The sequence below is a fragment of the Actinoplanes sp. TBRC 11911 genome (genome assembly GCF_012933445.1).
Classification (GTDB): domain Bacteria; phylum Actinomycetota; class Actinomycetes; order Mycobacteriales; family Micromonosporaceae; genus Actinoplanes.
The window spans coordinates 55,939-113,465 of record NZ_JABBNC010000008.1; the positions used below are offsets into that span (position 1 = coordinate 55,939).

Below are 57,527 nucleotides of genomic sequence, written 5' to 3' on the forward strand. Positions count from 1 at the left end.
CGCAAGAGCGTCTGCCTTCAGTACGTGCCGGACGCCGTGACCGGCGAATACGTCGTGGTGCACGTCGGCTTCGCGATCCAGCTGCTGGACGAGGAATCGGCTGTCGAGACGCTCGCGAACTTCGAGCGGATGGGCATTCTCGAGGAGGAGTTCGGCGACGGGTTCACCCGGGCGGCCGAGCAGGCGGGGGTGGAGAGGAAATGAAGTATCTGGACGAGTTCAGCAATCCCGATCTGGCCCGGCGTCTGGTCGACCAGATCCACGCGGTGACCACCCGGCCCTGGGCGATGATGGAGGTCTGCGGCGGCCAGACGCATTCCATCATCCGGCACGGCATCGACCAGCTTCTGCCGGACGGGGTGGAGATGATTCACGGGCCGGGCTGCCCGGTCTGCGTCACTCCATTGGAGACGATCGACAAGGCGCTCGCGATCGCGGCCCAGCCGGGCGTCATCTTCTGTTCGTTCGGCGACATGCTGCGGGTGCCGGGCAGCAGCAAGGACCTGTTCCGGGTGAAGAGCGAGGGCGGCGACGTGCGCGTGGTCTACTCGCCGCTGGACGCGCTGAACCTGGCCCGGGAGAACCCGGACCGGCAGGTGGTCTTCTTCGGCATCGGGTTCGAGACCACGGCACCGGCCAACGCGATGACCGTGTATCAGGCCCGCCGCCTGGGCGTCACGAACTTCTCGTTGCTGGTCTCGCACGTGCTGGTGCCGCCCGCGATCGCCGCGATCATGGAGTCGCCGCGCTGCCGGGTGCAGGCGTTCCTGGCCGCCGGGCACGTGTGCAGTGTGATGGGCACCGGCGAATACCCGGCGCTCGCGGCGAAGTACCGGGTGCCGATCGTGGTCACCGGTTTCGAGCCGCTGGACATCCTGGAGGGGATCCGGCAGACCGTGGTGCAGCTGGAGGAGGGCCGGCACGAGCTGGCGAACGCCTACCCGCGGGCGGTGCGCGCCGAGGGCAACCCGGCCGCGATGGAAATGCTGGCCGACGTCTTCGAGGTCACCGACCGCACGTGGCGGGGCATCGGGATGATTCCCGGCAGCGGCTGGCGGCTCTCCGATCGCTACCGGAAATTCGACGCGGAGAAACGGTTCGCGGTGACCGACGTGCACACCGAGGAGTCGCCGCTGTGCCGCTCCGGCGAGGTGCTGCAGGGGTTGCTCAAGCCCCACGAGTGCGCGGCGTTCGGCAAGCAGTGCACGCCCCGCAACCCGCTGGGCGCCACCATGGTGTCCTCCGAGGGCGCGTGCGCGGCCTACTACGCGTACCGGCGGCTCGACCTGGTGCAAATCCGATGACCACCGAGCTGGACTTCGAGAGCTGGACCTGTCCGGTGCCGCTGCGCGACACCCCGAACGTGGTCATGGGGCACGGCGGCGGCGGGGCGATGTCCGGCGAGCTGGTCCAACACCTTTTCCTTCCCGCGTACGGGACGGCGGCCGGATCGTCTCTTTCGGACAGTGCGGTCGTTTCCGTGGCCGGGGCGCGCATCGCTTTCTCGACCGACTCGTTCGTGGTGAAGCCGATGTTCTTCCCGGGCGGCTCGATCGGCGAGCTCGCCGTCAACGGCACGGTCAACGACCTCGCGATGTCCGGTGCCACGCCGCTCTACCTGTCGACGGCGTTCATCCTGCAGGAGGGGACGCCGCTGGCCGAGGTGGGCCGGATCGCCGAGGCTCTAGGGGCGGCCGCCCGCGCGGCCGGGGTGCGCCTGGTCACCGGGGACACCAAGGTGGTGGACAACGGCAGCGGCGACGGCGTGTACGTGAACACCGCCGGGGTCGGGCTGGTCGCCGACGGCGTGGACATCGGACCGCACCGGGCCGCGGCCGGCGACGCCGTGCTGATCAGCGGTGACATCGGGGTGCACGGGGTGGCGGTGCTCAGCGTCCGCGACGGCATGGAGTTCGACACCCCGGTGACCAGCGACACCGCGCCGCTGCACGGCCTGGTCGCGGACATGCTGGCGACCGGCGCGGACGTGCACGTGCTGCGCGATCCCACCCGCGGCGGGGTGGCGGCGGCGCTCAACGAGATCGCCCGGACCGCGACGACCGGGATCGACCTGGTGGAGCGGGACCTGCCGATACCGCAGGAGGTCGCGGACGCCTGCAGCCTGCTGGGGCTGGATCCGTTGCAGGTGGCCAACGAGGGCAAGCTGCTGGCGTTCGTGCCGGGAGGCGACGCGGATCGGGTGCTGGACGCGATGCGCGCCCACCCCTACGGCGGCGGCGCGCGGCGGATCGGCACGGTCGTGGCGGAGCACCCGGGGATGGTCGTGGCCCGTACGGCGCTGGGCGGCACCCGCGTGGTGAACATGCCGATCGGCGAGCAACTCCCCCGGATCTGCTGAGTGAGCGTGGCCGGGGCGATGCTGTTCGCCCGATACGCCTACCCGCCGAACGAGCTCGGCTACTGCGGGCCGCCGGGTGCCGGGGCGATGCTGCGCGCCTCGGCCGGCGAGATCGCGCGGCGGGCACGGGATTTCGACGGTGCGTGGGCGTACCTGGAATTCCTCGCGGGCGTGGCCGGTGTGGACGATCCGCTGGACGAGAGGGTCGTCGAGGCGTACTGGATCGGGAATCCGCTGATCGACGACGGCCCGCCGGCCCGGCTGGTGGAGTTCCTGCGGCCCCGCTTCGCCGGCCAGGTCGGCGGCACCTGGAACGACGCCGCCGACCGGGCCGTCGCGCACCACAGCTTCCACGTCTTCGAGGTGTATCCGTGGGCGACGCTGCTGCGGCGCACCGGCAACCCGACCGCCGCGTCGGTACTCGACCGCTGCCGGATCCGCACCGGCGTGGTCCGCGCGGTGCACGGCGAGGCGGCCACCGTCCAGTGCCGGCCGCTGGTGTGGGACGGCGGCACGCTCGCCGCCGGACCGCCGCGTGCCGAGGAGGTGCGGTCGCTGCGGTCCGGGCTGCGGGCCGGGGATCGCGTCGCGCTGCACTGGGACTGGATCTGCGACGTGCTCGACGACGATCAGGCGGCCCGCATCGAGGCGCAGGAGCGGCGGCAGCTCACGCTCGTGCCGTCGCTTTGTAAACCGTGAACTCGATCGAATCCGTCGGCTTCGCGCCCATCCGGCGCAGGTCGACGATGCCCGCGGTGCCCGGCATCAGCGCGGTCAGCGCCTGCTCGAAATACTTGGCCACCGGCGGCGTCGCGGCGCCCTGGTAGCCGAAGCGCTGCGGACCGGGGTCGATGTCGGACCAGCCGCCCTCGCTCAGCCAGTACCGCAGGCGCGAGCCCGCGTCGCTCTGCCCGTACGCGTTCATCACCCGCACCACGTCCCAGGCCAGCGGATCGAGGTCGGAGTGGAACCGCAGGGTGTGGTAGTCGAACTCGATGGCGGTCAGCCGGCCGCCGGGGGCGAGCACCCGGCGCGCCTCCTGCAGCGTGCGGCGGGCGTCGACGGCATCCATGTGTTCCAGCAGGAACTGGATCCACACGTGGTCGAACGTCCCGTTGGCGTACGGCAGGTCCCGTGCGTCGGCGACCCGCAGGTCGATCGGGATGCCCGGCCGGTCCAGCCGTTCGCGGGCGGTGGCGACCTGCATCGGCTCGATGTCGACACCGGAGAGCGCCAGGGCCGGGAAGGCGTGGTCCAGGATGCTGAGCACCGACCCGGTGCCGCAGCCCACCTCGAGGAGCCGGGTGCCGGGCGCCAGATGGGTGCCGGGCAGGGTCAGCCGGTCCTTCCAGAACTCGGCCTGAACCGTCAGCAGCTCGTCCCCGGCCTGCGAATAGCCGTGGATGTAGGTCATCGTGTCTCCATCGCTTGCTTGTTCACCGGGCGCAGGCGCATGACCGTGATGAGGGCGGCGCCGGCCAGCGCGGCGGCCGCCATCAGGATCCAGGCGCGCCGTACGGGTGCGATCGTCTGCGGCAGCGTCGAGCCACCGGCCAGCGCGACCAGGACGGCGACGAACACCGCGCCGCCGATCTGCCGGGACATGTTCAGCACCGCGCTCCCGGTGGAGAACCGGGCCGGCGGGAGCGCCCCGGCGGCGGCGAGCAGGGGCGCCTGTGCCAGGCCCGCGCCGAGGCCGGCGACGAGCAGGGCGGGCAGGAAGGTCGACGCATAGGAGGAATGATCCCGCGCGCCGCTCAGCCAGAGGCCCGCTGCCAGCCCGAACATGACCAAGCCCACGATCGCCGGGACGCTGCGGCCGAACCGCCGGGCGATCCGGGCGGCATTGATCGAGACCACCGCGGCCACCGCCGGGCCCGGCAGGATCGCGAGGCCGACCCGCACGGTGCCGTAATGCCACACACCCTCAAGCAACAAAACCGTCGACAGCAGCCAGACCGAGAGCACCCCGAAGAAGACGAACAGCCCGATCGACGCGGAGCGGAACTCCCGGTTGGCGAACAGGACCGACTCGATGACCGCGTGCGGATGCCGCCGCGAGCGCAGCACCACGACGGCGGCGGCGATCGCGGCCACCACGTACAGGCCGATGACACGCGGGCTGCCCCAGCCCCACTCCGGTCCCTGGACCGTTGCGAGCACGACCAGGGTCACCCCGACCAGCACCCCGCCGACCGACCACGGCTCCGGCGGATGGCTGCGCGGGTCACGCGCCACACGCGGCAGGCACCACAGGCCGACCACCAGCGCGGCGGCCGCGATCGGCACGTTGATCAGGAACAGCCACCGCCAGCCCACGCCGACCAGCAGCCCGCCCACGACCGGCCCGGTGGACGCCGCCACCGCCATGATCGCGGCCCACAGGCCGAGAACCATGGCGTGCCGCGCCGCCGGGAAGGTGGGCAGCAGCAGACTCATCGAGATCGGCACGATCGCCGCCGCGCCGAAGGCCTGCACCACGCGACCGGTGACCAGGAGGGAAAGCGTCGGTGCGGCCGCGCACGCCGCCGAGCCGATTGCGAAAATCACCATTCCGGCGAGCAGCATCCTGCGGCGGCCGAAGTGGTCGGCCAACCGCCCGGCCGGCACCATGACCGCCGCGAAGACGATCGCGTACCCGTTGAGCACCCACGAGACCGCGGCCAGGCTCTGCCCGGCGAACGCCGACGAGATGGCCGGCAAAGCCACGTTCACGATGTAAATATCCAGCGTGGCCATGAACGCGACGGCGCCGAGCACCCCCATGATCCACCAGCGACGTGGGTCACCCAAGGACCGCTCGTCGGTCGCCGGTGCTACTTCGGCAGTTGTTGTCATGGGCCAAAGCTCGCATCGGCGGGACGGGTGTGACCTGTCTCTAAGCATCAAGTTCCGGGGCGGCGCCTCGTGGATTTCACAGTGGCGGCGAGTACGCTCGCCCGGATGACCCGCTCGGATGTGGTGAACAGCGCCTGCGACGAGATGCTGCGTGACGTCGAGGCGATCGTGGCCCGCATCGTCGCGCAGATCCGGCGCGAGTTCCCCGAGTACACGGTGGTCACCGACGCCGAGCAGACGGCCATGGTGGTTGACGAGATGCGCAACCTCATCCTCGGTTTCCGCGACCGCCGCCCGCCCGCGGTGGGCGACGCCGCGCACGGCGAGATGCTCGGCCGGCGCCGCGCCGAGCAGGGCATCCCGATCGAGACGCTGCTCGGGGCCTACAACACCGGCTACAACATTCTGTGGAACGACCTGCGCGACCGGGCGCTGGCCCGCGACCCGTCCCGGGAGGCCGAGCTGCTGCCCCTGGTGAACGTCCTGATGGCCTGGCTGCGCAGCATGACCAGCACGGTCGCCGAGGGCTACGCGGCGGCCACCGCGGCCCGCGACGAGGACCGCCTGGCGCTGGCCCAGACCTTCGTGACCGGGCTGTCGCACGGCGGTGCCGCCTCCGACGCGGTGGAGGCAGCCGCGCGCGGCCTCGGCTTCGATCCGGCCGGCACGTTCCAGGTGATCTGCGCCTCGGCCGGCGACGTGACGCCGCACTCACTGCAGGACCTGCGCCGGCAGTTGCGCGGCCCGGCCGCGGTGGTCGCGCTCGGGCGGATGGTGACGATCACCGTGCAGCGCATCCCGGCGGAAGCGGTCCTGGACCGCCTCGGCGAGACCCCGATCGCCGGTGTCGGGCTCGCCCGCGCCGGGCTGGCCGGGGCCGCCGAGAGCCTCACCGACGCCGAGCGGGCGCTGGCGCTGGCCGAGCGCCGCGGCACGGCCGTCCACTTCGAACACGACTGGCTGCTGGCGACGTTGCTGCCGCAAGCTTCGCGGCTGCGGCCGCTGGCCGAGGCCACCGCGGCCGAGAACCACCCACACCTGGCCGAGGCCGTACGCGCGTACGCCGGCCATCATTTCTCCATCACCGCGAGCGCCGAGGCCCTGCACGTGCACGCCAACACGGTCAAGTACCGCCTGACCCGCTGGCAGGAGATCACCGGCTGGGATCCGCGCACTCTCGACGGCCTGATGCGCTCGCTGGTCAGCCTGGACGGCTGCGAGGCCGGCCGCGCGGACGTCGCCAGGCCGTGAAACCGCGGTGAAACCGGCCGCTCGCATGCTCGCCGTATCACCAGGATGCGGAAGGGGATGGAGATGGCGGCGATCGCGGTGTCCGGGCTACGCAAGTCGTTCGGGGACACGGTGGTGCTCGGCGGCATCGACCTGCAGGTTCCGGAGGGGACGACGTTCTCCCTGCTGGGGCCCAACGGGGCGGGCAAGACGACGGTGGTGCGGATTCTCTCTACATTGATCGGTTTCGACGGCGGGGAGGCCCGGATCGCCGGGCACGACCTCGCCGCCGAGCCGGACGCGGTGCGCGCCGCGATCGGTGTCACCGGGCAGTTCTCGGCGGTGGACGACCTGCTCACCGGCGCGGAGAACCTGGCGCTGATGGCCGACCTGCATCACCTGGGCCGGCCCGAGGGCCGGCGGCGGGCGGCGGATCTGCTGGAGCGCTTCGATCTCACGGGCGCCGCCGGCAAGCTGGCCGGGGCGTACTCGGGCGGCATGCGGCGTCGTCTGGACCTGGCGATGACCCTCGTCGGCGACCCTCGGGTGATCTTCCTGGACGAGCCGACCACCGGCCTGGATCCGCGCAGCCGGCGCGAGGTGTGGGCGACGATCCGCGCGCTGGTGGCCGGCGGCGTCACCATCTTCCTGACCACTCAATACCTGGACGAGGCCGACGAGCTCGCGGACCGCATCGCCGTGCTCGACCACGGCGAGGTGGTCGCGTCCGGCACCGCCGACGAGCTCAAGAGCAAAATTCCCGGCGCCCACGTACGCCTCCGCTTCGCTGCCGTGGCAACCCTGGACGCCGCCGCGCGGGCCCTGGGCGACGTGACCCGCGATGACGAGGCGCTCACGCTGCGGGTGCCGAGTGACGGGAGCGTCCCGGCGTTGCGCGCCCTGCTGGATCGTTTGGCCCGCGACGGGATCGAGGTGGCGGAGTTGTCCGTGCACAAGCCCGACCTGGACGACGTGTTCTTCGCGCTGACCTCGCGGACGGGAGCGGACCGATGAGCGACGCGATGACGATGCTGCGGCGCAACCTGCGGCACACGCGGCGCAACCCCGGCGCGGTGATCATGACGATCGGGTTGCCGGTGCTGCTGCTGTTGCTGTTCGTCGGCGTGTTCGGGGGCGCGTTGCGCACCGGTTCCGGCGGCGACTACATCGACTACCTGGTGCCCGGAATTCTGCTGATGACCGTGGGCTACGGGGCGACCACGACGGCGATGGCGGTGAACCGGGACATCACGACCGGTGTCATCGCCCGCTTCCGCACCATGGCGATCGCCCGGACCTCGGTGCTGACCGGGCACGTGCTCGGCTCCACGATCCGGACGCTGCTCAGCGCCGTCCTCGTGGTGGCTGTCGCGGTGTCGCTGGGTTTCCGGCCGGCCGCCGATCCGGCCCGCTGGCTCGCAACGGTCGGTCTGCTGGCGTTGCTCACGCTGGCGCTCACCTGGCTGGGTGTCGCCGTCGGGCTGGCCGCGAAGACGGCCGAGGGTGTCGCGCCGTTCACTCTCGTGGTGCAGGTGCTGCCGTTCCTCAGCAGCGCGTTCGTCCCGCCGGAGTCGATGTCGGGGCCGGTGCGCTGGTTCGCCGGGCACGAGCCGTTCACCCCGATCATCGACACGCTGCGCGGGTTGTTGCTGGCGACCCCGGTCGGCGTCGACGGCATCCTCGCGGTCGCCTGGTGTGCCGGGCTCGTGGTGGCCGGTTACCTGTGGGCGCGGGCGTTGTTCAGGCGTGATCCGAGCTGATCCGGGTGCGCAGCAGCACCGGCACCGCGGCCCGCAGGTCGTCGTGTCCCAAGCCGGCGTATGTCGCTTTCGCCGCGGCGTACGCCGGCCGGTCGGCCGTTTCGGCGAGGTGCCGCAGCAGTTCGTCGTCCAGGTCCGGGAGGAATCCGCGCAGCACGCCGAACCGTTGCGCCAGCGCGATCATCCGCGTGGCCGGCGCCGCCGCGCCGCGTTCCAGGTCCGCCATGGCCAGCGCCAGCAGCAGCGTGCCGCACACCGGGAACGCCAGCACCGGCAGCGTGGCGACCGCCTCGGAAAGCAGGCCCGGCAACGTGCCGGCGACGTCGCGGACCAGCTCGATCCGGCCGTGGCGGGCGTGCACGATGACCGCGCCCGCCTCGACCTCGTACGGCCAGAGCCCGACCGGGTCGGGCGGCCGGGCGACCGCCGCCCGCCACATCCGCAGGCCGCCCTCGACATCACCGCGCCCGCGCAGGATCTCGGCGCGCACGCACATGCCGAACCGCTCCACGGCGATCGCGTCGTCGCCCCGCCCCCGGACCGCCGCGTCGAGTTCGCGTTCCGCCTCGTCGTACGCGCCCCGCTGAATGTCGGCGAGCATCAACGCCCACGGCCCCCGCTCATTCGACCAGCCCAGTTCCTCCACAAGGGACAATGCCCGGCTCAGATACCGGAACGCCGGTTCGCCCGGGTCGCTCTGCAGGCTCAGCTCGCCGACCCGCCCGTACGCCAAGGCTCTGATCATCAGCATGTCGCCCGGGCCGAGAGACGCGAGCATGCGGTGGGCCGAGCGCAGCGCCTTCTCGCGTTCGTTCGCGCATTCGAACGTGTAGCTCAGCACGTAGTTAGCGACGGCGGCCAGCAACCGGTCGTCGCTTGTGGACAATGCGGCGACATCGGGCGCGCACAACACGATGTGGGTGGCCCGGATCAGGGTGTCCGGCGCGGCCCGCGGCAGCCGGCGCAGAACGGCCAGGGGCCGCAGCGGGCTGACGTCCGGCGTGACGAAGCCGACGAGCGCGCCGAGCACGGCCGCGGTCCGCGTCGCCTCGACCAGTTCGGGACCGGGCCGGAAATGCGACAGCACCCACGCGGTGTCCTGGGCGAGCGCGGCCAGGCGGCTGAAGTTCGACTCGGCCACCCACAGGCCGCCGAGCAGGGCCGCGGTCGACGCCACGGTCGCGCCGTCGTGCCGGTCCAGCCCGTAGCGCAGGGCCTGCAGCAGGTTGTCCCGCTCGTCCCCGATCGCCGGGAGGTTCGTCAGGTCCGCGTCGAAATCCCGGGCCCACCGCAGGAAACGGTCGATGACGGCGTCGGTCTCGGCGGCAGCCTCGCGTTGCGCGACGCTGAACTCGCGGACCGACTCGAGCATCCGGAAACGGGTGCCGGCCGCGCCTTCGACCACGCGCAGCAGAGACTGGTCGACGAGCTGTTCGACAATCTCGGCGGAGCCGAGCAGCTGCGCCGAGGCGTACGGGGAAAAGCCGCCGGGGAAGACGGAAAGCGCGCGCATCGCCGCCTGAGCGGCCGGGTCCAGCAGGTGCCAGCTCCAGTCGATGACGGCGTGCAGCGTGCGATGCCGCGGCGGCGCGTCCCGGGCCTGCCCGCGCAGCAGCTCGAACCGGTCGTCGAGGCGTCGCGCGAGCTCGGTCACCGACATCACCCGGACGCGGGCGGCGGCGAGCTCGACGGCGAGGGGCAGCCCGTCGAGGCGGCCGCACAGCTCCCGCACCACCGCCGGGGGCAGCTCGATGCCCGGGCGGACGGCCCGCGCACGCTGCGCGAACAGCTCGGCCATCGCCGCCCGGTCCAGCTCGGGCAGCTGGTAGACGGCTTCGGAGGAGAGCCGCAGCGGCGCCCGGCCGGTGGTCAGCACCCGCACGTCGGGGCTCACCGCGATCAGCGCCCGCACCAGCTCGGCCGCACCCCGGATCACGTGCTCGCAGTTGTCCAGCACCAGCAGGCCGGGCCCGAGAAGCTCGGCGATCCGGGCGACGTGGAATCCCGGGCGGGTGACCTCTTCCCGCACGCCGAGGGCCGAGGCGGCCGCGCGGACCACGTCGTCGTCGGCGGTGACCCCGGCGAGCTCGACGACGTGCACCACCTTCTGCTCGGCGGTGCGGGCGACCGCGTGCGCGAGCCGGGTCTTGCCCAGGCCGCCGACGCCGACGATCGAGGTCACCCGGGAGGTGCGCAGCAGGCCGGCCACCGCGGCGGCGTCCCGGTCGCGGCCGAGCATCGGGTTCGGTTCCTGCCTTACCCCGTGCCGGACCGGTGGCGTGTCGCTGAGCAGCAGCGCCCGATGGAGGTCCTGCAGCGCCGGACCGGGGTTGCTGCCCAGCTCGTCGCGCACCGCCCGCCGGTACGTGTCGTACCTGGCCAGGGCCGTGGCGGCGCCGGCCGTGGCGGCTTCGCAGCGCAACAGCTCGGCCAGGATCTCCTCGTCGAACCGGTGGTCGCGGGCGAGGTCGCCGAGCGGTCCGGCGGCCTCGGCGTGGCGGCCCAGCCGGGAGAGGGCCAGCGCGCGGGTACGGGTCAGCGAACGGTGCGTCCGGGCCCGTGCGGCGCGCAATGTGGACAGTGGATCGCCGGAGATGGTGTCCCCGGCCCCGGCGAAGAGCGCCAGTCCGGCCTCGGCGTGCCGCAGTGCCACGGAAGGGTCGTCGTCGCGCTCGGCCGCGGACGCCGCTTCCACGACGGCGGAGGAGTCGACTTGCTCCGCGGTCAGTCCCAGGCGGTAGCCGGTCGGTGTGCTGACGATGACCTCGGGGGCGAGCCGCGCGCGTACCCGGGAAACCAGAATCTGCAGCGCCTTGCCGGGATGCGCGGGTTTTTCCGCGGGCCACAGCTCGTCGATCAGCCGGGCGGTGCCGCAGCCGGTACGCAGGTCGCCGGCGAGCAGCGCGAGCAGATTGCCCGGCCCGGAGCCGGTGATCTCCTGACCGCGGTAGGCCACGCGGGACAGCAGGACCAGCTCGATCGTCACTCCCCGGACTTTAGCTCCGCGCCCGGCTGCACCGGGATCCGGTTGTCGTGCGGACCGAGCAGGTAGAACGCCGATCCGCGGGCGCGATACAGCCGGAACTGGGCCGCTCCGCTGACGTCCGCCACCTGCCAGGGGTTGCCGCCGTCGGTCGCCAGAACCGCGGAGAAGGTCGCGATCGCGGACTCCACCTCGGCCTCGGGAACCTGCGCGGCGCGTGCCTCGACGTACATGGCCTCGGCCCCGCCGATCGGCACCGTCGAGTCGAAGATGACGATGCTGACCTCCGGCCGGACGGCGATGTTGGTCGAATGCCGGGTGCCGGGCCGCGACACCCAGAGGAAATCGGCGTCTCCGTCGGCGGCGAACCAGACCGGGGTGGTCCACGGCCGGCCGTCGGCGTCCGCGGTCCCGAGAATCATGTAGCTGTTGGCGTCGATGATCCGTCTGGCGTCGTCAGTCATGACTCCATCTATCCCTGGACGCCGGCCGGAGACAACCCCTTACGGCCGGCGGCGTACAGCACCCGGTCGTTCTTGCCGCCCCGTTTCGCCGTGTACATGGCCACGTCCGCCCGGCGCAGCAGCTCGTCCGGCTCGCACGGCTCCGAGCTGACGGCCACGCCGATACTCGCGGACAGGCGTACGGTGTGGTCGCCGAGCGTCACCTCGCTGCGGCATTCGTCCAGGATGCGCTGGGCCACCGCGAGCGCCTCGCCGGCACTCTCGACCCGCGGCAGCACCACGGCGAACTCGTCGCCGCCGAGCCGGGCCGGCAGATCCGAGGCCCGTACGCTTCGGCGCAGCACATCGCCGAAGCTGACCAGCAGCCGGTCGCCGACATCGTGCCCGTACACGTCGTTGATCTGCTTGAACTCGTCCAGGTCGATCAGCAGCACGCCGACGGGCGTACCGGCGCGGCGGTTGCGCTCGACGGCGTCGGCCAGCGCGGCGCGCAGCTGCAGACGGTTCGCCAGGCCGGTGAGGCTGTCGGTGATGACCAGCGAATAGTTCTCCCGCGAGGCGAGGATCTGACGAGCCGCCACACCCAGCGTGATGAGCAGCGCGCCGATGACGAGTCCCAGCCACGGATAGATGTCGGTGCGGATCGCGACCACGATGAGCAGGCCGTGCCCGGCCGCTACGGCGAGGTACGGCAGGTGGCGGCTACGCCGGATGCGGTGCGGCTCCGGGTTGCCGGCCTCGCCGCGCTGTTCGATGGCGGCCAGCATGATGAGGAAGATCGGCACCTGCAGCAGGCCCGGTACGAGCGCGTCCGACCCGGTGTGGTGCACCGACTGGTACAGGAAGAGGCAGTCGACCAGCAGGTAGCCGAGGGTTCCGCCCAGCAGCAGCGTCAGCGGCCGTCGGTTCGAGGCGGTCGATCCGCGGGTGAGGGCGGTCCAGACGCCGATCAGCAGGACCACGTCGCCGACGGCGAACAACACCGACCCCAGCCGAAGCGGATCTAACAGGCCGCCCTGCTCGAGCACCGGGCCCAGCACCAGGTACCACATCAGCATCAGCCCGGCGCCCAGCACGGTGATGACGTCCGCGCCCAGCATCCGGCGGGCCTGCCGGTCCCCGGGCGCGGCACCGAGCGACAGCAGGGCCGCCAGCAGCAGCGGAACGAGCGCGAGCCGTCCGGCGATCGCCAGCACCATGGCCGGCGACCACGTCTTGTCGCCCGAGGTGAACACCACCATGAACCCGACCCCGGCGGCGATCAGCACGGCCAGGGCGGCGGCGACCAGCCACCACGGCCGCCGGGCGGCGCGCGGCCTCCCGCGCCGCGTCGCCGCCCGCACGTGGTAGCCGAGGGCGAACAGCTGCAGCAGCATGAGCTCCGCGCCGGCGGCCGCGGTGTTGAACGGGTCGCTCAGCCGGAGCGCGGCCAGGATGCCGAAGACCACGCACGGCAGCGCGACGACCCACCTCAGCTTTACCACGGCCCCACGATCGGCCGCGCCGCCCCGGACATGAGCATCCCGGACCACCCGATCACCCCGCTCGGGTGACGCCCCGGCCGGCGGCGTGCCGGAGCATGGCCCGCAGACGAAGGAGGAGCCATGCCCTGGACCAGCGCCGTTCCCGAGATCATCGCGGCCGCCAAGATGATGCAGGACGATCTTCCGTTCTCCGACGAGGCGGATTTCGCCGACGCGCGTCGAGGCTTCCTCGGCGCCCGTTCCCCGGCCGCCGTGTCCGCGGCCGACGGGCGGGTCGTGTGGGACGCCGACGCGTGGGCGGGCGTGCTGGACGGCCCGCGTCCCGACACGGTCAACCCGAGCCTATGGCGGCAGAGCCAGTTGGTCGCGATGCACGGGCTCTACGAGGTGACCGAGGGCGTCTATCAGGTCCGCGGGATGGACCTGTCCAACATCACGATCGTTGAGGGACGCGACGGGGTCCTCGTGATCGACCCGCTGATCTCGACGGAGACCGCGGCCGCCGCGATGGAGTTGTACCGCGCGCACCGCGGCGACCGGCCGGTGACCGGCATGATCTACACGCACAGTCACGTCGACCATTTCGGCGGCGTCCGCGGCGTCCTCACCGACGACGACGTCGCCCGCGGCGTCCCGGTGATCGCCCCGGCGGGCTTCCTGGAGGCCGCCATCTCCGAGAACGTCTACGCCGGCACCGCGATGGCCCGCCGGGCCGCCTACATGTACGGCGCCGCGCTGCCCGCGGGCGTCACCGGCCAGATGGGTGCCGGGCTGGGCATGACCACCTCCACCGGCACGGTCAGCCTGATCCCGCCCAGCCTGGACATCACCCGGACCGGTCAGCAGGAGACCGTCGACGGCGTCCGCATCGTCTTCCAGCTCACCCCGGGCACCGAGGCGCCCGCCGAGATGAACTTCCTGTTCCCGGACCGGCGGGCGCTGTGCATGGCCGAGAACGCCACGCACAACCTGCACAACCTGCTGACCCTGCGCGGGGCCGTGGTCCGCGACCCGCACGTCTGGGCGAACCACCTGACCGAGGCGATCGAGCTGTTCGCCGACGCGACCGACGTCGAGTTCGCCTCGCACCACTGGCCGACCTGGGGCCGGGACCGCATCGAACGGCTGCTGTCCGAACAGCGCGACCTCTACGCCTACCAGCACGACCAGACCTTGCGGCTGCTCAACCAGGGCTACACCGGCCCGGAGATCGCCGAGATGCTCACGCTGCCGCCGGGGCTCGAGTCGGCCTGGCACACGCACGGCTACTACGGCTCGATCAGCCACAACGTCAAGGCGGTCTACCAGCGGTACATGGGCTGGTTCGACGGGAACCCGGCGCACCTGTGGCAGCATCCGCCGGAGGCGGCGGGCCGCCGCTACGTCGACGCCATCGGCGGCCCCGACGCCCTGCTGGCCGCCGCCCGGCGCGCCTACGACGCGGGCGACTTCCGCTGGGTCGCCGAGCTCGTCAACCACCTCATCTTCGCCGACCCATCGCACGCGGACGCTCGCGCCCTGCAGTCGGCGGCCCTCGAGCAGATGGCTTTCGGCGCGGAGAACGGCACCTGGCGCAACTTCTTCCTCACCGGGGCAACCGAACTGCGAACCGGATCCACCGGCACCCCGACCACCCCGGCGTCGCCCGACGTGATGGCCCAGCTGACCCTCGGGCAGCTGTTCGACAGCATGGCCATCCGGGTCGACGGCCCCCGTGCGGCGACCTTGCGCTCGGCAGTCGACTGGACCGTGACCGGCGCGGGAGGCGATGAGCGGCACTGGTCCCGGCTGGCCAACGGGGTCCTCGTGCACGGCGCCGGCACCGGCCGCGGCACCGCCGACGCCCGCGTCACCATCGGCCGAAGCGCCCTGCTCGCCCTCGCCGGCGGCGCCGGCATCCCGGACGACCTCGCGATCGCCGGCGACGCCGCGGCACTGGACACCTTGCTGGGCGCCCTCGACCAGCCGGACCCCGCCTTCGCCGTCGTCACCCCCTGAATCGCCCGAGTAAGTCCTAACCGTGGTGGTAGGCGGCGAGTGACCTGTGGCCGGTGGCGTGGTGGTGCCGGAGCTGAGGCGCTGTGGCGATCCGTTCCTGGCCGGGCGGTCCCGCTATGTGGACGCCGCGGTCACATCGTGGATTTTTGTGAACCTTGGAGAGTTGTGCCCACATACGAGCCATAACTCTCCAAGGTTCACATTCGGCCGGAGAAAGCTGTCGGGCGAAAGCCTCGTTACGTGACAAAGACACACTCTACAATGGACGTCGGTCTCATATCGCGGACGGTAGGTCCCATGATGCGGGCGCGGGTCTCAGCAGGTGGTCGCCCATCTCACGGAATCGAAGCGCCGCGCGCCGAGCCCACCTGTCCAGCGGCCCAGCCGATCCGATAAATCTCGGGAAATGTCGGATATGCGAGAGGGCTGGCGGACGGACGGTGATTAGATCGCTGACTCGCCTACGGCCACTGACTCGGCTCAGGACCTACTCGTCTGGACCGACTTCCGCTGCGACGGTTCATGATTGCCGGGTGATGGTGTTGTTCGACGCGGCCGTTCCGGTCCACTACGGCTTCATTTTCCTGTCCGGCGACGAGGATCAGCCCGATCTCATCGACGCGCGGGCCGGGCAGCGCAACGGGTTGTGCGGTGCGAACGCCGCCGGAGTGCTGTCCATGGTCACCGGCCTGCACACCGGCCGGGTCCCGTTCGTCGTCGAGTGGCACGACACCGAGCCCGTCCTCGGCGACGAATGGGAAGACGTCGTGGAGGTGCCCTTCCAGCCCGCCCAGCCCGACCTGTTTCTCTCGTCGTTCCAACACTTCTTCCCCGTACGCCTCCCCACCGTCACCGCCGTGCGAGCCCGATACTGCGCGACCGCCATGGACGCGGCGCGCAAAGCCGACACCGTCCTCGCCGAGCAGGCGACCATCGACCGATACCTGCTGGCGTTGTGGCCCGCCGCGCCCGCCCCCGACGCCATCGTGCGGCTGACCAGCGAAGCGGCGCAGTCTTGGCATCACGTGGCGCAGACCCGGCGGCGTCGTCCGGCGGCCGTCGAGCCACCGCCGGTCGAGGAGGCGGTCGAGACATACGACAACGTTGCGGCCTGGGGCGGCCGCCCTCCGTCCGAACGGCTCCGCGGATTGGGCGGCAACGTGCGCGGTGTCGCCCGGAACCACCGTGACCTGCTGGATGTCTTCGAGTCCTGGGACGCCGACGTCCAGCGCGATGCCGCCCGCTGGCTGGCCCGGCGCGCCTTCGAGGTCGCCGGCCTCGACCGGCTCGACTGGGCCCGGGCCGCCCTGGACGCTCTCGATCGGGGACTCCCGCTGCCCACCCCGTTCACCTCGCCGCAGGACGTGTTCAAGCTGGTCAGACCAGGTGGAAAGAAAATCGGTGTCGTCGAGGTGAGTGCGGGCGCCGCGACGCCCGCCCGACCGATCCATCGGCCTTCGTTCGCCGTGCCGGCCATCTTCAGCGCCGCCGATCCCGACCCGCTTCAGGCGTTGGTCGACACGTTCAGGCACGCCGAGGCCACGTTTAACGAGCAGAGCGCCGAACTGCTCACCGAGCTCCGGCAGCGATACCGCTGACCGCGAGCGATCATCGGCCGGTGACCGTCATCGACCTTGACAAGGCCCCTGAGCGGCGCACCCGGACGCGCCGCCCTCGCCGCCCCCGGTGGCGGCCTCTCACGCGAACTCCCTGGAGGCGCTTCGGGGCAAAACTGCCCACGGTGGGTGGCCCCTCAGCCGAGCGGGTATGGCGACTGAGCCCACGGCGGGCGGGCCGCGGGCTCGATCGACGCGACCCATTTGACCCACCAGAAGCCCCGCCGCCCCGGAGCGACGATGCGCGCCGGAAACCCGTGACCGTACGTGAGCGGGGCACCGCCCACCGCGGTCGCGAGCCAGACGTCGTCGAGGGTGTCCAGGCCGAACCAGCGCGCGTACCCGGTGGTCGAGCTGATCTCGACGCTTCGGCTGCCGGTCAGCGCGACGCCCGCGTGGCTCAGCAGGCTGCTCAGGCGGATGCCGTCCCATTGCTGGGTGCTGTACCACCCGCTGGTGCAGTCCAAGGTGGCGGTGAAACGCTCGTGCTGCAGGGCCCGGACGGCGGCCAGGTCGTACTTGGTCTTACCAACGCGCAGCGTCCACTGTGCTGGGTCGACGCGCTGGACGCCGTCGTCGAACCAGGAGGTGACCTCGAGCGCCGGCTTGGGCACCGAGCCCGTGAAGCGACGGCGCGTAGCACCCCACGAATCCCACGCGGCGGTCGTCACGGCGGCACCGGCGGCTAGCACGGTCAAGCGCAGCAAGGCACGGCGGTCGACGTCGGCGGACCGAGGGCGTACGGCGTGACCCACGAAATGCGCGGTGAGCGCAAGCAAGGCGCCGACCGCGGCACCCACGTGGATCTGCATGAGGGTGAGCGGGCCGACGAACTCGACGCGGCCGGTCGAGTGGAGCAGGCCGCTGCCGATGGTGATCAGCACGAACCCGAGCAGGCTGAGCGACAACGCCTTCATCGGCCGGCCTCGGCGGGGCCTGCGCAGTCCCCGGCGAATCACCACATACTTCCACGGCGCCAGGAGGAGGATCGCGAGCGCGACGGCGGCATGTAACTGGATCAGGTCGAGCCACCAGTTCACCCCGATGGTGTTGGCGGCGAGGCCGGTGAGCGCGCCGAGCGACAACAGCAGGCCGAGCACGAGATCGACGCGCCGCCCGGCCCGCCGGCTCCGGAGAAGAGCGCGAACCTGCACAGGCCAAACGCTAGACCAGTCATGCGCCGCGCACGAGGCGCCCCGAATGTGTGATGGTTACCGGGTGGCCCAGCCGATTCTGCGAACGCCTCGCCTGCTCCTGATCCCCCTGGCCGATCGGCATTTCGAGCTGGAGGTTCAGCTCGACTCCGACCCCGAGGTGCTGCGCTACATCTGGGGCCGGGCGCTGGAGAGGGATGAGGTGCTCACCTCGCACACGTCGCGCATGGCCCGGGCCGCACAGGTGGACGGCCTCGGCTATTGGATCGCGTTCGGCGCACGGCACGACGCAGCGGCACCCGAGCGCGCACGGCACGGCACGGCGGCACCCGAGCGCGAGGAGGACGGCGAGTTCGTCGGGCTCATGATGCTCCCACCGGCGCACGGCCCCGACCAGCCCGACGACCCCGAGGTCAGCGACCTGGGCTACCGCCTCCTCCGCCGTCATTGGCGGCAGGGCTTAGCCAGCGAAGCGGCACGTGAACTGCTGCGGCACGCCTTCGAGACCATCGGCCAGAGCCGGGTCATCGCCCAGACCATGGCGGTCAATCGCGGCTCGCGGGGCGTCATGGAGGCGATCGGTATGCGCTATGTCCGCACGTTTCATTCGTCATGGAACGACCCGCTTCCCGACGCCGAACTGGGCGAGGTCGAATACGAGATGACCAGGGCGATGTGGGCCGGGCCCCGATGAGGCCCGGCCGCATCGGCGTCAGCTCAGTTTCATGACGACCTTCGACGAGCCGGGGTCGATTTTCACGACGGTTCCGGCCGGGTAGCGCAGCGTGTGGTCGCGTTCGGTCGAGATGACCACGATGCCGATCCGGTGGCCGGCCGCGAACACGTGGTCATTGGGCTGCAGGTTCCAGTTGAACGTGTACGAGCGGCCCGCCTTGATCGGTGTCGTGCGCGACAGCGAAACCCGGTTCCGCACGTCCAGCCAGCCCTTGGTGACGATTTCGTACGGGGTTTCCGCCGTCACGTATTGACGCTGGTTGAAGCACCCCGGGTCGCCGGTGATGCCCGGCCCGATGCAATCCTGCGTGGCCAGCGTGCGCGTTCCCGCGTAGCGCGTCGCCGTCCCGTAGTCCACCAGCATCGCCGTCAGATAGGGGGAATCGCCGTCCAGTGACGCCCGCACCGTGACGTCGATACCGCCGGACAGCCGGGTCTCCTTTTTCAGCGGCGCGGTCTGATAGACGAAACGGTTCGGATCGGCCACGTCGGGGCTTTCGGCCAGCGACGACGCCGTACGGGCCGGGTTGTCCACGAATGTCTGCGCGGGACCGTGCCCGAGCCTCAACGTCGTGGTGCGGGCCTGCGGAACCGGCCAGTTCGACGAGGTCACCCACTGGTTCGGGGCGACCTCCACATCCGCCGTCGGCTCCCGCATGACCCCGTTGTCGATGCCGTACAGCCAGTAGTCGAACCAGCGGTGCAGCGTGTCGAGCCAGACGTCGCGGCGCAGGTTGAACGGGTCGGCGTGCTCACCCTGGTGCAGCCAGATCTTGCGGGGCACGTGGTTCTTCGCCAGCGCGTCCCACCACTGACCCATCTGCTGGGTGCGCACATTGTCGTCGTGCAGGCCGTGCACCAGGAAGACGCTCGCCTTCACCTTGTCGGCGTCGTGCAAATAGGAACGCTCGTCCCAGAAGGCGCTGTAATCGCCGGTTTCCCGGTCCTGTTCACGCTCTATCGTCGCCATCACATCGGCGCACACTTCCGGATTCTGCCGGGTGAGCACGGCCTTCGCGAGAACGTCGAGATCCTCACCCTGGAATCCGCCGGGCGCGACCACCCCGCCATTCGCGCGGTAATAGTCGTACCAGCTGGAAATCGCGGCGATCGGCACGATCGTGTCCAGACCCCGTACGCCGGTGGCGGCCACCGCATTCGGCAGGGTGCCGTTGTACGAGACACCGATCATTCCGGTGTGCCCGGTCGACCATTTCGCTTTGGCCGGAGCACCCGCCGCGTCGAATCCGGGGGCGCGGCCGTTCAGCCAGTCGACGACCGCTTTCATGCCGAGCGTCTCGTTGCGGCCGCCGGAGGTCGGGCAGCCGGTCGAGCCGCCGGTGCCGAGGCTGTCCGCGAAGACGACGGCGTAGCCGCGCGGCACGAAATAGTTGTCGAGATAGCCGGAGAAAGTGATCGTCTCGTCGGCCCGGTTCGTGGCCGCGGACCGCAGCGCCGAGGCACCGTCGCGGTCGATGTCGGTGTGGTTCGGCACGTCGTTCAGGCCCGCGTAGTACGGGCTGGGCTGGAAGATGATCGGTACGCGCTTGGTGGTGGCGGGCCGGATGATCCGGACGGCGACCCGGTCGGGCTGACCGTCGGAGTCGCTGTCGACCGGGGTCTGCACCCAGACCTGCTCCCGGATGGCGGACGCGTAATCGTAGACGGGTTGAGTGCCTTTGTCGGGCTTGGGCACCGCGGTGGCGGCGGCCGGCACGGAGGTGACCGTGCCCGCCGCGATCACGCCGGCGGCAAGAATCCGCAATGCGATTCGCATCCGCACACAGTATCGTCAATCTTCGATGCCAAGGGCCCGCTTCGGGCAACTAGCCGACAGAGATTCGCACTGTCGGGCACTGATGACCGTCGACCTCCGCCGGTAGCATGTGGTCGTGGCTCGCGACGTCCCTGACCGATTCGCCGTGGCGTTCTCACTTGCGGGAGAGCAACGACAAATCGTGCTCGCGATCGCTCAGGAGGTCGAGGACATCCTGGGCCGATCCGCCGTGTTCTACGACGATTGGTATGCACACTGGATCGCCGGCCAAGACTCCGATCTGCTGCTGCAGAGCATCTATGCGCAACAGGCCGACCTCGTCGTGGTCTGCGTGTCCGAGGCCTACGGCGACAAGCCGTGGACGCGCACCGAGCACCGGGCGGTGCGCGCCCGGCTCCAGCAGGGGGGCACGGCGCGGGATCGTCTCGGGGTCCTGCCGATCCGGGTCGGCGACGGTGAGGTCGAGGGCGTCCTGTTCAACCAGATCGTGCCGGACGTCCGCGGCATGACGCCGGCCGAGGCGGCCGAGCTCATCGTCGCGCGCCTCAATCTCGCCCGGGGGACCGCCGGTGACGTGAAACCGGCCGTCGCGCAATGGCCGGACGACGCCCCCGAGTTGCATTGGCCGATGGCCGATCACAGCGCGGCCCGGGCGGCTTTCGCGCGGCTGTTGTGCGAGGGAAGCACCGAGCGCGCGTTGCTCGTGCGCGGCGTGTCGGAGACCGGCAAGTCACACATGTCCAAGCAGATGGTCCGCAATGCCGGGCTCCTGCCGGGCGTGATCTCGGGACGGTTCGACTTCAAAGGCACCACCAACATCGGCATCGAGGCCTTCGCGCAGCCGCTGGGGATCGAGGAGCCGGCCGGCCGGTCGTTGAACGAACAGCTCGCCGCGATCTTCACCGAGCTGCGCCGCCGCGCACAGCCGACCCTGCTGGTCTTCGACACGTACGAGGCCGCCGCCGGCGAGGTGAAGGATCGGATCGAGAGCGTCCTGCTGCCCCAGCTCGTCGCGGCCCGGTGGCTACGCGTCGTCATCACCGGCCAGTCCGTGCCCAAGCGTGGCGGGTCCACATGGGAATCCGTCGCGGCGGGCACGCTCACCCTGCAGCTGCCCGCGCCGGAGGACTGGCTGGCGTACGGCCGGGCCAACCGCGACGAGCTGCTGACCCTCGAGTTCGTGACGCAGGTCCACCAGCTCGGCGAGGGACGCGCGAGTGTGCTCGCCAGCCTGCTGGGTCCGAGGTCCTGACCGATGATCGGGAGGCCCGGCGTTGGACAGCGATGACCAGCTCCGGCTGATCCGGGACGCCCGTGGTGACCGCGCCCTTCTCGCCCTGGCCACGGTGGATCTGACCTTTCCCGGCCTGCCCGCCGCGGACCGTGCGGCGCTTCGGTCGGCGCTGGCCGCGGCGGCCGTCCCGCATTGGTGTGACGCGGCCGTCCTGACCGCGCTGACCGGCTCGGACGACCGGGGTTCCGGCTGGTGGGCCCGGCTCCAGAAGGTGCCGGTCGTCGAGCCGTTCCCGGCGCGCGGAGCCGACGCCGGAAACGTGCACGAGGCCAGCCGGCTCGCCGTCCGCAAGCATCTGGCCGAGAAACAGCGGGACAGGTTCGTGGAGCTGAGTTCCCGGGCGGCACGCCTGTTCGAGGCCGACGACCGGCCCAGCGGCCGCATCGAGTGGGTCTACCACCTGATGGTGGCCGACCCGGAGCGCGGCACGGACGAGGTGGAGGCTCTGGGGCGGTCGTTGTGGCTCACGGCGCGCCACGAAGACCTCGCGGCACTCACCGCGGCGATGGCGGAGCTCGACGTTTCCGAGGTGCTCAGCGGACGCGCGTCGGTGCAGGCTCGTCTCATCGTGGCCCAACGTCGTGCGTACCTCGCGGGCGCCACCAGCATCGGTGAGCTGGGGGATGAGCTTCTCCGCGCGGCCGAGGCAACCGGCGATGCCCGGCTCACCGGGGACGCGTATTCGCTGGTCGGTGATGTGGCGCGGGCCCGCGGCGACCTGCCGGCCGCGGAATGGGCCCATCGCCAGGACCTGGCCATCTCGCAACGGCTGGCCGACCTGAATCCCACCGACGCGAGCCGGCAACAGGACCTCGGGCAGGTCCACTTGATGGTCGGTGATGTCGCCAAAGCGCGCGGCAACCTCACGGCAGCGGAACAGGCGTACGCGCGGTGCCGCGACATCGCGCAACGGCTGGCCGACGGCGATCCCGCCAACCTGGCCTCGCAGCATGACCTCGCGGTGGCGCACAGCCGGCTCGGCGACGTGGCGGACGCGCGCAACGACCTGGCCGCCGCGGAACAGGCCTACACGCGGTACCGGGCGATCTTCCACCGGCTGAGCGAGCTCGATCCGGCCAACACCAACTGGCAGCGCGAACTCGCCGTGGCGTACACGCAGGTCGGTGATGTGGCTTCGGCGCGCGGCGACCTGGCGGCGGCGGACGAGGCGTACCGCCAGGACCTGGCCATCTCGCAACGGCTGGCCGACCTGGATCCCACCAACACGGGCTGGCAGCGGGACCTCGCGATCACGCTGGGCCGACTCGGCGGCGTGGCCCTCAAACGCGGCGACCTCCCGGCGGCCGCACAGGCGTACGGGCAATTCCAGGCCATCACGCAGCGGCTCGCCACGCGCGATCCCACCAACACCGACTGGCAGTGGGATCTCGCGATCGCGACCTACCGGCTCGGCACCGTGGCGCGGGAGCAGGGTGACCAGGCGGCCGCGGAGCAGGCGTTCCGGCGGTACCAGGCCATGATCCACGGGCTGGTCGAGCTGGACGCCTCCAACACCGCCTGGCAGCGGGAGCTGACGTTCGCGGACTCGCTCGTCGCCGACATCACGGGCGACACCGGCTAGACCCGGGGCAGTGCCGCCATCGCCGCCGCGATCGCCTCGCCGGACAGCTCGTGGTCCTCCATCTCACCCCCCAAGAATTTCCCGTACGCCGGGAGGTCGAGCAGTCCGTGCCCACAGAGCGCGGTCAGGATCGTCTTCTCCTCCCCCGTCTCCCGGCAGCGCAACGCCTCCTCGACGCAGGCCGCGAGCGCGTGGGTCGGCTCCGGCGCCGGGATGATGCCCTCGGACCGCGCGAACGTCACACCCGCCTCGAAGCACTCCTTCTGCGACTTCGCGACCGCCTCGATCAGACCCAGCTCGTACACGTGCGAGATGAGCGGCGACATGCCGTGGTACCGCAGGCCGCCCGCGTGGATCGGGTCGGGGATGAAGTCGTGCCCGAGGGTGTGCATCTTCATCAGCGGCGTCATCCCGGCGGTGTCACCGAAGTCGTAGGCGTAGACGCCCTTCGTGAGCGACGGGCACGACGCGGGCTCCACCGCCCGGATCACCGGCGACATCCGGCCGGCCAGCTTCTCCCGCAGGAACGGGAACGCCAGCCCGGCGAAGTTCGACCCGCCGCCGGTGCACCCCACGATCACATCCGGTACGGCGTCCACCTTGGCGAGCTGTGCCAGGGCTTCCTCGCCGATGATCGTCTGATGCAGCAGTACGTGGTTGAGGACGCTGCCCAGCGCATAGTTCGTGTCCGGATGCTGGGCGGCCACCTCGACCGCCTCACTGATCGCGATGCCGAGCGAGCCCGGCGAATCCGGGTCGGCCGCCAGGATCGCGCGGCCCGCCTCGGTCGGCTCGGACGGCGACGGGTGCACGGTCCCGCCGAACGTCTCGATCATCATCTTCCGGTACGGCTTCTGGTCGTACGAGGCGCGCACCTGCCACACCTCGCACGCCAGCCCGAACTGCGCGCAGGCGAACGCCAGAGCCGTTCCCCACTGCCCCGCGCCCGTCTCGGTGGTCAGCCGCCGCACCCCGGCCTGGGCGTTGTAGAACGCTTGCGGCACCGCGGTGTTCGGCTTGTGCGACCCGGCGGGCGACACCCCCTCGTACTTGTAATAGATCTTCGCCGGGGTGCCGAGGGCCTTCTCCAGGCGGTGCGCCCGGTATAACGGCGAGGGCCGCCAGAGCCGGTAGACGTCGAGCACCTCCTCGGGGATGGCGACATAGGGTTCGGTGGTCACCTCCTGCTGGATGAGCGCCATCGGGAACAGCGGCGCGAGGTCCTGCGGGCCGACCGGTTGCAGCGTGCCCGGGTGCAGGACCGGCGGCGGCGGGCTGGGCAGGTCCGGGACGATGTTGTACCAGCGGCGCGGCATCTCGGCCTCGGACAGCAGAATCTTCGTTTCGGGTGTCGTCATGCCCCGATCATCGCCCGCCGCGCCGCCTCGTGGAGACTTCTCGGGGCTTCGGCCCCTCGTCGTAGTGACAAAAGCGGATGGCATGATGCTCGCGTGTCTCCGCCACCGGTCGCCGACGAAAAGCCGGGGGTTTCCGGTGTGGACAGGGTGGCGCTGCTGGGTGTCGTCGCCGCGCTCCTCGGCATCGTCGTGAGTCTCGTGGCGTGGCTCGTGCCCGATGGGGCGGCGCCGACCGGATCGCCGGGGGTCGGCACGACCGGTGCCGTCGGGGCCCCGCCGGGGACGGGGACGGTCGTCCGTCTGGGCGAGCTGCCGCGGGTCAACACCGACAACCCGTTCGTCACGGTCGGATCGGCTTCCCTCGGCGGCCGGGCGTTTCCGGAGTCGATCACCCTCCAGATCGTCGACGCCGCCGGGTCCGCGTACGCCGAATTCGATGTGGGTGGGCAGTTCCGCGAGCTCACCGCCACGCTGGGGATGTCGGACACCGCGGTGGCGAAGACCGCTCAGTTCGTCATCAGCGGCGACGGAAAGTCGTTGGTCACCGTGACGGCTCGGCCCGGGGCGTCCCGTGCCGTCAAGCTCGACCTCGCCGGGGTGTCGCGATTACGCGTCACGGTCAGCGTCTTCCCGGGCGGCGCCGCGCCCTGCTGCGCGTCCGGGGTTGTCGGTTCTCCGGTCTTGCGGGGATAGGCCGCGTTGGACACCGAAACACCCACGCCGGTCAAGAGCCTGGTGGATTTCCTGACGTCCGTCGCCGGGCCCATCGGCCTGGTCGGCGGCCTGCTGTACTACATCGGGGTGGTGGACGCCCGCGAGTACTTCGGCTATTTCGGCGTCGACTACGGCCTGCTCGGCTTCAGCACCGCCGACTACATCTCGCGCAGTGCCGACGCCATTCTGCCGTCCTCGGTGGTGGCCGTCGCCGCGATCATGACGCTGTTCTTCCTGCAGGTGCTGGCGCGTCAATTCCCGCGCCTGCTGCGGTTGGGTCGCGGCGGCCCGTGGATGCGGCGGGGCCTGCTGGTGGTGGCCGCGGTGACCCTCGCGGTCGGTGCCGTCGGCTTCGCCACCACCAGCGCGGACGCCGCGTGGCGGCTGGCCTTCCCCGTTCTGATCATGGTCGCGGTGCTGTTGATCGAATCGGTCGGGAGCCGGACCGACAAGCCGCACGCCGGGCTGGCCGCGGCGCGCCGCCTGACCGTCGCGGTGACCGTGATGCTGGTGGGCCTGGTTCTGATCGCCGGCAACTCCGGTGAGCGCGCACAGCAGCGGGCCGCGGCGGACGCTCACGCCGCGGCGGTGCTCCCGGCCGTGGTGGTGTTCAGCGAGAAGGACCTGGCCATCAGCGGAAGCGGCGTCGAGGCGCTGAAGCTCACCGTGGTCGGCGGCCAGTACAACTTCCGATACAGCGGCCTTCGCCTGCTGGGCCGCGGCAACAGCGGCGTCCTGCTGCTCCCGGCCGGCTGGCGCGCCGACGCCGGCAACGCCATCCTGCTCCGCGAGGACGCGAGCATGCGCATCGACTTCACGTCACCGGCGGCCGGCGGCGGCGCGGGCGACGACTAGCGTGAACGCAGCACCAGCAGATCGAGCGCATCGACCACCGGGCCGGTCTCGCTCGCTGCCGCCTCGCGCATGCGAGCGACACCCGCCGCGTACGCCTCGTCGCTGATCAGTTGCAGCGGAGTGTGCGCCGACCGGCGCAGCGACGCGGCCGCCTCGGCCAACGACGACGCGGTCACCTGCGCGACCGGTTCGAAGCCCACCGTGTCGAAGCCGTCGAACGCGGTGCCGACCCGATCCACGCTCGGGAAGCGGTCCAGCACCCCGACCGCCTCCGGGAAGAACCGGAACAGCGTGATCGCCTCGTGCCGACCGGCGAATGCCGACCGGATCAGCACGACCCCACCGGGCTTGAGGACCCGGCCGATCTCGCGAGCCGCCGCCTCCAGGTCGGGGATGTGATGAATGACGGTGGACAGCCAGACCGCGTCGAGGCTCGCATCCTCGGCCGGGATGTGCCCCGCGTCTCCGGCGAGCACCGGGACGAACACCGCCCGCTCCCGCATCGCCGCCGCGGGTTCCACCGCGACGACCTCGATCTCGGGCCACCACGTGTGAAACGCGCGAGCCCAGCTTCCGGTCCCGCAGCCGAGGTCGAGCAGACGCATGCCCGGGCGCGGGCCGAAATACCGGAGGATCGCCGCCCGCCAGTTGTCCAGAGCGTCCTCGCGCAGGTGGCGGGTGGCCTCGAAGGCGGCCGCATCCGTGCTGTCGTAGGCGATGAGGGCCATGCCGCCAACCCAACCCCTCGCGGCGTGGCGGCGGCAAGCCGGAGTGCAGCAGATAACATCAGTCCTCGGGGATGACCCGGTCGAACATCGCCGGGCGCGGCACGTCCGGGTCCGGCCCGTTGCGAACGCCCCGGTCGAGGGCGTCGATCATCGACATCTCGTCCGCCGTCAGCTCGAAGTCGAAGACGCCGAAGTTCTCCGCGATGCGGGCCGGGTTGGTCGACTTCGGGATCGCCGAGCGCCCGTGCTGCAGCTGCCAGCGCAGCATCACCTGCGCAGCGGTCTTGCCGTGCCCGGCCGCGACGGCGCCGATCGTGCCGTCGCCGAGGATGCTCCGGCGCCCCTCACCGTAACCGGGGTAGAACGTGATGCCGCCGATCGGCGACCACGCCTGAGTCAGAATTCCGTGCTCGGCGTTCGTCTTGCGCACGTCCGGCTGGGTGAAGTACGGGTGCAGCTCGATCTGGTTCACGGCCGGCACGACCTCGGTGCGTTCGAGCAGGTCGGCGAGGTGGTGCGGCATGAAGTTGCTGACCCCGATCGCCCGCACCCGCCCGTCGGCCAGCAAGGTCTCCAGCCCTCGGTACGCGGCGACCGTACGGTCGAACCGGTCGGTGGCCGGCTGATGCAGCAGGAGCAGGTCTAATCGGTCGACGCCGAGCTTGCGGGTCGCCTTCTCGAACGCGCGCAGCGTCTCGTCGTGGCCGTAGTCGCTCACCCACACCTTGGTCTCGATGAACACGTCGTCCCGTCGCAGCCCGGAGCGGCGGATACCCTCCCCGACCTGCCGCTCGTTGTTGTAGGCGGCCGCCGTGTCGACGTGCCGGTACCCCACGTTCAGCGCCGTCTCGACAGCGGCGGAGGTCTCCTCGGGCGGGCTCTGGAAGACACCGAACCCGAGTGCGGGCATCGTGACGCCGTTGTTCAGGACAAGCTCATTCTCGTTCGCCATGCAAACAAGCAAACACCCGCCGGTACGCCCGGGCCCAGTCCCAGCCAAAACCGGTACCGCCAATACCCCCCATCCGGCCGGTCCTCCGATGTAAACGGTCGGCGGCCGGAGCGGACATGGCGGGCGTCACACGGTCCTCATCTCTTCAGTTCAAGCTTATCAGTCTACGTTTACTACATGGAGATCGAGAACACGGCCGCCGCGCTGCAGATCGCGGTGGGGCGGCTGGCCCGGCGGTTACGGCAGACGCGACAGCTGTGACCGCGACACTCACCGACACCACGCACGACGACCGGTACAAGTGGGTGGCGCTGTCCAACACCACTCTCGGCGTGCTGATGGCCACCATCGACGCCTCCATCGTGATCATCTCGCTGCCGGCCATCTTCCGCGGCATCGGGCTGGACCCGCTGGCGCCGGGCAACATCGGCTACCTGCTGTGGATGATCATGGGCTATCTGCTCGTGTCCGCGGTCCTGGTGGTGGCCCTCGGGCGCCTCGGCGACATCTTCGGCCGCGTGCGGCTGTACAACCTGGGCTTCCTGATCTTCTCGATCGCGTCCGTGGCACTGTCCGTCGATCCGTTCCACGCCCAGAGGGCCGCCCTGTGGCTGATCGGCTGGCGCATCGTGCAGGCGTTCGGCGGCGCGATGCTGACCGCGAACTCGGCCGCGATCCTCACCGACGCGTTCCCCGCCCGCCAGCGCGGCATGGCGCTCGGAATCAACCAGATCACCGCGCTCGCCGGGCAGTTCCTCGGCCTGCTGCTGGGCGGCGTGCTCGCCGCTGTCGACTGGCGATTGGTGTTCTGGGTCAACGTGCCGATCGGCATCGTCGGCACCATCTGGTCGTACCGCAGCCTGCGCGAGACCGGCGTACGCCACCGCGCCCCGATCGACTGGGCCGGCAACGTGACCTTCGCGGCCGGTACGGCGCTGGTGCTGGCCGCCATGACGTACGGGATCCAGCCGTACGGCGGGCACCCGACCGGCTGGACCAACCCGAAGGTGCTCGGCGGCATCGTCCTCGGGATCCTGCTGCTGATCGCGTTCGTCGTCATCGAGGCCCGCAGCGCCCATCCGATGTTCCGGCTGGCCCTGTTCCGCATCCGCGCCTTCGCGGCCGGCAACCTCGCGGCGCTGCTCATCGCGGTCGCCCGCGGCGGGCTGCAGTTCATGCTCATCATCTGGCTGCAGGGCATCTGGCTGCCGCTGCACGGCTACAACTTCGAGGACACCCCGCTGTGGGCCGGCATCTTCATGCTGCCGCTCACCGCCGGATTCCTGATCGCGGGGCCGATCAGCGGCTATTTCTCGGACCGGTACGGCGCGCGGGTGTTCTCCACGACCGGGCTGCTGCTGCTGGCGCTGTCGTTCGCCGGCCTGCTGGTCATCCCGGTGGACTTCCACTACTGGATGTTCGCGGGGCTGCTGCTGCTCAGCGGGCTCGGGCAGGGCATGTTCTCGGCGCCGAACACATCGTCCATCATGGGCAGTGTGCCGGCCGACCAGCGTGGCGTCGCCTCCGGCATGCGGTCCACCTTCCAGAACGCGGGCACGTCGCTGTCCATCGGGGTGTTCTTCGCGCTGATGGTGGCCGGCCTCGCCGGTTCGCTGCCGGCGACGCTCTCGACCGGCCTGACCGGGCAGGGCGTGCCGCACGACGTCGCCGCGTCGATCGCGTCCCTGCCGCCGGTGAGCACGCTGTTCGCCGCGTTCCTGGGCAGCAACCCGGTCGCGCATCTGGTGGGCGACAAGGTGCTCGGCACGCTGCCCCCGCACAACGTCGCCACGCTCACCGGTCACGAGTTCTTCCCGAACCTCATCGCCCAGCCCTTCCACAACGGGCTGATGGTGGTCTTCGGCACCGCGATCGCGATGAGCCTGCTGGCCGCGCTGGCCTCGGTGCTGCGGGGCCGGCCGTCCCGGGATCGCTGAGGCAGCTGGAGCACACCACGATGGCGAAGCCTCGACTGCTCGGCACGGGGCCACCCTCGTGCACAATCTCGATCATGACTTATGTCGGGCAGGTCGCCGCGCTGATCGCCGCGCTCATCCACGTCTACATCTTTGTGATCGAGGCGGTGCTGTTCGGCCGGCCGGACGTGCAGGCCAGGACGTTCCGGGTGCCGCCGGAGGATCTGGCGGCCGCCCGGCCGTGGGCGTTCAACCAAGGGTTCTACAACCTGTTCCTCGCGGTGGGCGCGGTCGCCGGGGTGATCGTGCTGCACGCCGGCAGCCGGGATGCCGGGCTGGCCCTGGTGGGGCTCGCCTGTGGCTGCATGCTCGGCGCGGCGTTGGTGCTGGTCGCCGCCAACCCGAAGCTGGTGCGGTCCGCGGCGGTTCAGGGGGCGGCGCCGCTGATCGCGCTCGTCTTCGTTTTCATGTGAGGGGTGGCCACGTCCGGGCGGCCGACGGGATCGTCACGGTGATCGTGGCGCGTTTGAGCTGTGCGTCGGTGCCGGTGCGCCGGGCCCAGCCGTCCAAGGACGTCCACCACGACGGGCTTCCGGCCGGGAGGTCGGCCACCGGGATGGCCTGCAGGTCGCCGTCCTGCCAGGTGTCGCCGTAGAGGCGCTCCGGCACCGGCTCGTCCGGCTCGACATGCGCGCGCAGGTCGGGCAGGTGCTTGTTCCAGTCCTGCAGCAGGTTCGCGGTGGCGTCGGCCAGCGTGACGCCGCCCGCGGCCGAGGCGCTCTCCGGGAAGGTGGGATGCCGGATCGCGGCCAGATGCAGCCGGGCGGCCGCGGCCGGCTGCGTGTCCGCCCAGTCCCGGTAGGCGGTCTTGGCCAGCGTGCCGAGCGCGATCACCGCGGTCACCGTCTCCGGGAGCAGGAGGGCGTCGAGCCAGCGGTGCCGGTACGCGGCGATGGCCGGGTCGTGCGTGTGCCGGGTGCCGCCGCCCTGACCGAACACGCTGAACACGAACGTGTTCACCATGGTGTAGCTCGACGTGATGCCGAGCCGGGCGAGCAGTCCCTGCACGCGTTGCCCGGCCTCGCCGACCAGGATGCGGCGGGTGATGGTCTCATGGGTGGCCGGGTCCTGGCCGAGGACCAGCACCCGGGCCGTGCCGTCGAGCCGGCCGCGGTGGAAGATCGGTCCCCATTCGACGCGGAAGTCGCGCGGTGGGTAGACGTCCGGGCCGGGATAGCCGGACGCGAGGCTCCGGAAGGGTTCCCGGTCGTAGCCGGGACAGAATGGATGCATCAGTCATGCCTAGCCGGTCTCCGGCGGCCGTCGTGTCGGCCGGGTGACACCCCGGCGGAAAAGGCCCGACCAGCCGATACGCTCGGACGATGGCCATGGACGGCGCTCGTTTGTTCGGTCGGGCCTACCGGCGCGGCGTGCTCGACGCACTCCCGCCACCGCGCCGGTCGGTCGAGGGCTTCCGCATGCGCCGGGGCTCGCGCGGGCTGACCGCGGCGGCCGCGGCGGGCGAGGCGTTCGCCTTACGCGGTGCGGTCATCACCCCGGACGCCGCGTTCGACGACGGCTTCGTGGTGGTGCACGGCGACACCATCGCCGAGGTGCGCCGGGACGCGCCGGCCGGCGTCGCGACCGTGCTCGACACCGGCGGCGTCATCCTGCCCGGGCTCATCGACCTGCACGGCCATCCCGAGTTCAACGTCTTCGCCGCGTGGGAGCCGCCGCGCCGGTTCGGCAACCGATACCAGTGGCGGTCCAGCGACATCTACCGCAAGCTCGTCCGCGACCCGCAGAACAAGCTGCTGACCGAGGTGCCCGCGCACACCCAGCTGCGGTACGCGGAGATCCGGGCGCTGACCGGCGGGGTCACCGCGATCCAGGGTGCCACCGGCGCGACGCGTCAGGAGCCGCTGGTCCGCAACGTGGACCTGTTCGTCCTCGGCCGGCAGGTGGCCCGCGCCATGATCGACCTGCCGTCCTCGAAGAACAGCCGCGACTTCCCCCGGCTGCAGCGGATCCTGACCGGCCTCGGGACCGGTGACATCAAAGCCTTCTACCTGCATCTGTGCGAGGGCGTCCGCGGCGACAAGCGCAGCACGAGCGAGTTCGAGCGCTTCCTGTCGTTCGGCGCGGCGGTCCCCGGCACCGTGCTCATCCACGCCAGCGCCTGCGACGCCGACCAGATCCGCCAGCTCGCCGCGGCCGGCTGCAAACTGGTCTGGTCCCCACAATCCAATTTGCGCCTGTACGCCGATACGACGCTCGCCGCCGAGGCGTTGCGCGCGGGCATGCCGGTGGCCCTGGGCGCCGACTGGCTGCCGTCCGGTTCCACCAGCCTGCTCGCCGAGATGAAGGTCGCCCGCCGTGAGCTGGCGCGGCAAGGGTTCCCGCTCGCCGCCGCCGATCTGGTCCGCATGGTGACCGCGGGCGCGGCCGAGGTCGCCGGGCTCGCCGACGATCTGGGCAGCCTGCTTCCCGGCCGGCCCGCGGACATCCTCGTCCTGGAACGGCACCACCCCGACCCGTACGAGAATGTCGCTCTTGCCGATCCGTCGTGGGTCGAGCTGGTGCTGATCGGCGGTGACCTTTCCTACGCGCGTACGGACTGGTATCGAGATCTTGCCCTGGCCGGCGGCGCCGCGACGGTGGAAAGCGTGCGCGCGTGGGGCAAGGAGATGACCCTCGACACCGGCTTCCGATCCACGCCGCAGCAGCCGTCGCCCTCGTTGTCCGCCATCCGGGGCCTGCTCACCGCCGCCTATCCGCCGGTGGGCCCGATCTACGCCTGACCGCGTCCGCTGGCTGCCCCTCGACGGTCGGTGTCTGTCGCCCGGTCCGGGTCCGGGAGGCGGTCGGCGCAATGGCTAGAAGCGCCATGCCCTCAAATCCCGTCGATCATATCCGATATTTCGGGTTATCGGCGTAGCCTGGATGGGCCGATGCACCGTCGGGCTGAGCGAGTGACCCCGGGCGCTCCCATCTTGTGGGACCAGCGACCGCATACTGAGACAGGCGACCAAGTCCTGGACCCAGCTTCCGCAATGTGAGACCCGCGTCCATTATGGAGTGAGTTTTGCCCGGTGATGCGGCCTTTGCGCGGCAGGCTTTCCCGGCCAGACGTGAACCTTGGAGAGTTATGGCTCGTATGTGGGCACAACTCTCCAAGGTCCGCGAAAAGCCCACGATGTGGCTGCGATGTCCCACCCAGCGGGAAGGGCGATCTCCGTGGCCGCGGAGGTCTCAAGCCGCGCATCCATCTACGCCGCCGTCGGCAGCGCCTGGGCTCCACGCGACCAGGCGATCTTCCGTGGCGGGGCAATCTTCGCGGCCACGGCAATCTCAAGCCGCGCACATCCCCGCGGCCACGGCAATCTCAAGCCGCGCACCCGCCTAAGTCGCCGTCGGCAACGACTGCGCGCCGCGCAACCAAAGCGATCTTCCGTCGCGGCGCGATCTCCGGCGGTTTCAAGCCGCGCATCCTCCGTCTACGTCGCGGTCTCCAGGGCCTGGGCGAGGAGGTCGAGGCCCTCGGTGAGCTCCTCGCGGGTGGCGGTCAGGGGCGGCGCGATGCGGAAGACGCCGACCATGCCCGGCAGCTGGACGACGTTCATGTGCAGGCCGAGCTCGAGGCAGCGGCGGGTCACGGCGGCGCCCGCGGCGTCGGAGACCAGTTCCAGGCCGACCAGCAGACCACGGCCGCGGACGTCGGTGATGACGTCGTGGCGGGACGCGAGGTCGATCAGGCCGTCGCGCAGGAAGGCGCCCGACTCGGCCGCGCGGGCGTCGAGCTTGTCGCGTTCGAGAACGTCGAGGACGGTGTTGCCCACCGCGGCGACCAGCGGGTCGGAGACGTGCGTGGTGAAGAACAGGTAGCCGAGCTCGTGCGCCCGCTCCTCGATCTCGGCGGAGGTCACGACAGCGGCCAGCGGCAGCCCGGCGCCGAGCGTCTTGGACAGGGTCAGGATGTCGGGGACGACGCCGTCGCGTTCGAACGCGTACCAGGTTCCGGTACGGCACAGCCCGGTCTGCGCCTCGTCGAGGATCAGCAGCATCCCACGTTCGCGGCACTTCGCCGACAGCGCCGCCAGGTAGCCCTCCGGCAGGTCGAGCACGCCGCCGGAGCTCAGGATCGGCTCGACGATGCAGGCGGCCAGGCTGCCGGCGGACTGCGCGTCGATCAGCTCGAACGCGAGGTCGAGCGGCCGCCGCCAGTCCGGCTGCTCCGGCTCGTCGTAGCGGCGTACCGGCGGGACCGGAATCGCGAAGTTGCCCGGCGACGTGGGACCGTACCCTTTGCGGCCCGAGCTGTAGGTGGCGGCCGCCGCAGCCTGGGTCATGCCGTGCCACGAGCGCGCGAACGACACGATCTCATGCTTGCCGGTGACCAGCTTCGCCATCCGGATCGCCGCCTCGTTCGACTCCGCGCCGGTGGTCAGCAGCAGCACCTTGGTGAGCGGCTCCGGCAGCGTTCCGGCCAGCCGCCGCGCCAGGTCGACGACCGCCGGGCTGAGCATGCCGCTGAACAGGTGGTCGAGCGTCGCCGCCTGCCGCCGGATCGTCGCGACGACCTCCGGGTGCGAGTGGCCGAGGATCCCGCTCATCTGCCCCGACGTGAAGTCGAGCAGCCGCCGGCCCGACTCGGTGAACACGTAGCTGCCCTCGGCCCGCACGATCATCTCGGGCGTGAAGCGCCCGGCACCGGAGTACCGGACCATGTGCTGCTCGACATCCTCCCAGAAGCCCATGCGTTCACGTTAGTGACGAGAAGGACGGACGCCGTGCGAACCGGGGGGCGGCTCGCACGGCGTGTCTCTTCTGGGTTACTCAGAAAGGTCGAAGCGGTCCAGGTTCATGACCTTGACCCAGGCGGCGGCGAAGTCACGGGCGAACTTCTCCCCGGCGTCGTCGCTCGCGTAGACCTCGGCGACCGCGCGCAGCACCGAGTTGGAACCGAAGATCAGGTCGTTGCGGGTGGCGGTCCACTTGACCTCGCCGCTCGCGTCGTCGCGACCCTCGAACAGCTCCTCCTCGTCGGTGGTCGGCGTCCACGTCGTGCCGAACTCGAGAAGGTTGACGAAGAAGTCGTTGGTCAGCGTGCCCGGCCGGTCGGTGAGGACACCGTTCGGCGAGTGAGCGGTGTTCGCGTCGAGCGCCCGCAGGCCACCGACCAGCACGGCCATCTCGGGGGCGCTCAGCGTCAGCAGCTGCGCCCGCTCGACCAGCAGCTGCTCGGTCGGCCGCCGCTGGCCCTTCGCGATGTAGTTACGGAAGCCGTCGAAGGTGGGCTCCAGCACCGCGAACGACTCGACGTCGGTGAGCTCCTGCGACGCGTCGGTGCGGCCCGGGGTGAACGGCACCTCGATGGCGAAGCCGGCGTCCTTCGCCGCCTTCTCGACCGCGGCGGAACCGGCCAGCACGATCACGTCGGCCAGCGAGACCGGCTTGCCGAACTCCAGCCGGATCCGCTCCAGCGTGGTCAGCACCTTGTCGAGCTGCGCCGGGTCGTTGACCTGCCAGCCCTTCTGCGGCTCGAGCCGGATGCGCGCGCCGTTGGCGCCACCGCGCTTGTCGGTGCCACGGAACGTCGACGCCGACGCCCACGCGGTCGCGACCAGCTCGGCGACGGTCAGGCCGGAGCCGAGCACCTTCTCCTTGAGCGCGGCGATGTCCGCGGCGCCGATCGGCTCGTGCGTGGCCGCGGGCACCGGGTCCTGCCAGATGAGCTGCTCGGCCGGGACCAGCGCGCCCAGGTACCGCGGGCGCGGGCCCATGTCGCGGTGGGTCAGCTTGAACCAGGCGCGGGCGAACGCGTCGGCGAACTCCTGCGGGTTCTGGTAGAAGCGGCGCGAGATCTCCTCGTAGATCGGGTCGACGCGCAGCGCGAGGTCGGTGGTGAGCATCATCGGCGCGTGCCGCTTGGCCGGGTCGTGCGCGTCCGGCACCTGGCCGGCGGCGGCCGGGTCGGTCGGCTCCCACTGCTTGGCACCCGCCGGGCTGGTGGTCTGCTGCCACTCGAAGCTGAACAGGTTCTCGAAGAAGCCGTTGTCCCAGGCGATCGGGTTGGACGTCCAGGCGCCCTCGAGACCGCTGGTGATGGCGTCGCCGCCGGAACCCGTGCCGTGGTCGTTCTTCCAGCCCAGGCCCATCTCCTGGATCGGGGCGCCCTCGGGCTCGGGGCCGACGTGGCGGTCCGGGCTGGCCGCGCCGTGCGCCTTGCCGAAGGTGTGGCCGCCGGCGATGAGCGCCACGGTCTCCTCGTCGTTCATCGCCATCTGGCCGAACGTGTCGCGGATGTCGCGGGCCGCGGCGAGCGCGTCCGGGTTGCCGTTCGGGCCCTCCGGGTTGACGTAGATCAGGCCCATCTGGACCGCGCCGTACGGCTTGTCGAGCTTGCGGTCACCGGTGTAGCGCTTGTCGCCCAGCCAGGTGTCCTCGGTGCCCCAGTTGATCTCCTCGGGCTCGAACGCGTCCTCGCGGCCGCCCGCGTACCCGAAGGTCTTGAAGCCCATCGTCTCCAGCGCGCGGTTGCCGGCCAGGATGAACAGGTCGGCCCAGGAGATGCGCTTGCCGTACTTCTTCTTGACCGGCCACAGCAGGCGGCGGGCCTTGTCCAGGCTGGCGTTGTCCGGCCAGCTGTTCAGCGGGGCGAACCGCTGGTCGCCGGAGCCGGCGCCGCCGCGGCCGTCGCTGATCCGGTACGTACCGGCGCTGTGCCAGGCCATCCGGATGAACAGCGGAGCGTACGTGCCGTAGTCGGCGGGCCACCAGGCCTGCGAATTCGTCATGACCGCGTCGATGTCGGCGGACACCGCGGCAAGGTCGAGCGACTCGAACTCCTTGGCGTAGTCGAAGCCGGAGTCCATCGGGTTGCCCGCCGCCGGGTTCTGGTGCAGGACCGACACGTCGAGCTGGTTGGGCCACCAGTCCTTGTTCGACTGCGGCTTGGGCGGGAGCGCCGGAGCCCCGTTGGACATGAAGCCGTCATTGTCGGGTGCCACGTGAGTCTTCTCCTTGGGATTCAGTTGCGATGCAGTCGGGGCAGAGCCCCCAGAAAACGACCTCGGCCTCGTCGATCGCGTACCCGTGATCGTCCGAGGCGTGCAGGCATGGGGCGTCGCCGGTCGCGCAGTCCACATCGACGACCGCGCCGCACGAACGGCAGACCAGATGGTGGTGGTTGTCACCGACCCGCGACTCGTACCGCGGCACCGAACCGGCCGGCTCGATGGATCGGACGAGGCGGGCGGCGGTCAACGCGCGGAGCACGTCGTAGACGGCCTGGGTGGAGACGTCGCCGATGTCCTCGCGCACGAACCGGATGATCGAGTCGGTGTCGGCATGCGGGTGCTCGTGGACCGCGGCCAGGACCGCCAGCCGCGGACGCGTCACGCGGAGGGCGGCTTGCCGAAGTTTGGCCTCGGCGTCCAGGGCGGTTCGCACTCGGGCAAGTGTGCCACTTTTCTGGAACGAGTCAAGAAAAGGATCGGGGCCGGTGCGTCGCGTCTCAGCATCTGGGACGGCGGGGGGCTGACCAGGCCCTACCGAAGGTGATCACCGCGAATACCGGTTCTGCAAACGCCAGGATCTGCGACCGGTTCACTTTCGGTGAGCCAATTCACGGTCGAGCGCGCTATTCCGGGCGACAAATCCGATGCCGCTTATCCGGTGCACTGCATCGACGGAGGTCGCAGCAATGATTGAGCGGGCGAAGCATGCCCGGCGAGAAACCGCAGGCCTGGGAGCATGTCCAGCTTTCAGACATCGACCCCGGCCGGGGTGATCGCACCACCGTCGTGATCGATGACTACGGCCTAGCCGTCGTTTAGTTCCAAGTTGCGACGGTCCTCACAAAGCCTTGGAATGCCGGGGTGGCGAGCGTCAAATGGTGACCGGGCAGGGGGAAAGGGTTTGGTATTCCGAACCTTTTTTGGCCGGTGGTGTGCCGGGGGGCAACACAACGCCGGCCCCGTGCTTCGCCTACCGGCCGACCGGTTCCCTTACGCCATGGGGGGATCATTCGGCCGGTAGGCGAAGCGCCTTTTTCCTCAGTTACCGGCGGAGAGCGCGGCCACCTCGGCCGCCGTCAGCTTGATGGCCGCCGCCTTCGTGTTCTCCTCGACGTGCGCGACCGAGCCGGTGCCCGGGATCGGGAGGATCGCCGGCGAGCGCGCCAGCATCCACGCCAGCACGATCTGATGCGGCGTGGCCTCGTACTTCTGGGCCAGGTCCTGGATCGCCGGGTTGCCCTCGACGTTCGAGATCGGCGCCCACGGAATGAACGCGATCTGCTCCTGCTCGCAGAGATCCACGATGGACTCCGACTGGCGGTCGTCGATGTTGAAGCGGTTCTGGATCGACACGATCGGGGTGATTCGCTGCGCGATCCGGAGCTGCTCCTCGGTGAAGTTGGAGACACCGATGTGCCGGATCTTGCCCTGCTCCTTGAATTCGAGCAGCGTCCCGATGGAATCCTCCAGCGGAACGTTCTCGTCCGGCGCGTGCAGCTGGTAGAGCGGGATCTGCTCCATCCGCAGCTTGCGCAGGCTGCCCTCGAGCACCTCGCGGAGGTGCTCCGGGCGCCCGTCCTCCGGCCAGCGCACGAAGGGCCCCGGCCTTAATTTGCCGCCCTTGGTGGCGATGATCAGGTCTTCCGGGTACGGGTGCAGGGCCTCGGCGATCAGGATCTCACTGACATCCGGGCCGTACGAGTCGGCGGTGTCGATGAAGTTGACCCCCATCTCGACCGCGCGCCGCAGTGTCGCTTTAGCCTCTTCCCGATCTTTGGGATAGCCCCAGATCCCGTCGCCGGTGATCCGCATGGCGCCGAACCCGAGCCGGTTGACCGTCAGATCGCCACCGAGATCGATGGTGCCCGCGGCGGCTGCCACATTTTCGCTCAACGTACTGCTCCCTAGGTGCTTGCCTGCACAACAGTTGAGAGGCTACGCCGTTCCACCCCGGTCGCATCTTGTGATGCTCTTGACTCTGCCCCTGGGGCAAGGCCCAGCGTGGTGCTGCGACGGCTCGGCATGCCGCTCGCGTCGATCCGGACGGTGTGCGCGCTGCCACCCTCCGAAGCGGCCGAGGCGGTCACCGCGTACTGGCAGCAGGTCACCGCCGAGACGGCGGAACGGGCGCGGCTGGCCACCTTCCTCGTTTCCGATCTGTCCGGAAGGGACACCAGCATGGCCACACTTCAGGTACGTTTCGCCGCGGCCGCCGAGATCGGTTCGGTACGCAAGACCAACCAGGACGTCGCGTACGCCAGTGAGTCGCTGTTCGCGGTGGCGGACGGCGGCGGCTGACAGCACTGTCCCGCGACGACGGCCGGCTGACCCTGGTGCACATCGGCGACACCCGGGCGTATCTGCTGCGCGACGGCGACCTGACCACGCTCACCCGGGACCACACCTGGGTTCGCCGGGAGGTCGACGCCGGCCGCCTCTCCCCCGCCGAGGCCGCGGCGCACCCGCGGCGGGCCGTGCTCACCCACGCCCTGGGCGGCGGCGACGTGGCGGCCGACCTGTCGGTGCGCACCGCCGCGGCCGGCGACCGATATCTGTTGTGCTCGGACGGCCTGTACGCGGTCGTCGGCCAGGACGCGCTGCGGTCCGTGCTCGGCGACGCGGAGACGCCCGAGGACGCCGTCCAGCGGCTGGTGACGGCCGCCACCGAGGCGGGCGCGCCGGACAACATCGCCTGTGTCGTGGCCGACTTCCGGTGACCAAGTTAATAGTCACTGAACTTGATAGTCACTAATTGGTGACTATATCGTTCGGGGCATGACTGAGCGGAAGATCATCTCTGTTTTGGGTGCCACCGGAGTGCAGGGCGGCTCGGTGGTGCGCGCCCTGCTCGCCGACGGCGAGTTCGCCGTCCGGGCCATCACCCGGGCGGCGGACTCGGCCAAGGACCTCGCGGATCTCGGCGCCGAGATCGTCGTCGCCGACCTCTACGACACCGGGAGCCTGCGCCGGGTGTTCGACGGCGCGTACGGCATCTACATGGTCACGCCGTTCTTCAACCACCTGTCGCCGGCGAAGGAGCTCGAGGAGGTCCGCAACCTCATCGCCGCCGCGAAGGAGACCGGCCCGCGGCACGTGATCTGGTCGACGCTGGAGGACAGCCGCGAGGACATCCCGGACGACTACCACCGGCTGCCCAAGTTCGACGACGGCTACAACGTCCCGCACTTCGACGTGAAGGGTGGCGTGGCCGACCGGCTCTTCGCCGAGTCCGGGCTACCGACGACCTACCTGCGGCTGTCCAACTACTTCTCGAACCTGCTGCTGTTCGACCCGCCGATCCGCAAGGCGGACGGGAGCATCATCGTGCCGCTGCCGATCGGCGACGCGACCATGTCCAGCATGGCTCCCGAGGACGTCGGCAAGGCGGTCGCCGCCATCTTCCGACGCCCCGCCGAGACCATCGGGCACACCCTCGGGCTCAGCGGCCAGTACCTCACCGGCAAGGACATCGCCGAGGCGTTCAGCGAGGTCCTCGGCGTCCCGGTCACCTACGAGCCGCTGTCCCACGACGAGTACCGCAAGCTGGACTTCGCGTCGGCCAAGGAGATGGGCAACATGTTCCAGTACTACGCCGACTTCGCCCATAAGATCCTGCCCCGGCGCGATCGTGAGCTCACCCGCTCGCTGGTGCCGAACCCGATCACCCTCAAGGAGTACCTCACCCGGCACCGCGCCGACATCAAGATCGGCTGACGGTGGTCGCCCGCGCCTGCCGGTAGTCGCGGGCGACCTCCTCGAACACCGCGCGGAACTCGGCGAACCGATCCGCGCCCACCTTCCGGGCGAACCGCCGCTCGATGTCCGCGATGATCCGCCCGGCCTCGGTGATCTCGTCGCGGCCGCGCTCGGTCGGCACGATGAGCTTGGCCCGCCGGTCCGCCGGATCGGGCTGCCGCGTCACATACCCCAGGTGCTCCAGCTCGTCGATCAGCGTGCCGATCACCTGCTTGTGCTGACCCGAACGCTCGGACAGCTCGCTGGCCCGGGTGCCGGTCAGCGCCAGATAGGCCATGACGGCGCCGTGCCGCGGCCGGAGCCCCTCGTGCCCCAGCTGGGCCAGCCGGGTGAACAGTTCCCGCTGAAACCCGTCCAGCAGCTGCGCGGCAAGCACCCCCAGGTCAGTCATGCGTCGATGTTATCCCGGCCATGATCGTCAGAGCTGGCGCTCCACCGCGGCGTTGGCCAGCACGGACAGCTCCTTCCGGGTCGTCTCGGGCAGCGGGGCCTCGGCCAGCGCCGCCATCGCCGCGTCCGCGCGCACCCGGATCATCTGCTCGATCTTCTCCAGGGCCCGGGTGTCCACGATGATCGCGCGCAGCTCCTGCGCCCCGGACTCGTCCAGGTCCGGGTTGCCGAACAACGCGGCCAGGCGCGCCGACTGGGCCCGGTCCGCCGCGCCCCGGGCCAGCGCCATCATCACCGTCGGCTTGCCCTCACGCAGGTCGTCGAGGACCGACTTGCCGGTCACCGCCGGATCACCGAAGACGCCGAGCACGTCGTCGCGCAACTGGAAGGCGTCGCCCAGCGGGTCGCCGAACTCGATGAACGCCTTGCACAGCTGCGAACTCGCCCCGGCGAGCTGCGCGCCGATCTGCAGCGGCCGGGTCACCGTGTACCGCGCCGCCTTCATCCGGATCACGGTCAGCGCGCTCGCCACCGACCCGTCGCCGACGCTGGACACCAGGTCCAGGTACTGCCCGGCGATCACCTCGGTGCGCATCTGGGCGAACATCCCGTACGCCTGATGGATGCGCCCCGGCGACAGCCCGCACTCGTGGAACATCTTGTCCGCCCACGCCGCACAGAGGTCGCCGCAGAGCAGTGCCGTGTGCAGCCCGAACGCGTGGTGGTCGCCGCGCCAGGCCGACCGGGCGTGCAGGTCGGCGAACAACTCGTGCATGGACGGCTGGCCGCGCCGCAGGTCGCTGCCGTCGATGATGTCGTCGTGGATCAGCGCGAACGCGTGGAACAGTTCCAGCGCCGCCGCCGCGATGATGACCCCCTCGGCGTCGTCGGCGCCGGCCGCCCGCCAGCCCCAGTAGCAGAACGTGGGCCGGATGCGCTTGCCGCCGTCCAGGACGAAGCGCCGCAACGTGTTGGTGACGCCGCGCGGCGCGCCGTCCGGCCACTGTGGATCCTGCCGGTCGATGAACGAGGCGAGCGCGGCGTCGAACCGGTCCCGCAGTTCCACCGTCATCGAGCGAGCCCCAGCAGCAGATCCTTGACCTCGGTGGCCGCGATCTCCGGCCGGACGGCGGACGGATCGGAACACAACAGCATCGGCGCGTCGTCCGGGTCCGAGGGCAGCCGCCCGTGCGACCCGCGCACCGCCCGGGCACCGGCGTCCAGTCCGACCACGCTCATCATGTATCGCATCCCCGTTTTCTTGCGGGCCAGCGCGACCGCCGCCCGCCGTTTGGCCGCGGCCGGCGCGGCCGGGTCGAAGAACAGCTCGGCCGGGTCGTAGCCCGGCTTGCGATGGATCTCCACGAGCCGCGCGAAGTCCGGCGCCACCGCGTCGTCGAGCCAGTAGTAATAGGTGAACCAGGCGTCCGGTTCGGAAACCAGCACCAACTCGCCGGACCGGGCATGATTCAGCCCGTACGCCTGCTTCCCGCCCTCGTCGAGCACGAGGTCCACACCGGGCACCGCGGCACAGATCTTCGCGACCGCGGCCACGTCGGCGGGATCGCGGACGTACACGTGCGCCACCTGATGGTCGGCGACCGCGAACGCCCGCGACGTCCACGGGTCGAGATACTCCATGCCGTCCTGGGTGTAGACCTCCAGCAGGCCCTCGGACCGCAGCACCCGGTTGATGTCGACCGGCCGGCTGACCGGCGTGATGCCGTACTCGGACAGCGCCACCACCGTCGCGCCGCGTGAGGCCGCCGCGGCCAGCAGCGGCGCGAGGACGCGGTCGAGCTCGGCCGCCGCGGCCGCCGCCCGCGGGTCGGACGGGCCGAACCGCTGCAGGTCGTAGTCCAGGTGCGGCACGTAGACCAGCGTCAGATCCGGGTTGTGCGTCTCCATCACCCGCTGGGCGGCCCGGCAGATCCACCGGGACGACGGCATCCCGGCGCCCGGCCCCCAATAGGTGAACAGCGGGAACTCGCCCAGCGCGCCGGTCAGCTCGTCGTGCAGCGACGGCGGGTACGTGTAGCAGTCGGGTTCCTTGCGCCCGTCCGCGTAGTAGATGGGCCGCGGCGTCACCGTCCAGTCCACGTCCATGCCCATGGCGTACCACCAGCAGATGTTCGCCACCGTGTAGCCCGGCTTGTGGCGGCGCGCGGCCTCCCACAGCTTCTCCCCGCCGACCAGCGCGTTGTGCTGCCGCCACAGCAGCACCTCGCCCAGCTCGCGGAAGTACCAGCCGTTGCCGACCACGCCGTGCTCGGCCGGGGTCGCACCGGTCAGGAAGGTGGACTGCACCGAGCAGGTGACCGCGGGCAACACGGTCCGCAGCGGCGCCTGGAAGCCGGTCTCCGCCACCGCCCGCAGATGCGGCATGTGCGCCAGCATCCGCGGCGTCAGCCCGACCACGTCGAGAACCACCAGCGGCGTCGTCATCGGGTCTCCTCCAGCAGGTCGCGGGCGAACGCCAGTTCGGCCGCGATGCCGGCTGCGAGCCCGGCGTCGTCACGCGGCCGCTGATCCTCCGGCAACACCCCCCACGTGTACGTCTCGACGTCGAAATGGTCGCAGCCGGACCCGATCTCCCGTACGGCCTCGCGCAGCACCGGCACGGTCGAGGTGAGCGGCGCGGCCGGTGCGGCGTGCAACGGCACGTGGTAGTGCACCCGCCAGGCGTCGCCCGGCAGGTCCCGGTCCAGGGCCTCGTCCAGGTCGTCGGCGTAGGCGTTAGTCGACGTCCGCGTCTGGTGCAGGAACCGTGGCTCCACGTACGGCCGCAGCGCCGGATCGCCCGCCGGTCCTTCGAGAGCGGCCGACACCTGCACCTTGACGATCGGGATCCCGGCCGTGCGCAGCCGGCCCACCGCGGCCGCCGGGTCCTCCCAGGCGACCGCGAGATGTGCGAGGTCGAGGCACACGCCCAGCACCGAGGTGTCCATCCGGCTCACGTACTCGACCGCCTGCGTGGTGTTCTCGATGAGGCAGCCCGGCTCGGGTTCGAAGCCGACCCGGATCGGCCGGTCCAGCGCGGCCAGCTCCTTGGCCAGCGTGTCGACGTTGCGGTACGCGGCGTCGGCGGCGGCCGGCGGCCACGGTTCCCGCCAGGCCAGCGGCAGCGTCGAGATGGACCCGCGATCCGCGTCGTCCGGCAGCAGATCGACGAGCACGCGGGCCAGATCGAGGGTGTAGGCCAGCCGCTCCGGCGTGGTCCAGTCCGGGTGGTAGACGGCCTGTTTCACCACGGGCGCTTGGAACGCCTCGTACGGGAATCCGTTGAGGGTGACCACCTCCAGGCCGCGAGCGTCGAGTTCGCGCCGCAATCTCCGGCGTTGCTCGGGGGACGCCGCCAGTTCGGCCGCCACCGGTGCCGCCAGCCACAACCCGAGACCGAGAACGTCGGCGTCCAGTTGCCGCCGGATCGGCACGGCGTACGTGTCGAGCTGCGCCACGATGCCGCTGAGGTCCTCGGCCGGGTGCACGTTGGTGCAGTAGCTCAGATGCATCAGCTGCCTCCGCGCAGGATGGAGTTGCCGGCGAAGGTCGCCGCGCCGGATTCCGGGCCGTCCAGCAGCAGCCGCCCGGACTGCCCGTAGAACGCGACCGGGTTACGCCAGAAGAGACGGTCCACGTCGTCCTCGCTGAACCCGCCGTCCAGCATCGCCTCGGCGGTGCGCACGGTGAGCAGCGGATCGGACCGGCCCCAGTCGGCGGCCGAGTTCACCAGCATCCGTTCCAGCCCGTACTCCCGCAGGATGTCCACCATCCGCGGCGGCGACATCTTCGTGTCCGGGTAGATGGAGAAGCCCGCCCACACCCCGGCGTCCAGCGCGGGCCCGACGGTCACCTCGTTGAGATGGTCGAGCACGACGCGGCCCGCGTCGATGCCGGATTCCTTGATGACGTCGACGCTGCGGAGCGTTCCGCGCGCCTTGTCCCGGTGCGGGGTGTGCACGAGCGCGGGCAGGTCGTGCGAGACGGCGAGGGCGAGCTGCGCGGCGAACGCGGCGTCCTCCTCGGGCGTCATCGAGTCGTAGCCGATCTCGCCGACCGCGACCACGCCGTCCTTCGCCAGGTATCGGGGAAGCAGGTCGAGCACCGGCCGGCAACGCGGGTCGTTGGCCTCCTTGGGGTTGAGCGCGATGGTGGCGTGGTGCCGGATGCCGAACTGGGCGGCCCTAAACGGTTCCCAGCCGACCAGCGAGTCGAAGTAGTCGGTGAACGACGAGGGCCCGGTGCGCGGCTGGCCGAGCCAGAACGCGGGCTCGACGATCGCGCGCACCCCGGCCGCGGCCATCTTCTCGTAGTCGTCGGTGGTGCGCGAGGTCATGTGGATGTGGGGGTCGAAGATGCGCATCATGCCTCCTTGTGAGCGACCAGCAGGGCCAGGGCGTCGGCCGGGACCTCCCGTCCGGCCGCGGTTCTCTCCTGCGCGAAGGCGGCGAGCATGGCGGCCAGCTCGTCGTCGGCGCGCTCGGTCAGCCCATGCACCGTGGCCAGCGGAACACCCATGAACACACACTTGAGTACGCCCTGCCGCCAGGCCGCGTCGTCGAGGTGCTCGGCGTACGGCCCGAGCGCGGCCGCCACCAGCCGGGTGTCGTTGGTGCGCAACGCGTCGTGCAGCAGCGGCACCCCCTCGCTGCCGATGGCGAGCAGGGGCAGCGCCTTGAGCACCGCCCGTTTCTCGTCCGCGTCCCCGTACCGGTAGGCGGCCTCGGCCTCGGCGAACGGCGCGCTCGCGAGCAACAGCGCCCGGGCGGCCTCGTCGGCGGTCCAGCCGGGCAGACCGGGAAGCGGGTCCCGCCCCCAGCGGCGGCCGGCGGCCGGGAACTGGGTCGCGACGTCGCCGGACGGGTCGTCGCCGAGGGCTTTCCGTAGTTCGTTCAATGTGGTCATGGTGCCGCCTTCCGGAGGAACTCGATCGATTGCGCGGCCACCGTTGGCGCGGCGTGCGAGTGCCGGGGCAGTTCCACCGCGACCAGGCCGCGGTATCCGGTGTCGCGCAGGGCCGCCAGCACCGGCGGGAAGTCGATCTCCCCGGTGCCGAACTCGAGGTGCTCGTGCACGCCGCGCCGCATGTCGTCGATCTGCACGTTGACCAGGTGGGGACCGGCGTCGCGGACCACCGCCGGGACCGGCTGCGGTTCCAGGCACCGGCAGTGTCCGATGTCGAGGGTGAGGCCGAAGCCGGGCGGCCGGCCCAGGTCGGCGTAGAGCCGGTGCCAGGCCGCGATGTCCGGCACCAGCATCCCCGGCTCGGGTTCGAAGCCCAGCGTCACGCCCGCGGCGGCCGCGACCGAGACCATCCGGGCGCAGCCGTCGACCAGCCGGTCCCAGGCGTCCGGCGTGTCCGGTGGCCGGATCCCGGCCCAGAACGAGACGGCCTCGGCCCCCAGGTCGGCGCCGATCTGAACGGCCCGCCGCAGGTATTCGAGGCGGGCGGTGCGGTCGTCGTGCATCAGCGTCGGCGAGTGCTTGTGCCACGGGTCCAGCAGGTAGCGGGCACCGGTCTCGATCACCACGGCCAGGCCGAGCCGGTCGAGGTCGGCCGCGACCGCCGCGGTGCGCGCCGCCAGGCCGGCACCGAACGGGTCGAGGTGATTGGTGTCCAGGGTCAGCGCCACCCCGTCGTAGCCGAGGTCCGCGATGACCCGCAGCGCCTCCGGCAGCCGATGGTTGCCGAAGCCGTTGGTCCCGTAGCCGAATCGAAGGGCGTTCATGTTGGCGACACCACCTTGGCCAGGCGCCGGGCGAGCGGTGCCGCGGCGGCCACCGCCATCCCGGCGACCGGGGCGCCGGCACGGGCCGCGAGCGCCCCCTGCAGCGGCGGCATCTCGGTGATCCCGGTGCCGACCGCCGCCCGCAGGCGGGCGGGCGACGGTTCCTCGGCCGCCCGGATCTGCGCCGCGCCGTACCGGGCCGCGTACCAGGCGGCCAGCGCACCGGACAGCCCCGGCCGCCGGCCCGCGGCGGCGGCCGCCACAGCGATCGTGCCGGCCAGCGTGACCCGCGGCAGGACCTTGTCCGAGCCGGACACCTCGTGCCGCGACAGGGCGGTGACGGTGTAGGTGTGCGCGGCCACCGTCAGCGCCGCCGGCACGGCACGCCCCAACGAGCCGCCGCTGGCGCCGAGCAGCACGTCCAGCCCCCGGCACGCGGCCATCACGAGCGGGCCGGCGGCCGTGTTCTTCGCCTTCAGGTCGTACGCCCAGATCGCCGTGACCAGCGGAACCGCGACCGCCGTCGCGCGACGCCCGCCGGACAACGCCGCCAGCGCGAGCCCCGCCACGGTGAGGCCGCCCGCGGTGAGCACGGCCTGCCGCGGCGTGATCCGCCCGGACGGGATGGGACGCTCCGGCCGCTCCTTCGCGTCCAGTTCCCGGTCGGCCCAGTCGTTGGCGGCCATCCCACCCCAGTAGAGGCTCACCGACGCGACGGCCAGCCCGGCCGTGCGCGGGCCCAGCGTCCCGGCCGCCGCCGCCCCGGCGATGGTGTCGCCGGGCACGGACAGGGCCGCCGGAGCGCGGACCAGGGCGACCAGCGCGCGCCAGTCAGCCATCGGCTAACTCCCGGGCGAACCGGGACAGCAGCGCCCACTGCTCGGACAGGGCGTGCGGGACGTCGCCGATCGGGTCCTTGAAGAAGAACGCCAGCTCGGTGAGCGGCCCGCTACGCCCGGCCGCGTGCGCGGCCGCGGTGAGCCGCGCGATGTCGATCACGAGCGGCGCGGCCAGCGCCGAGTCGCAGCCGTGCCAGCTGAACTCCATCCGCATCCCGATGCCGAGGAACCCGGTGAAGGTGATCAGATCCCACGCCGTCTTGAAGTCGCCGATGTCGTCCACGAACTCGATGTGGCTGCTGCCCTGCGGCTGGTAGCCCAGGGTCTCGGCGAGCACCCGCTGCTTGCTGCCGGCCTTCGCGGCGTTGGCGGCCGGGTCGGCCAGGTTCGCGCCGTCGCCGCCGCCCAGCAGGTTGGTGCCGGCCCAGGTGCGCACCCGCAGGTTCCGCATCGCGAACATCGGCGCCAGCACGGACTTGACCAGGGTCTCCCCGGTCTTGCCGTCCCGGCCGCCGTACGGCAGCCCGCGTTGCAGCGCCATCTCGTGCAGCGCCGGCAGCCGGGCGCCCGTCGACGGCGTGAAGTCGACGAACGGGCACCCGGCCAGGAACGCCGCGTACGCGTTGAGCGCGCTGGACGGCAGCACCTGGCCGGACAGCGCATCCTCCAGCGCGTCGAGGCTGTCGAAGGCCGGGTGCGGGGCCGGAACCGGTTCGGTGGACGACACGTTGATCACCACCACGCGGTCCAGGCCGAATTCATCCCGAAATTTCGTGATGTCTTGTGCTATGAGGTCAGCGGTCTCGCGTTGCGTGGCCGCCGTGGGCACCGGCTTGATCCGGTCCTGCAAGGCGGTGATCTCGGTGCCGAGCGCATGGCTGATCCGCGCGGGCATCACCCCGGCGGCGACCAGCGATTCCACCTTCTTCTCCAAGGGGACACAAACCACGTCGTGCCCGCCGAACACGAGGTCGCCGAAGGCGGGCAGGGACGGGTTGTCCAGCAGATGGGTCACGCTGCCGAACGGTTCGGTCAGGCCGGCCCGCAGAGCGGCCGCCCCGACAGCGCTGGTCACGGCCACCGAGCCGCGCGCGCCGATCAGCCATACGCCAGTCGTCATACTCCGTATACCTCCAGTCCGAACAGGGAGTAACCCCACGGCGTACCGCGCGTCGTTCCGTAGATGCGCACGTATCTGCCCTGGGCGGTGAGCCCGGTGATGTCGTCCTCGCCGCCGTTGCCCCCGGTCACCGACCGCGCGGTGGTCCAGGTGTTGCCATCGGCCGAGGTCTGGATCTGGTAGGCCGACCCGTACGCGGCCTCCCACACCAGCCGGACCCGGTTGATCGTCGCGGTCGCGCCGAGGTCGACGCGGATCCACTGCGGATCGGAGAAAGCACTCGACCATCGGGTGGTCGCCGACGAGTCGACGGCCGCCGAGGCCGGGTAGGCGGCCGACTCCACGCTGGACGCGGTGGCCGGCTTACCCAGAGCCAGGTTGGTCGGATTGGGCACGCCGAGCTCTTTGACGCGCACGTTCCGGAACGCCACCTGATCGGCGGCGCTGTGGTTCTGGATCCCGATGTAGCCGTCCAGGTCGCGCGCCGGGTCGGTGTTGGTGAAATCGTTGACGAGCGACCCGTTCAGATAGACCCGGATCCGCTGGCCCTCGACCAGGATCTCGTAGGTGTTCCATTGGCCGGGCGGATTCAGCGCCGCATCGCGGGCCGCGATGTCGGCCGACTTGAACGTATAGATCGATCCGGTGGTGCGGTCCGCCGCGTCGGTCGCGTCGATCTGGATCTCGTAGCCCTGGTTGACCGCGACCCACGGATCGTTGCCGGGGTTGGGGAAGCCGACGAAGATGCCGGAGTTGCTGTCCCCGGTGAGCTTCCAGTCGGCCTTCAGCGAGTAGGACGTGAACTGCTTGGCGTTGTACCAGAGCAGCCCCATGCCACCGGTCGAGGCGAGCGTGGCGTCGGTGTTGGTGAAGCTGCCCGGCCCGGCCTGCTGCCAGCCGGTGGTGGATCCGTTGTACAGCGCGGTGTAGCCGGTCTCCGGGCGGCAGTCGGCGTGTGCGCGCTTGGCCGAGTACCGAATCCCGCCGAGTAACTGACTACGGAAGTTCGTCTCGGCGTACGACTGCTGGGTGTGCCCGAAGCCGGTGTAGAAGGACCGGCCGGAATCAATCGTCTTGCACCAGGTGATCGGGTGGTCGCCGCCCATCGTGCCGCCGGAGTAGGACGACTCGTCCAGCGTGGCGAGCACCCGGGCGGTGTCGCGCGGGTTGGTGCGGTAGTTGTAGAGCTCGTCGGTCCGCGTCCAGGTCTGCGGCAGGTGCGCGGTCGCCGGATGCGCCCGGTTCTCGGTCTTCGAGTTGACCTGCTGGATCGCCGGGTGCGAGGCGAAGTACGCGCCGACCAGCTGACCGTAGAAGGGCCAGTCGTATTCGGTGTCGGCGGCCGCGTGTACGCCGACAAAACCCCCACCCCCTCTGATGTACGCCTCGAAGGCCGTCTGCTGGGCCGCGTTGAGCACGTCCCCGGTGGTGCTGAGGAACACGACCGCCTCGTACTGCGCGAGGTTGGCCGTGGTGAACGCTGCGGCGTCCTCGGTCGCGGTCACCGTGAAGTTGTTGGCGGCGCCCAGATCCCGGATCGTCTGGATGCCCACCGGGATGGCGTCGTGCCGGAACCCGGCGGTCTTCGAGAAGACCAGCACGTCATAGGGCGCGTCGGCGGCGGATGCCGGCCCGGCGTGCAGCGTGCATGCGGCGAGGGCGATCCCGGCGACCGCACTCGCGAGAAGTCTGCGCATCATGGGAGAGTCCACTTCTGGTTGGCTGCCGTGGCGGAGCAGGTCGCGAGCTGCACGACGGTGCTGTCCGCGGATCCGGTGCCGGCCACCGCGAGACACTTGCCGGAGGCCGGGTTGCGCAGCGTGCCGTCGCTCTGGGCGGCCCAGTTCTGCGCGCCCGTCGCGTTACAGGTGTAGAGCTGGATCTTCGTGCCGTCGGTGGTGCCGGCGCCCGCAACGTCCAGGCACTTCCCCAGTGCCCGCAGGGTCTGGCCGGACTTGCTCCAGGTCTGCGCCGCACTGCCGTTGCACGTGTAGAGCTGGATCTGGGTGCCGTCCAGGGTGGCCGCGCCCCGCACGTCCAGACACTTGCCGGCGAGCCCCTTGACCGGACCCGCACCGCCGGAGGCCGTGCCGGTCACGAACGTGAAACTGTCCACATCAAACAGTGCAGCGGTCCCGGTGCCGGCGAACGTCAGGTACAGCGAGGTCGTCCCGGCCGGCGCGCCGGAGATCGCTCCGCTCACCGTCGCGAACGTCTCCCAGCTTCCGGTCGACGTGACCGCGGCCGAGCCGATGACCGTGCCGGTCGGCGAGCCGGTGCGGATCTGCAGCGTGCCACCGGACCCGCCGGACGAGACGCGGGCCGTGAACGACGTGGCGTTCGAGAGCTTGTACGGATCGAACTGGATCCAGTCACCGTTGTTGATGTCACCGACGGTCTGGCCACCCTCGGCCGTGGTCTTGCTGAACTTGTTGACCCCGGACGCGGTCTTGTAATGCTCGGCCTGCCGGTGCTTGGGCGCCAGCAGGTTCTGCGCGTGCGTGGTCAGCCCGCCGTTGTCCGTGTAGGAAGCGTCGAAGATCGGGAAGATGTTCGCCGCGTCGTCGTGCTCGCCGTCGACCGGGATCGTGATGGTCCCGGAGCAGCCGGTCTGCGCGGTGATCTGGTGCGCGTGCTGGTCGTGGCCGAGCACGTAGGCCATCGTCACCCGCGAGCAGTCGATGGCCCCGTCCTCCGGGTCGGTGACCGTGACGCTCCACGGCACGCTGTCGCCGAAGGCCGCGAGCTGCCCCGCCGCCGGGCTGTTGATGGTCACCGTCGGCGCGGTGTTGCCGACGCTCACGATGACGCTGGACGTGCCGGTCGCGCCTAGCGGGTCGCGGACCGTCAGCGTGGCCGTGTACGTCCCGTTCCCGGTGTACGTCTTGGTGGGGTTCGCCGCGGTCGAGGTGGTGCCGTCGCCGAACGCCCACGAGTAGGTCAGCGCGCCACCCTCCGGATCGCTGCTGCCCGCCGACGAGAACGCCACCGTCAGCGGCGCCGCGCCGGAGGTCTTGTTCGCGCTCGCCACCGCGGTCGGCGCCCGGTTGCCGCCGCCCACGTAGTCGTAGCGGTACAGCGCCGAGTTCGCGTCGCCGTTGAAATACCCGGTGCCGTAGTCGAGGACGTAGAGCGAGCCGTCCCCCCCGAACGCCATGTCCATGACCTGCTTGCCGTTCCACGGGAACGTCTCGATCGTGCCGGGTGTGCCGTCCGCGTTCACGGTGACCGGCTTGATCCAGCCGCGGCCGAACTCGCCGGCGAAGAACTTGCCGGACATCGACTGCGGGAACTTCGTGGTGGACGGGTTGGCCGCGTCGTAGCGGTAGACCGGGCCGCCCATCGGCGACTCGGAACCGCCACCGAACTCGGGCGGGGACCCGGCGTCACCCGCGTACCGGATCCAGGCCGGCCGGGCCGCGGGAAGCGTGCCCAGACCGGTGTTGTGCGCCGAGTTGTTGGTGGCGCCGGCCGCACAGCCGAACTTCGGCCCGGTCGCGTTGGTGGCGAAGTTCCACTCGTTGTACGTCTCGGTGCTCGTGTTGGTGCCGGTGCAGTACGGCCAGCCGTAGTTGCCGGCCGAGGTGATCCGGTTGAACTCGACCTGCCCGGAGGGTCCGCGGTCGGCCTGCGTGGTGCCCGCGTCCGGCCCGTAGTCACCGAGGTAGACCACGCCGGTGGCCTTGTCCACGCTCATCCGGAACGGGTTGCGGAACCCCATCGCGTAGATCTCCGGACGCGTACCGGCGGTGCCCGGCGCGAACAGGTTGCCGCCCGGGATCCCGTACGAGCCGTCGGGGTTGACCTTGATCCGCAGCACCTTGCCGCGCAGGTCGTTGGTGTTGCCCGCGGAGCGCTGCGCGTCATACGCCGGATTGCGGTCGGCACGCTCGTCGAGCGGCGAGTATCCGGCCGACTCGAACGGGTTGGTGTCGTCGCCGGTGGACAGGTAGAGGTTGCCGGCCGCGTCGAAGTCCATGTCGCCGCCGACGTGGCAGCACATGCCCCGGCTGGTCGGCACGTCCAGGACGCGCACCTCGCTGGCCGTGTTCAGCGTGAAGTCGGCGTTGAGCGTGAACCGGGAGAGCCGGTTGACGCCGGCCCAGGTCTGCCAGGTCGCCGCCGTGCCGGACGCCGGAGCGTCACCGGCGGGCGTCGAAAGCGGCGGCGCGTAGTAGAGGTAGACGTAGCGGTTGGTGGCGAACCCGGGGTCGGCCGCCACGCCCTGCAACCCCTCCTCGTCGTGGGTGTAGACCGGGATGGTCGCGATCACCGAGGTGTTGCCGGCGGCGTCGGTACGCCGGAGCCGGCCGTCGCGGGCGGTGTGCAGGACCGATCGGTCGGGCAGCACGGTCATCGCCATCGGCTCGCCGGTCTCGGCGACCCCCTTGGCGAGGGTGACCTGCTGGTAGTCCGCGGGATTGACGTCCGCTGCGGCCGGGGACGCCGGCACGGACACGAGCACGCCGGTGAGCAGCGCGAACAACATCGACCAAGATCGATGTCTGGAGAATGGTCTGGTCACTGGATCCCTTCCTGACGTCGGGGTGTAGCCAGGCGGGCACCGCGGCCGGGGAATGCCGCGGCGGAGCGTTTCGCGGGAAACGCTCGCGTTGCAGTGACGTTAAGGACTAACGGTTCTCGATGTCCATACTTTCATGACTCAATGACGAAACTTTCTCTTCATACGTCAAAAGCTGCCGGTACCTACATCACACCTGCGAACCATTCGAGACGGTAACGCGTTGTAGAGAATCATGAAGCGCTGGACCAGGTTTGTGCTGCAAGCATTGGTAGCACTCGGTGACGCAGAGTATCCGTACGTGACCCGGCATCCCTTCCTGATCCCCCGGCCCAGCCGGAAGCTCGTGGACGACGCCTTCTGGGCGATCGTCACACGGCAGTGGGAGACCGCGGTGCGACCGCCGCGGGGCCGGCTCTCTCAGTCGCCGAGCGAAGCGATCTGAGGGCGTAGTTCGCCCGGGACCCCATCCGACAACGGCGTCGGCTGGGGTTCGGTCAGTCCCCCAGTTCGCGGGCGATGAGCGCGTCGAAATCCGGGGCGTCGGCGAACGGGTCGAACGCCTTGGCCGGGTCCCGCCGGTGCACCTCGGCGCTCAGCTCGCCGGCCGCGCGGTCGAGCCGCCGGCGCAGGGTTCCCTCGGCGGTGTTGCCCGCGCCCCAGTCCTCGGGGGCGGCGAAGACCGCGGTCGGCATGACGGCGGCGCGCAGGTAGGTGAACATCGGCCGCATCGCGTGTTCCAGCATCAGCGAGTGCCGGCCGGTGCCGCCGGAGGCCGCGATCAGCACCGGCTTACCGACCAGCGCCTCCTCGTCCAGCACGTCGATGAACATCTTGATCAGGCTGCTGTAGGTACCGGCGAACGTGGGCGTCACGACGATCAGACCGTCGGCGGCCGATACCTCGTCGAGCACCTCGCGGAACTCCCCGGACGGGAAGCCCACCAGCAGGTGGTTCAGCGCCGCACGGGCGTACTCGCGTACCTCAAGGGTGTTGACCTGTGGTTTCTCGCCCAGCGCCTCGAGCTCGCGCGCCGTGGCCTCGGCAAGGCGGTCGGCCAGCAGGCGGGTGGACGACGGGATGCGCAGCCCCGCCGACAGCACGACGATCCGCTTGGCCTCGCTCACCTCGCGGCCGCCTTGAGCGACTCGTGGGTGGGCGCGTCCGGGACGTGGCCGGGCCGCCCGACCGCGAACTCCTTGCGCAGCACCTGGACGATCTCGCCGAGCGTGTCGAGCTGCTCGAGGACGCTCTGGTGCGGGATGCCCATGCCGTCGACGTTGAACAACTGCCGCTGGTAGTCGCCGGCGTACCCCCGAAAGCCGAGGATCTGGTCGATGACCTGCTGCGGGCTGCCCACCGACAACGGCGTCTCCCGGATCATCTCCTCCAGCGACGGGCCGCCGCCGTAAACCGGGGAACGATCGAAGTAGGGCCGGAACTCGCGCCGCGCGTCCTGCGACTTCTCCCGCACGTAGATCTGGCCGCCCAGCCCGACGATGGCCTGGTCGGCGGGCCCGTGCCCGTAGTGCTCGAAGCGCTCGCGGTAGTGCCCGATCATGCGCCCGGTGTGCGACGCCGGCCAGAAGATGTTGTTGTGGAAGAAGCCGTCGCCGTAGTAGGCGGCCTGCTCGGCGACCTCCATGCTGCGGATCGAGCCGTGCCAGACGAACGGCGGGATCCCGTCGAGCGGGCGCGGCGTCGAGGTGAACGACTGCAGCGGCGTGCGGTATTTACCCTCCCAGTCCACCACGTCCTCGCGCCACAACCGCCGGACCAGCGCGTAGTTCTCCAGCGTCAGCGGGATGCCGGCGCGGATGTCCTGGCCGAACCATGGATAGACGGCCCCCGTGTTGCCCCGTCCGAGCATGAGATCGACGCGGCCGTCCGCGAGGTGCTGCAGCATCGCGTAGTCCTCGGCGATCTTCACCGGATCATTCGTGGTGATCAGCGTGGTCGACGTGGACAGGATGATCCGGCTGGTCCGGGCCGCGATGTGGCCCAGCACGGTGGTGGGTGACGACGGGATGAACGGCGGGTTGTGGTGCTCGCCCAGCGCGAAGACGTCCAGACCGATCTCCTCGGCCTTGATCGCGTACTCGATGATCCGCTTCAGCCGCTCGTGCTCGGTCGGCGTGTTCCCCGAGATGGGGTCGCGCGCGAGGTCGCCGACTCCGAAGATCCCGAACTGCATCTCGTCACCTCTCAGGTAATTGACGCGTCAATACTGGCTCGCATCCGATTGACATGTCAACTACAGCGAGATTTCTCACGTTACGCTTCAGCCCGTGATCGAGGAGAAGTGCTTGCAGGTCCACGAGGTCATGCGCGAGAAGGTGCAGACCGCACTGGACACCCTCGGTCGCCGCTGGACGGGGGAGGTGCTCGCAGCCGGGATTCTCGGCGCGCGGCGTTACGGCGAGTACCGGCGCGCGATCGGCGGCGTCTCCGACCGGATGCTCACCGTGCGGCTCCGCGAGCTGGAGACCCTCGGCCTGCTCACCCGCACCGTGGTGCCGACCTCGCCGGTGCAGGTGCTCTACACACCCACCCGGCGCGGCATCGAGCTGATGTCCGCGATCAAGCCGCTGGTCGCGTGGGGTAAGCAGGCCTAGGCCTCAGTCGCCCAACACGGGCTCCAAGTTCGTCACCTCGGCCCTGACCGGTGCCGGCACGCGACGGCCGTCCGAGGAGCGCAACCCGATCAGCGCCACCAGCGCCGCCGCCACCATGATCACCGCGGCGATCCCGAACCCGCGGTCGAATCCCTTGGTCAGCGCCTCGGCCGCGCCGGTGCCGTGTGCCACCAGATCACCCGTGTACGCCGCGGCGATCGAGCTCAGCACGGCCAGGCCGATGGCCGCGCCCAGTTGCTGCGAGGTGTTGATGAGGCCGGACGCGAGCCCGCTCTCGGCCGGTCGCACCCCGGCCGACGCGACCAGGAACAGCGCCGCGAAGGCGAAGCCGGCACCGATCGCGGTCAGCAGCAGGCCCGGCAGCACGCCCGCCAGGTACGAGCTGTCCGGTCCGAGGAAGCTCAGCGCGAGCAGCCCGGCCGCCTCGATGAGCAGCCCGAGCCAGATCGCGAGCTTCGGCCCCCGCGATACGATGATCTTCTGGGCGACCTTGCCCGCCACGAACATCGCGGCCGGCCAGGGCAGGTAGGACAGCCCGTTCTTGATCGGGCTGTAGTCCTTGACCTCGGCCAGATACAGCGTCGGGAAGAACATCATCACCCAGAGGCCGCCCCGCATCCCGAACATGGACAGGTTCGCCACCGACAGCGACCGCAGCCGGAACAGGCCGAGCCGCACCAGCGGCTGCCGGGACACCACCTCGATCACGAAGAACAGCGCGATCAGGACGACCGCGGCGGCCAGGATGCCCAGCACCTTGCCCGAGCCCCAGCCCCACGCCTCGGCGTTCACGATGCCGTACACCAGGGGCAGCAGTCCGGCCGTGATGGTGACCGCGCCCGGCAGGTCCACCCGGTTCTTCTGCCCTTCCAGGCGGTACCGGCTGTTCGGCACCACGCGCAGCGCCCCGATGATCGCGACGGCCGCGATCGGCACGTTCACCAGGAAGACGGCGCGCCAGTCGAGCCACTCGGTGAGCACCCCGCCGGCCAGGATGCCGGCCGCGCTGCCGGACGCGGTGATCGCACTGAACGAGCCGAGCGCCTTGGCCCGCTCGCCGACGTTCTCGAAGGTGACGATGATGATCGACAGCACCGCGGGTGAGACCAGGGCGCCGCCGAGGCCCTGCACCGCGCGGCCGACGATCAACGTGGACGGGTTCTGTGCCAGCCCGTTGACCAGCGACGACAGCCCGAACAACAGCAGCCCGGCGATGAACAGCCGCTGCCTGCCGAACAGGTCACCGGCCCGGCCGCCGAACAGCAGAAAACCCCCGAACAGCAGGATGTACGCGTTGATCACCCACTGCAGCTGGGTCTGGCTGCCGAAGCCCAGATTCGTGGAGATCGACGGTAGTGCCACCGTCACGATCGTCGCGTCCAGCACGACCATGAACTGTCCGATGAGAACGATCCAAAGAATCGCTTTCGACCTTGCCATTGACTCCCCCAGAAACGATTTCTCGTGCCGTTCGAGGGTTGGCGATCGACGGTCCGGCGGCAAACCGCTCATACGCTACGTACCGCCGGCGCCGGTCCGGTACGTACCGCCGGGCGGGTTTCGGTAAGTGACTTCACTTTTTGCCATAACCAGAAACTTGCCGATTGGGCACGTCAGAGCTGCTGTCGCCAGGTTGACATGTCAATCATAGCGACGTTCGTCACGTGAACCTTGTGGATCAGCCGCTCGGTGGGGACTCTTTGTCCCGTGACCGTGATG

50 protein-coding genes and 1 pseudogene (2 of these 51 only partly in view) are annotated in these 57,527 nt (G+C 70.5%); 22 read left to right on the forward strand and 29 right to left on the reverse strand.

Annotated features, from left to right (window positions below):
• The 4 genes in view from HH310_RS13935 to HH310_RS13950 are tightly spaced (each overlapping or abutting the next) and all read left to right on the forward strand, a layout consistent with a single transcriptional unit that may run on beyond the window.
• Positions 1-204 carry the 3' portion of a HypC/HybG/HupF family hydrogenase formation chaperone gene (locus tag HH310_RS13935; protein ID WP_169175943.1) on the forward strand. Its footprint begins 84 nt before the window's first position, so only the last 204 of its 288 coding nucleotides appear in the window; its start codon lies beyond the left edge, outside the window; its stop codon occupies positions 202-204.
• Positions 201-1,304 carry a hydrogenase formation protein HypD gene (gene hypD / locus HH310_RS13940; RefSeq protein ID WP_169175944.1) on the forward strand — a complete coding sequence of 368 codons (1,104 nt, stop codon included), beginning with the start codon at positions 201-203 and terminating at the stop codon, positions 1,302-1,304. Before HH310_RS13935 ends, hypD begins: the two co-directional genes overlap by 4 nt.
• Entirely contained in the window at positions 1,301-2,359 is a 1,059-nt protein-coding gene (hypE, locus tag HH310_RS13945; RefSeq protein WP_169175945.1) for a hydrogenase expression/formation protein HypE, read from the forward strand. Before hypD ends, hypE begins: the two co-directional genes overlap by 4 nt.
• On the forward strand, positions 2,360-3,058 hold the full coding sequence (locus tag HH310_RS13950) for a DUF6390 family protein (protein ID WP_211192122.1): 699 nt from the start codon (positions 2,360-2,362) through the stop codon (positions 3,056-3,058).
• Here the strand turns inward: HH310_RS13950 and HH310_RS13955 are convergent.
• The gene (locus HH310_RS13955; protein WP_169175946.1) at positions 3,027-3,773 is read right to left on the reverse strand and encodes a class I SAM-dependent methyltransferase; all 747 of its coding nucleotides are present in this window, start codon (positions 3,771-3,773) and stop codon (positions 3,027-3,029) included. The two genes, HH310_RS13950 and HH310_RS13955, sit on opposite strands and share 32 nt — an antisense overlap.
• A complete protein-coding gene (locus HH310_RS13960; protein WP_169175947.1) occupies positions 3,770-5,197 on the reverse strand; it encodes an MFS transporter in 1,428 nt (475 codons plus the stop codon). The genes HH310_RS13955 and HH310_RS13960 overlap by 4 nt, the downstream gene beginning before the upstream one ends.
• A 105-nt stretch (positions 5,198-5,302) precedes the next feature.
• Between HH310_RS13960 and HH310_RS13965 the strand changes: the two genes are divergently transcribed.
• The 3 genes from HH310_RS13965 to HH310_RS13975 are packed head-to-tail and all read left to right on the forward strand — an operon-like array spanning position 5,303 to position 8,187.
• The gene (locus HH310_RS13965; RefSeq protein ID WP_169175948.1) at positions 5,303-6,448 is read left to right on the forward strand and encodes a CdaR family transcriptional regulator; all 1,146 of its coding nucleotides are present in this window, start codon (positions 5,303-5,305) and stop codon (positions 6,446-6,448) included.
• A gap of 57 nt (positions 6,449-6,505) precedes the next feature.
• The gene (locus tag HH310_RS13970; RefSeq protein WP_169176125.1) at positions 6,506-7,441 is read left to right on the forward strand and encodes an ATP-binding cassette domain-containing protein; all 936 of its coding nucleotides are present in this window, start codon (positions 6,506-6,508) and stop codon (positions 7,439-7,441) included.
• Positions 7,438-8,187, forward strand: a complete 750-nt coding sequence (locus HH310_RS13975) for an ABC transporter permease (protein ID WP_169175949.1) — start codon at positions 7,438-7,440, stop codon at positions 8,185-8,187. The genes HH310_RS13970 and HH310_RS13975 overlap by 4 nt, the downstream gene beginning before the upstream one ends.
• On the opposite strand, the gene HH310_RS13980 is transcribed toward HH310_RS13975, so the two are convergent.
• From HH310_RS13980 to HH310_RS13990, 3 genes are read right to left on the reverse strand one after another with little or no spacing between them, the layout of a single operon-like run.
• On the reverse strand, positions 8,168-11,173 hold the full coding sequence (locus tag HH310_RS13980) for a BTAD domain-containing putative transcriptional regulator (RefSeq protein WP_169175950.1): 3,006 nt from the start codon (positions 11,171-11,173) through the stop codon (positions 8,168-8,170). The two genes, HH310_RS13975 and HH310_RS13980, sit on opposite strands and share 20 nt — an antisense overlap.
• On the reverse strand, positions 11,170-11,634 hold the full coding sequence (locus HH310_RS13985; protein ID WP_169175951.1) for a pyridoxamine 5'-phosphate oxidase family protein: 465 nt from the start codon (positions 11,632-11,634) through the stop codon (positions 11,170-11,172). Before HH310_RS13985 ends, HH310_RS13980 begins: the two co-directional genes overlap by 4 nt.
• 8 nt (positions 11,635-11,642) lie before the next feature.
• On the reverse strand, positions 11,643-13,118 hold the full coding sequence (locus HH310_RS13990) for a GGDEF domain-containing protein (RefSeq protein ID WP_169175952.1): 1,476 nt from the start codon (positions 13,116-13,118) through the stop codon (positions 11,643-11,645).
• 120 nt (positions 13,119-13,238) lie between these two features.
• Between HH310_RS13990 and HH310_RS13995 the strand changes: the two genes are divergently transcribed.
• Both HH310_RS13995 and HH310_RS14000 read left to right on the forward strand, forming a co-directional pair.
• A complete protein-coding gene (locus HH310_RS13995) occupies positions 13,239-15,116 on the forward strand; it encodes an alkyl/aryl-sulfatase (protein WP_169175953.1) in 1,878 nt (625 codons plus the stop codon).
• A gap of 533 nt (positions 15,117-15,649) precedes the next feature.
• A complete protein-coding gene (locus tag HH310_RS14000; RefSeq protein ID WP_169175954.1) occupies positions 15,650-16,714 on the forward strand; it encodes a hypothetical protein in 1,065 nt (354 codons plus the stop codon).
• Between the two features lie 155 nt (positions 16,715-16,869).
• On the opposite strand, the gene HH310_RS14005 is transcribed toward HH310_RS14000, so the two are convergent.
• Positions 16,870-17,886 (reverse strand): molybdopterin-dependent oxidoreductase, encoded by a 1,017-nt coding sequence (locus HH310_RS14005; protein WP_169175955.1) that lies wholly within the window; start codon positions 17,884-17,886, stop codon positions 16,870-16,872.
• Between the two features lie 46 nt (positions 17,887-17,932).
• Here HH310_RS14005 and HH310_RS14010 point away from each other — a divergent pair, with 46 nt between their 5' ends.
• Entirely contained in the window at positions 17,933-18,580 is a 648-nt protein-coding gene (locus HH310_RS14010; protein WP_211192123.1) for a GNAT family N-acetyltransferase, read from the forward strand.
• Positions 18,581-18,598: 18 nt separating this feature from the next.
• Here HH310_RS14010 and HH310_RS14015 read toward each other — a convergent pair whose 3' ends face one another.
• Positions 18,599-20,398, reverse strand: a complete 1,800-nt coding sequence (locus HH310_RS14015; RefSeq protein ID WP_169175957.1) for a Xaa-Pro dipeptidyl-peptidase — start codon at positions 20,396-20,398, stop codon at positions 18,599-18,601.
• Positions 20,399-20,513: 115 nt separating this feature from the next.
• Between HH310_RS14015 and HH310_RS14020 the strand changes: the two genes are divergently transcribed.
• Both HH310_RS14020 and HH310_RS14025 read left to right on the forward strand, forming a co-directional pair.
• Positions 20,514-21,650, forward strand: a complete 1,137-nt coding sequence (locus tag HH310_RS14020; RefSeq protein WP_169175958.1) for a TIR domain-containing protein — start codon at positions 20,514-20,516, stop codon at positions 21,648-21,650.
• Between the two features lie 22 nt (positions 21,651-21,672).
• A complete protein-coding gene (locus tag HH310_RS14025) occupies positions 21,673-23,274 on the forward strand; it encodes a lipopolysaccharide assembly protein LapB (RefSeq protein WP_169175959.1) in 1,602 nt (533 codons plus the stop codon).
• On the opposite strand, the gene HH310_RS14030 is transcribed toward HH310_RS14025, so the two are convergent.
• On the reverse strand, positions 23,271-24,632 hold the full coding sequence (locus HH310_RS14030; protein ID WP_169175960.1) for a TrpB-like pyridoxal phosphate-dependent enzyme: 1,362 nt from the start codon (positions 24,630-24,632) through the stop codon (positions 23,271-23,273). The genes HH310_RS14025 and HH310_RS14030 overlap by 4 nt on opposite strands.
• Before the next feature lie 93 nt (positions 24,633-24,725).
• Here HH310_RS14030 and HH310_RS44820 point away from each other — a divergent pair, with 93 nt between their 5' ends.
• Both HH310_RS44820 and HH310_RS14040 read left to right on the forward strand, forming a co-directional pair.
• Positions 24,726-25,325 carry an NPCBM/NEW2 domain-containing protein gene (locus tag HH310_RS44820; protein ID WP_169175961.1) on the forward strand — a complete coding sequence of 200 codons (600 nt, stop codon included), beginning with the start codon at positions 24,726-24,728 and terminating at the stop codon, positions 25,323-25,325.
• A gap of 6 nt (positions 25,326-25,331) precedes the next feature.
• Positions 25,332-26,201 carry a hypothetical protein gene (locus HH310_RS14040; protein WP_169175962.1) on the forward strand — a complete coding sequence of 290 codons (870 nt, stop codon included), beginning with the start codon at positions 25,332-25,334 and terminating at the stop codon, positions 26,199-26,201.
• Here HH310_RS14040 and HH310_RS14045 read toward each other — a convergent pair.
• Positions 26,198-26,929, reverse strand: coding sequence for a class I SAM-dependent methyltransferase (locus HH310_RS14045; protein ID WP_169175963.1), 732 nt, complete (start codon positions 26,927-26,929; stop codon positions 26,198-26,200). The genes HH310_RS14040 and HH310_RS14045 overlap by 4 nt on opposite strands.
• A 58-nt stretch (positions 26,930-26,987) precedes the next feature.
• Positions 26,988-27,881 (reverse strand): aldo/keto reductase, encoded by an 894-nt coding sequence (locus HH310_RS14050; protein ID WP_169175964.1) that lies wholly within the window; start codon positions 27,879-27,881, stop codon positions 26,988-26,990.
• Between the two features lie 257 nt (positions 27,882-28,138).
• Between HH310_RS14050 and HH310_RS14055 the strand changes: the two genes are divergently transcribed.
• On the forward strand, positions 28,139-29,818 hold the full coding sequence (locus HH310_RS14055; protein ID WP_312034060.1) for an MFS transporter: 1,680 nt from the start codon (positions 28,139-28,141) through the stop codon (positions 29,816-29,818).
• A gap of 74 nt (positions 29,819-29,892) precedes the next feature.
• Positions 29,893-30,270 carry a DUF1304 domain-containing protein gene (locus HH310_RS14060; RefSeq protein ID WP_169175966.1) on the forward strand — a complete coding sequence of 126 codons (378 nt, stop codon included), beginning with the start codon at positions 29,893-29,895 and terminating at the stop codon, positions 30,268-30,270.
• Here the strand turns inward: HH310_RS14060 and HH310_RS14065 are convergent.
• The gene (locus HH310_RS14065) at positions 30,263-31,090 is read right to left on the reverse strand and encodes a uracil-DNA glycosylase family protein (RefSeq protein ID WP_169175967.1); all 828 of its coding nucleotides are present in this window, start codon (positions 31,088-31,090) and stop codon (positions 30,263-30,265) included. The two genes, HH310_RS14060 and HH310_RS14065, sit on opposite strands and share 8 nt — an antisense overlap.
• Positions 31,091-31,179: 89 nt before the next feature.
• On the opposite strand from HH310_RS14065, the gene HH310_RS14070 reads away from it, so the two are divergent.
• Positions 31,180-32,598 (forward strand): amidohydrolase family protein, encoded by a 1,419-nt coding sequence (locus HH310_RS14070; RefSeq protein WP_169175968.1) that lies wholly within the window; start codon positions 31,180-31,182, stop codon positions 32,596-32,598.
• Positions 32,599-33,294: 696 nt separating this feature from the next.
• Here the strand turns inward: HH310_RS14070 and HH310_RS14075 are convergent.
• The 4 genes from HH310_RS14075 to HH310_RS14090 all read right to left on the reverse strand — a co-directional run bounded on the left by HH310_RS14075 (position 33,295) and on the right by HH310_RS14090 (position 38,709).
• Positions 33,295-34,554: an aspartate aminotransferase family protein gene (locus HH310_RS14075; protein ID WP_169175969.1), complete on the reverse strand. Its 1,260-nt coding sequence runs from the start codon at positions 34,552-34,554 to the stop codon at positions 33,295-33,297.
• 75 nt (positions 34,555-34,629) lie between these two features.
• On the reverse strand, positions 34,630-36,897 hold the full coding sequence (katG, locus tag HH310_RS14080) for a catalase/peroxidase HPI (RefSeq protein WP_396027518.1): 2,268 nt from the start codon (positions 36,895-36,897) through the stop codon (positions 34,630-34,632).
• Positions 36,791-37,249, reverse strand: coding sequence for a Fur family transcriptional regulator (locus HH310_RS14085; RefSeq protein ID WP_312034061.1), 459 nt, complete (start codon positions 37,247-37,249; stop codon positions 36,791-36,793). The genes katG and HH310_RS14085 overlap by 107 nt, the downstream gene beginning before the upstream one ends.
• Before the next feature lie 605 nt (positions 37,250-37,854).
• Complete coding sequence (locus tag HH310_RS14090) at positions 37,855-38,709, reverse strand: aldo/keto reductase (RefSeq protein WP_169175971.1); 855 nt, start codon at positions 38,707-38,709, stop codon at positions 37,855-37,857.
• A 96-nt stretch (positions 38,710-38,805) separates the two neighbouring features.
• On the opposite strand from HH310_RS14090, the pseudogene HH310_RS43810 reads away from it, so the two are divergent.
• Positions 38,806-39,533: pseudogene (locus tag HH310_RS43810) on the forward strand (hypothetical protein); the annotation flags it as partial.
• A 58-nt stretch (positions 39,534-39,591) separates the two neighbouring features.
• On the forward strand, positions 39,592-40,530 hold the full coding sequence (locus tag HH310_RS14105) for an NmrA/HSCARG family protein (RefSeq protein WP_169175974.1): 939 nt from the start codon (positions 39,592-39,594) through the stop codon (positions 40,528-40,530).
• On the opposite strand, the gene HH310_RS14110 is transcribed toward HH310_RS14105, so the two are convergent.
• The 11 genes from HH310_RS14110 to HH310_RS14160 are packed head-to-tail and all read right to left on the reverse strand — an operon-like array spanning position 40,517 to position 53,139.
• A complete protein-coding gene (locus HH310_RS14110; RefSeq protein ID WP_169175975.1) occupies positions 40,517-40,963 on the reverse strand; it encodes a MarR family winged helix-turn-helix transcriptional regulator in 447 nt (148 codons plus the stop codon). The genes HH310_RS14105 and HH310_RS14110 overlap by 14 nt on opposite strands.
• A gap of 27 nt (positions 40,964-40,990) precedes the next feature.
• On the reverse strand, positions 40,991-42,034 hold the full coding sequence (locus tag HH310_RS14115) for a polyprenyl synthetase family protein (RefSeq protein ID WP_169175976.1): 1,044 nt from the start codon (positions 42,032-42,034) through the stop codon (positions 40,991-40,993).
• Positions 42,031-43,407 carry an alkaline phosphatase family protein gene (locus tag HH310_RS14120; RefSeq protein ID WP_169175977.1) on the reverse strand — a complete coding sequence of 459 codons (1,377 nt, stop codon included), beginning with the start codon at positions 43,405-43,407 and terminating at the stop codon, positions 42,031-42,033. The genes HH310_RS14115 and HH310_RS14120 overlap by 4 nt, the downstream gene beginning before the upstream one ends.
• Entirely contained in the window at positions 43,404-44,474 is a 1,071-nt protein-coding gene (eboE, locus tag HH310_RS14125) for a metabolite traffic protein EboE (protein ID WP_169175978.1), read from the reverse strand. Before eboE ends, HH310_RS14120 begins: the two co-directional genes overlap by 4 nt.
• Entirely contained in the window at positions 44,474-45,325 is an 852-nt protein-coding gene (locus HH310_RS14130; protein WP_169176126.1) for a TatD family hydrolase, read from the reverse strand. Before HH310_RS14130 ends, eboE begins: the two co-directional genes overlap by 1 nt.
• Positions 45,325-45,867 (reverse strand): EboA domain-containing protein, encoded by a 543-nt coding sequence (locus tag HH310_RS14135; protein WP_169175979.1) that lies wholly within the window; start codon positions 45,865-45,867, stop codon positions 45,325-45,327. The genes HH310_RS14130 and HH310_RS14135 overlap by 1 nt, the downstream gene beginning before the upstream one ends.
• A complete protein-coding gene (locus tag HH310_RS14140) occupies positions 45,864-46,691 on the reverse strand; it encodes a sugar phosphate isomerase/epimerase (protein WP_169175980.1) in 828 nt (275 codons plus the stop codon). Before HH310_RS14140 ends, HH310_RS14135 begins: the two co-directional genes overlap by 4 nt.
• A complete protein-coding gene (locus HH310_RS14145) occupies positions 46,688-47,530 on the reverse strand; it encodes an SCO3242 family prenyltransferase (RefSeq protein ID WP_169175981.1) in 843 nt (280 codons plus the stop codon). Before HH310_RS14145 ends, HH310_RS14140 begins: the two co-directional genes overlap by 4 nt.
• Positions 47,523-48,650, reverse strand: coding sequence for an inositol-3-phosphate synthase (locus HH310_RS14150; protein ID WP_169175982.1), 1,128 nt, complete (start codon positions 48,648-48,650; stop codon positions 47,523-47,525). Before HH310_RS14150 ends, HH310_RS14145 begins: the two co-directional genes overlap by 8 nt.
• Positions 48,647-50,347 carry a ThuA domain-containing protein gene (locus tag HH310_RS14155; protein WP_169176127.1) on the reverse strand — a complete coding sequence of 567 codons (1,701 nt, stop codon included), beginning with the start codon at positions 50,345-50,347 and terminating at the stop codon, positions 48,647-48,649. Before HH310_RS14155 ends, HH310_RS14150 begins: the two co-directional genes overlap by 4 nt.
• Entirely contained in the window at positions 50,347-53,139 is a 2,793-nt protein-coding gene (locus HH310_RS14160) for a PQQ-dependent sugar dehydrogenase (protein ID WP_169175983.1), read from the reverse strand. The genes HH310_RS14155 and HH310_RS14160 overlap by 1 nt, the downstream gene beginning before the upstream one ends.
• A gap of 334 nt (positions 53,140-53,473) precedes the next feature.
• On the opposite strand from HH310_RS14160, the gene HH310_RS14165 reads away from it, so the two are divergent.
• Positions 53,474-53,617, forward strand: a complete 144-nt coding sequence (locus tag HH310_RS14165; protein WP_169175984.1) for a hypothetical protein — start codon at positions 53,474-53,476, stop codon at positions 53,615-53,617.
• Between the two features lie 52 nt (positions 53,618-53,669).
• Here HH310_RS14165 and HH310_RS14170 read toward each other — a convergent pair whose 3' ends face one another.
• Positions 53,670-54,299 (reverse strand): FMN reductase, encoded by a 630-nt coding sequence (locus HH310_RS14170; protein ID WP_169175985.1) that lies wholly within the window; start codon positions 54,297-54,299, stop codon positions 53,670-53,672.
• Positions 54,296-55,366 (reverse strand): CE1758 family FMN-dependent luciferase-like monooxygenase, encoded by a 1,071-nt coding sequence (locus tag HH310_RS14175; RefSeq protein WP_169175986.1) that lies wholly within the window; start codon positions 55,364-55,366, stop codon positions 54,296-54,298. The genes HH310_RS14170 and HH310_RS14175 overlap by 4 nt, the downstream gene beginning before the upstream one ends.
• A 94-nt stretch (positions 55,367-55,460) precedes the next feature.
• Here HH310_RS14175 and HH310_RS14180 point away from each other — a divergent pair, with 94 nt between their 5' ends.
• Positions 55,461-55,787: a helix-turn-helix domain-containing protein gene (locus tag HH310_RS14180; protein ID WP_169175987.1), complete on the forward strand. Its 327-nt coding sequence runs from the start codon at positions 55,461-55,463 to the stop codon at positions 55,785-55,787.
• A gap of 3 nt (positions 55,788-55,790) precedes the next feature.
• Here the strand turns inward: HH310_RS14180 and HH310_RS14185 are convergent, their stop codons facing one another.
• Positions 55,791-57,248 (reverse strand): MFS transporter, encoded by a 1,458-nt coding sequence (locus HH310_RS14185; protein ID WP_169175988.1) that lies wholly within the window; start codon positions 57,246-57,248, stop codon positions 55,791-55,793.
• Positions 57,249-57,524: 276 nt separating this feature from the next.
• Between HH310_RS14185 and HH310_RS14190 the strand changes: the two genes are divergently transcribed.
• Positions 57,525-57,527, forward strand: the 5' portion of a protein-coding gene (locus tag HH310_RS14190; RefSeq protein WP_169176128.1) for a helix-turn-helix domain-containing protein. 354 nt of this gene lie beyond the right edge of the window; 3 of the gene's 357 nt are visible here — the first part of the coding sequence; its start codon is at positions 57,525-57,527; its stop codon lies off the right edge, out of view.

Coding starts and splice junctions, on each gene's coding strand:
- HH310_RS13965 (WP_169175948.1), top strand. CDS start 5,303: ATGACCCGCTCGGATGTGGTGAACAGCGCCTGCGACGAGATGCTGCGT.
- HH310_RS14135 (WP_169175979.1), bottom strand. CDS start 45,867: ATGACCACATTGAACGAACTACGGAAAGCCCTCGGCGACGACCCGTCC.
- HH310_RS13995 (WP_169175953.1), top strand. CDS start 13,239: ATGCCCTGGACCAGCGCCGTTCCCGAGATCATCGCGGCCGCCAAGATG.
- HH310_RS14160 (WP_169175983.1), bottom strand. CDS start 53,139: ATGTTGTTCGCGCTGCTCACCGGCGTGCTCGTGTCCGTGCCGGCGTCC.
- HH310_RS13970 (WP_169176125.1), top strand. CDS start 6,506: ATGGAGATGGCGGCGATCGCGGTGTCCGGGCTACGCAAGTCGTTCGGG.
- HH310_RS14065 (WP_169175967.1), bottom strand. CDS start 31,090: ATGCATCCATTCTGTCCCGGCTACGACCGGGAACCCTTCCGGAGCCTC.
- HH310_RS14015 (WP_169175957.1), bottom strand. CDS start 20,398: ATGCGAATCGCATTGCGGATTCTTGCCGCCGGCGTGATCGCGGCGGGC.
- HH310_RS14070 (WP_169175968.1), top strand. CDS start 31,180: ATGGCCATGGACGGCGCTCGTTTGTTCGGTCGGGCCTACCGGCGCGGC.
- HH310_RS14185 (WP_169175988.1), bottom strand. CDS start 57,248: ATGGCAAGGTCGAAAGCGATTCTTTGGATCGTTCTCATCGGACAGTTC.
- HH310_RS14075 (WP_169175969.1), bottom strand. CDS start 34,554: ATGGGCTTCTGGGAGGATGTCGAGCAGCACATGGTCCGGTACTCCGGT.
- HH310_RS14105 (WP_169175974.1), top strand. CDS start 39,592: ATGACTGAGCGGAAGATCATCTCTGTTTTGGGTGCCACCGGAGTGCAG.
- HH310_RS14110 (WP_169175975.1), bottom strand. CDS start 40,963: ATGACTGACCTGGGGGTGCTTGCCGCGCAGCTGCTGGACGGGTTTCAG.
- HH310_RS14120 (WP_169175977.1), bottom strand. CDS start 43,407: ATGACGACGCCGCTGGTGGTTCTCGACGTGGTCGGGCTGACGCCGCGG.
- HH310_RS14060 (WP_169175966.1), top strand. CDS start 29,893: ATGACTTATGTCGGGCAGGTCGCCGCGCTGATCGCCGCGCTCATCCAC.
- eboE (WP_169175978.1), bottom strand. CDS start 44,474: ATGCATCTGAGCTACTGCACCAACGTGCACCCGGCCGAGGACCTCAGC.
- HH310_RS14045 (WP_169175963.1), bottom strand. CDS start 26,929: ATGGCCCTCATCGCCTACGACAGCACGGATGCGGCCGCCTTCGAGGCC.
- HH310_RS14130 (WP_169176126.1), bottom strand. CDS start 45,325: ATGCGCATCTTCGACCCCCACATCCACATGACCTCGCGCACCACCGAC.
- HH310_RS14140 (WP_169175980.1), bottom strand. CDS start 46,691: ATGAACGCCCTTCGATTCGGCTACGGGACCAACGGCTTCGGCAACCAT.
- HH310_RS13960 (WP_169175947.1), bottom strand. CDS start 5,197: ATGACAACAACTGCCGAAGTAGCACCGGCGACCGACGAGCGGTCCTTG.
- HH310_RS14010 (WP_211192123.1), top strand. CDS start 17,933: ATGTGTGATGGTTACCGGGTGGCCCAGCCGATTCTGCGAACGCCTCGC.
- HH310_RS13985 (WP_169175951.1), bottom strand. CDS start 11,634: ATGACTGACGACGCCAGACGGATCATCGACGCCAACAGCTACATGATT.
- HH310_RS14175 (WP_169175986.1), bottom strand. CDS start 55,366: ATGCAGTTCGGGATCTTCGGAGTCGGCGACCTCGCGCGCGACCCCATC.
- HH310_RS14145 (WP_169175981.1), bottom strand. CDS start 47,530: ATGGCTGACTGGCGCGCGCTGGTCGCCCTGGTCCGCGCTCCGGCGGCC.
- HH310_RS14150 (WP_169175982.1), bottom strand. CDS start 48,650: ATGACGACTGGCGTATGGCTGATCGGCGCGCGCGGCTCGGTGGCCGTG.
- HH310_RS14030 (WP_169175960.1), bottom strand. CDS start 24,632: ATGACGACACCCGAAACGAAGATTCTGCTGTCCGAGGCCGAGATGCCG.
- hypE (WP_169175945.1), top strand. CDS start 1,301: ATGACCACCGAGCTGGACTTCGAGAGCTGGACCTGTCCGGTGCCGCTG.
- hypD (WP_169175944.1), top strand. CDS start 201: ATGAAGTATCTGGACGAGTTCAGCAATCCCGATCTGGCCCGGCGTCTG.
- HH310_RS14115 (WP_169175976.1), bottom strand. CDS start 42,034: ATGACGGTGGAACTGCGGGACCGGTTCGACGCCGCGCTCGCCTCGTTC.
- HH310_RS14155 (WP_169176127.1), bottom strand. CDS start 50,347: ATGCGCAGACTTCTCGCGAGTGCGGTCGCCGGGATCGCCCTCGCCGCA.
- HH310_RS13975 (WP_169175949.1), top strand. CDS start 7,438: ATGAGCGACGCGATGACGATGCTGCGGCGCAACCTGCGGCACACGCGG.
- HH310_RS14050 (WP_169175964.1), bottom strand. CDS start 27,881: ATGGCGAACGAGAATGAGCTTGTCCTGAACAACGGCGTCACGATGCCC.
- HH310_RS13955 (WP_169175946.1), bottom strand. CDS start 3,773: ATGACCTACATCCACGGCTATTCGCAGGCCGGGGACGAGCTGCTGACG.